The 57,671-nt window shown below is 72.0% G+C and carries 47 protein-coding genes and 3 pseudogenes (1 of these 50 running past the window's edge); 21 read left to right on the top strand and 29 right to left on the bottom strand.

Annotated elements, in window-relative coordinates; genetic code table 11:
• Positions 1–667 carry the 5' portion of a 4'-phosphopantetheinyl transferase gene (locus ACIF80_RS28385; RefSeq protein WP_399809885.1) on the bottom strand. The gene continues 65 nt to the left of window position 1, outside the view, so only the first 667 of its 732 coding nucleotides appear in the window; it begins with the start codon at positions 665–667; its stop codon lies beyond the left edge, outside the window.
• Positions 664–1,572, bottom strand: coding sequence for a metallophosphoesterase family protein (locus ACIF80_RS28380; protein WP_399809884.1), 909 nt, complete (start codon positions 1,570–1,572; stop codon positions 664–666). Before ACIF80_RS28380 ends, ACIF80_RS28385 begins: the two co-directional genes overlap by 4 nt.
• Before the next feature lie 247 nt (positions 1,573–1,819).
• Here ACIF80_RS28380 and ACIF80_RS28375 point away from each other — a divergent pair, with 247 nt between their 5' ends.
• On the top strand, positions 1,820–3,022 hold the full coding sequence (locus ACIF80_RS28375) for an ATP-grasp domain-containing protein (RefSeq protein WP_399809883.1): 1,203 nt from the start codon (positions 1,820–1,822) through the stop codon (positions 3,020–3,022).
• Between the two features lie 369 nt (positions 3,023–3,391).
• Here the strand turns inward: ACIF80_RS28375 and ACIF80_RS28370 are convergent, their stop codons facing one another.
• Complete coding sequence (locus ACIF80_RS28370; protein ID WP_399809881.1) at positions 3,392–4,729, bottom strand: 6-phospho-beta-glucosidase; 1,338 nt, start codon at positions 4,727–4,729, stop codon at positions 3,392–3,394.
• Between the two features lie 527 nt (positions 4,730–5,256).
• Between ACIF80_RS28370 and ACIF80_RS28365 the strand changes: the two genes are divergently transcribed.
• From ACIF80_RS28365 to ACIF80_RS28345, 5 genes are all read left to right on the top strand, one after another.
• Entirely contained in the window at positions 5,257–6,672 is a 1,416-nt protein-coding gene (locus ACIF80_RS28365) for a glycoside hydrolase family 16 protein (protein WP_399809880.1), read from the top strand.
• Between the two features lie 329 nt (positions 6,673–7,001).
• The gene (zwf, locus tag ACIF80_RS28360; RefSeq protein ID WP_399809989.1) at positions 7,002–8,582 is read left to right on the top strand and encodes a glucose-6-phosphate dehydrogenase; all 1,581 of its coding nucleotides are present in this window, start codon (positions 7,002–7,004) and stop codon (positions 8,580–8,582) included.
• Complete coding sequence (gene opcA, locus ACIF80_RS28355; protein ID WP_399809879.1) at positions 8,579–9,514, top strand: glucose-6-phosphate dehydrogenase assembly protein OpcA; 936 nt, start codon at positions 8,579–8,581, stop codon at positions 9,512–9,514. The genes zwf and opcA overlap by 4 nt, the downstream gene beginning before the upstream one ends.
• Positions 9,515–9,666: 152 nt before the next feature.
• Positions 9,667–10,593, top strand: a complete 927-nt coding sequence (gene gnd / locus ACIF80_RS28350) for a phosphogluconate dehydrogenase (NAD(+)-dependent, decarboxylating) (RefSeq protein ID WP_399809878.1) — start codon at positions 9,667–9,669, stop codon at positions 10,591–10,593.
• Between the two features lie 5 nt (positions 10,594–10,598).
• Entirely contained in the window at positions 10,599–11,183 is a 585-nt protein-coding gene (locus ACIF80_RS28345; RefSeq protein WP_399809877.1) for a histidine phosphatase family protein, read from the top strand.
• Between the two features lie 37 nt (positions 11,184–11,220).
• Here ACIF80_RS28345 and ACIF80_RS28340 read toward each other — a convergent pair whose 3' ends face one another.
• Together ACIF80_RS28340 and ACIF80_RS28335 are read right to left on the bottom strand one after the other, a co-directional pair.
• Entirely contained in the window at positions 11,221–13,068 is a 1,848-nt protein-coding gene (locus ACIF80_RS28340) for a bifunctional sugar phosphate isomerase/epimerase/4-hydroxyphenylpyruvate dioxygenase family protein (protein WP_399809876.1), read from the bottom strand.
• Positions 13,069–13,126: 58 nt separating this feature from the next.
• On the bottom strand, positions 13,127–14,011 hold the full coding sequence (locus ACIF80_RS28335; protein WP_399809988.1) for a shikimate dehydrogenase: 885 nt from the start codon (positions 14,009–14,011) through the stop codon (positions 13,127–13,129).
• Between the two features lie 143 nt (positions 14,012–14,154).
• On the opposite strand from ACIF80_RS28335, the gene ACIF80_RS28330 reads away from it, so the two are divergent.
• Positions 14,155–14,826, top strand: coding sequence for a TetR/AcrR family transcriptional regulator (locus ACIF80_RS28330; RefSeq protein ID WP_399809874.1), 672 nt, complete (start codon positions 14,155–14,157; stop codon positions 14,824–14,826).
• A gap of 201 nt (positions 14,827–15,027) precedes the next feature.
• Complete coding sequence (locus ACIF80_RS28325) at positions 15,028–16,386, top strand: MFS transporter (RefSeq protein WP_399809872.1); 1,359 nt, start codon at positions 15,028–15,030, stop codon at positions 16,384–16,386.
• A gap of 237 nt (positions 16,387–16,623) precedes the next feature.
• On the opposite strand, the gene ACIF80_RS28320 is transcribed toward ACIF80_RS28325, so the two are convergent.
• On the bottom strand, positions 16,624–17,067 hold the full coding sequence (locus tag ACIF80_RS28320) for a PPOX class F420-dependent oxidoreductase (protein WP_399809870.1): 444 nt from the start codon (positions 17,065–17,067) through the stop codon (positions 16,624–16,626).
• Between the two features lie 136 nt (positions 17,068–17,203).
• Here ACIF80_RS28320 and ACIF80_RS28315 point away from each other — a divergent pair, with 136 nt between their 5' ends.
• Positions 17,204–18,451 (top strand): serine hydrolase domain-containing protein, encoded by a 1,248-nt coding sequence (locus ACIF80_RS28315; protein ID WP_399809868.1) that lies wholly within the window; start codon positions 17,204–17,206, stop codon positions 18,449–18,451.
• A 31-nt stretch (positions 18,452–18,482) separates the two neighbouring features.
• On the opposite strand, the gene ribA is transcribed toward ACIF80_RS28315, so the two are convergent.
• Positions 18,483–19,142, bottom strand: a complete 660-nt coding sequence (ribA, locus tag ACIF80_RS28310; protein ID WP_399809867.1) for a GTP cyclohydrolase II — start codon at positions 19,140–19,142, stop codon at positions 18,483–18,485.
• A 41-nt stretch (positions 19,143–19,183) separates the two neighbouring features.
• Here ribA and ACIF80_RS28305 point away from each other — a divergent pair.
• Positions 19,184–19,942, top strand: a pseudogene (locus ACIF80_RS28305) (creatininase family protein); the annotation flags it as partial.
• On the opposite strand, the gene ACIF80_RS28300 reads toward ACIF80_RS28305, so the two are convergent.
• The 5 genes from ACIF80_RS28300 to ACIF80_RS28280 all read right to left on the bottom strand — a co-directional run bounded on the left by ACIF80_RS28300 (position 19,828) and on the right by ACIF80_RS28280 (position 25,035).
• The gene (locus ACIF80_RS28300; RefSeq protein ID WP_399809866.1) at positions 19,828–21,123 is read right to left on the bottom strand and encodes a lysylphosphatidylglycerol synthase transmembrane domain-containing protein; all 1,296 of its coding nucleotides are present in this window, start codon (positions 21,121–21,123) and stop codon (positions 19,828–19,830) included. The pseudogene ACIF80_RS28305 and the gene ACIF80_RS28300 sit on opposite strands and share 115 nt — an antisense overlap.
• Positions 21,120–22,136, bottom strand: a complete 1,017-nt coding sequence (locus ACIF80_RS28295; protein ID WP_399809865.1) for a class I SAM-dependent methyltransferase — start codon at positions 22,134–22,136, stop codon at positions 21,120–21,122. The genes ACIF80_RS28300 and ACIF80_RS28295 overlap by 4 nt, the downstream gene beginning before the upstream one ends.
• Positions 22,133–23,401: a glycosyltransferase family 4 protein gene (locus ACIF80_RS28290; RefSeq protein ID WP_399809863.1), complete on the bottom strand. Its 1,269-nt coding sequence runs from the start codon at positions 23,399–23,401 to the stop codon at positions 22,133–22,135. Before ACIF80_RS28290 ends, ACIF80_RS28295 begins: the two co-directional genes overlap by 4 nt.
• Positions 23,398–23,796, bottom strand: a complete 399-nt coding sequence (locus ACIF80_RS28285; protein ID WP_399809862.1) for a 6-pyruvoyl trahydropterin synthase family protein — start codon at positions 23,794–23,796, stop codon at positions 23,398–23,400. Before ACIF80_RS28285 ends, ACIF80_RS28290 begins: the two co-directional genes overlap by 4 nt.
• Positions 23,797–24,048: 252 nt before the next feature.
• The gene (locus tag ACIF80_RS28280; protein WP_399809860.1) at positions 24,049–25,035 is read right to left on the bottom strand and encodes a zinc-binding alcohol dehydrogenase; all 987 of its coding nucleotides are present in this window, start codon (positions 25,033–25,035) and stop codon (positions 24,049–24,051) included.
• A 108-nt stretch (positions 25,036–25,143) separates the two neighbouring features.
• Between ACIF80_RS28280 and ACIF80_RS28275 the strand changes: the two genes are divergently transcribed.
• Positions 25,144–25,908 (top strand): CDP-alcohol phosphatidyltransferase family protein, encoded by a 765-nt coding sequence (locus ACIF80_RS28275; protein ID WP_399809859.1) that lies wholly within the window; start codon positions 25,144–25,146, stop codon positions 25,906–25,908.
• 82 nt (positions 25,909–25,990) lie between these two features.
• Here ACIF80_RS28275 and ACIF80_RS28270 read toward each other — a convergent pair.
• From ACIF80_RS28270 to ACIF80_RS28255, 4 genes and pseudogenes are all read right to left on the bottom strand, one after another.
• Positions 25,991–27,242 (bottom strand): annotated as a pseudogene (locus ACIF80_RS28270) (MDR family MFS transporter).
• Complete coding sequence (locus ACIF80_RS28265) at positions 27,239–28,759, bottom strand: ABC transporter permease subunit (protein WP_399809987.1); 1,521 nt, start codon at positions 28,757–28,759, stop codon at positions 27,239–27,241. Before ACIF80_RS28265 ends, ACIF80_RS28270 begins: the two are co-directional and overlap by 4 nt.
• A gap of 320 nt (positions 28,760–29,079) precedes the next feature.
• Complete coding sequence (locus ACIF80_RS28260) at positions 29,080–30,606, bottom strand: ABC transporter substrate-binding protein (RefSeq protein WP_399809857.1); 1,527 nt, start codon at positions 30,604–30,606, stop codon at positions 29,080–29,082.
• A gap of 3 nt (positions 30,607–30,609) precedes the next feature.
• Positions 30,610–31,170, bottom strand: coding sequence for a GNAT family N-acetyltransferase (locus ACIF80_RS28255; RefSeq protein ID WP_399809855.1), 561 nt, complete (start codon positions 31,168–31,170; stop codon positions 30,610–30,612).
• 154 nt (positions 31,171–31,324) lie between these two features.
• On the opposite strand from ACIF80_RS28255, the gene ACIF80_RS28250 reads away from it, so the two are divergent.
• Entirely contained in the window at positions 31,325–32,326 is a 1,002-nt protein-coding gene (locus tag ACIF80_RS28250; RefSeq protein ID WP_399809854.1) for an ATP-binding protein, read from the top strand.
• Between the two features lie 79 nt (positions 32,327–32,405).
• Here ACIF80_RS28250 and ACIF80_RS28245 read toward each other — a convergent pair whose 3' ends face one another.
• From ACIF80_RS28245 to sigJ, 3 genes are all read right to left on the bottom strand, one after another.
• Entirely contained in the window at positions 32,406–33,269 is an 864-nt protein-coding gene (locus ACIF80_RS28245) for an SMI1/KNR4 family protein (protein ID WP_399809853.1), read from the bottom strand.
• Positions 33,266–33,604 carry a deoxyxylulose-5-phosphate synthase gene (locus tag ACIF80_RS28240; RefSeq protein ID WP_399809852.1) on the bottom strand — a complete coding sequence of 113 codons (339 nt, stop codon included), beginning with the start codon at positions 33,602–33,604 and terminating at the stop codon, positions 33,266–33,268. Before ACIF80_RS28240 ends, ACIF80_RS28245 begins: the two co-directional genes overlap by 4 nt.
• A gap of 276 nt (positions 33,605–33,880) precedes the next feature.
• Positions 33,881–34,780 (bottom strand): RNA polymerase sigma factor SigJ, encoded by a 900-nt coding sequence (gene sigJ, locus ACIF80_RS28235; RefSeq protein ID WP_399809851.1) that lies wholly within the window; start codon positions 34,778–34,780, stop codon positions 33,881–33,883.
• A gap of 102 nt (positions 34,781–34,882) precedes the next feature.
• On the opposite strand from sigJ, the gene ACIF80_RS28230 reads away from it, so the two are divergent.
• Positions 34,883–35,245 carry a hypothetical protein gene (locus ACIF80_RS28230; RefSeq protein ID WP_399809849.1) on the top strand — a complete coding sequence of 121 codons (363 nt, stop codon included), beginning with the start codon at positions 34,883–34,885 and terminating at the stop codon, positions 35,243–35,245.
• 113 nt (positions 35,246–35,358) lie between these two features.
• Here the strand turns inward: ACIF80_RS28230 and ACIF80_RS28225 are convergent, their stop codons facing one another.
• Both ACIF80_RS28225 and ACIF80_RS28220 read right to left on the bottom strand, forming a co-directional pair.
• On the bottom strand, positions 35,359–35,775 hold the full coding sequence (locus ACIF80_RS28225) for a hypothetical protein (protein WP_399809847.1): 417 nt from the start codon (positions 35,773–35,775) through the stop codon (positions 35,359–35,361).
• Between the two features lie 507 nt (positions 35,776–36,282).
• Positions 36,283–36,822 carry a hypothetical protein gene (locus tag ACIF80_RS28220; RefSeq protein WP_399809845.1) on the bottom strand — a complete coding sequence of 180 codons (540 nt, stop codon included), beginning with the start codon at positions 36,820–36,822 and terminating at the stop codon, positions 36,283–36,285.
• Between the two features lie 236 nt (positions 36,823–37,058).
• Here ACIF80_RS28220 and ACIF80_RS28215 point away from each other — a divergent pair, with 236 nt between their 5' ends.
• Both ACIF80_RS28215 and tgmC read left to right on the top strand, forming a co-directional pair.
• Positions 37,059–37,388 carry a hypothetical protein gene (locus tag ACIF80_RS28215; protein WP_399809843.1) on the top strand — a complete coding sequence of 110 codons (330 nt, stop codon included), beginning with the start codon at positions 37,059–37,061 and terminating at the stop codon, positions 37,386–37,388.
• 18 nt (positions 37,389–37,406) lie between these two features.
• The gene (tgmC, locus tag ACIF80_RS28210; protein WP_399809986.1) at positions 37,407–38,492 is read left to right on the top strand and encodes an ATP-grasp peptide maturase system methyltransferase; all 1,086 of its coding nucleotides are present in this window, start codon (positions 37,407–37,409) and stop codon (positions 38,490–38,492) included.
• A gap of 75 nt (positions 38,493–38,567) precedes the next feature.
• On the opposite strand, the gene ACIF80_RS28205 is transcribed toward tgmC, so the two are convergent.
• Positions 38,568–39,677, bottom strand: coding sequence for a tetratricopeptide repeat protein (locus tag ACIF80_RS28205; protein ID WP_399809842.1), 1,110 nt, complete (start codon positions 39,675–39,677; stop codon positions 38,568–38,570).
• Between the two features lie 184 nt (positions 39,678–39,861).
• Complete coding sequence (locus ACIF80_RS28200; protein ID WP_399809840.1) at positions 39,862–43,356, bottom strand: CHAT domain-containing protein; 3,495 nt, start codon at positions 43,354–43,356, stop codon at positions 39,862–39,864.
• A 226-nt stretch (positions 43,357–43,582) separates the two neighbouring features.
• Here ACIF80_RS28200 and ACIF80_RS28195 point away from each other — a divergent pair, with 226 nt between their 5' ends.
• Together ACIF80_RS28195 and ACIF80_RS28190 are read left to right on the top strand one after the other, a co-directional pair.
• Positions 43,583–44,014, top strand: coding sequence for a hypothetical protein (locus ACIF80_RS28195; RefSeq protein WP_399809838.1), 432 nt, complete (start codon positions 43,583–43,585; stop codon positions 44,012–44,014).
• Positions 44,011–44,931 carry a hypothetical protein gene (locus tag ACIF80_RS28190; RefSeq protein ID WP_399809837.1) on the top strand — a complete coding sequence of 307 codons (921 nt, stop codon included), beginning with the start codon at positions 44,011–44,013 and terminating at the stop codon, positions 44,929–44,931. The genes ACIF80_RS28195 and ACIF80_RS28190 overlap by 4 nt, the downstream gene beginning before the upstream one ends.
• Here the strand turns inward: ACIF80_RS28190 and ACIF80_RS28185 are convergent.
• From ACIF80_RS28185 to ACIF80_RS28175, 3 genes and pseudogenes are all read right to left on the bottom strand, one after another.
• Positions 44,929–45,096, bottom strand: a pseudogene (locus ACIF80_RS28185) (transposase); the annotation flags it as partial. The gene ACIF80_RS28190 and the pseudogene ACIF80_RS28185 overlap by 3 nt on opposite strands.
• Before the next feature lie 52 nt (positions 45,097–45,148).
• Entirely contained in the window at positions 45,149–45,574 is a 426-nt protein-coding gene (locus tag ACIF80_RS28180; protein WP_399809835.1) for a hypothetical protein, read from the bottom strand.
• Positions 45,571–46,044: a hypothetical protein gene (locus tag ACIF80_RS28175; protein WP_399809834.1), complete on the bottom strand. Its 474-nt coding sequence runs from the start codon at positions 46,042–46,044 to the stop codon at positions 45,571–45,573. The genes ACIF80_RS28180 and ACIF80_RS28175 overlap by 4 nt, the downstream gene beginning before the upstream one ends.
• Before the next feature lie 1,218 nt (positions 46,045–47,262).
• Here ACIF80_RS28175 and ACIF80_RS28170 point away from each other — a divergent pair.
• Positions 47,263–50,883 (top strand): DNRLRE domain-containing protein, encoded by a 3,621-nt coding sequence (locus ACIF80_RS28170; RefSeq protein ID WP_399809832.1) that lies wholly within the window; start codon positions 47,263–47,265, stop codon positions 50,881–50,883.
• Positions 50,884–50,941: 58 nt separating this feature from the next.
• Here ACIF80_RS28170 and ACIF80_RS28165 read toward each other — a convergent pair whose 3' ends face one another.
• The 3 genes from ACIF80_RS28165 to ACIF80_RS28155 form a co-directional block, all read right to left on the bottom strand.
• Positions 50,942–51,589, bottom strand: coding sequence for a hypothetical protein (locus tag ACIF80_RS28165; protein ID WP_399809830.1), 648 nt, complete (start codon positions 51,587–51,589; stop codon positions 50,942–50,944).
• 139 nt (positions 51,590–51,728) lie between these two features.
• Positions 51,729–52,118, bottom strand: coding sequence for a VOC family protein (locus ACIF80_RS28160; protein ID WP_399809828.1), 390 nt, complete (start codon positions 52,116–52,118; stop codon positions 51,729–51,731).
• Between the two features lie 94 nt (positions 52,119–52,212).
• Complete coding sequence (locus ACIF80_RS28155; RefSeq protein WP_399809826.1) at positions 52,213–54,138, bottom strand: DUF262 domain-containing protein; 1,926 nt, start codon at positions 54,136–54,138, stop codon at positions 52,213–52,215.
• A gap of 699 nt (positions 54,139–54,837) precedes the next feature.
• Between ACIF80_RS28155 and ACIF80_RS28150 the strand changes: the two genes are divergently transcribed.
• The 3 genes from ACIF80_RS28150 to ACIF80_RS28140 all read left to right on the top strand — a co-directional run bounded on the left by ACIF80_RS28150 (position 54,838) and on the right by ACIF80_RS28140 (position 57,530).
• Positions 54,838–56,499, top strand: coding sequence for a TlrC/CarA/OleB/SrmB family ABC-F type ribosomal protection protein (locus tag ACIF80_RS28150; RefSeq protein WP_399809824.1), 1,662 nt, complete (start codon positions 54,838–54,840; stop codon positions 56,497–56,499).
• 427 nt (positions 56,500–56,926) lie between these two features.
• The gene (locus ACIF80_RS28145) at positions 56,927–57,082 is read left to right on the top strand and encodes a hypothetical protein (RefSeq protein ID WP_399809822.1); all 156 of its coding nucleotides are present in this window, start codon (positions 56,927–56,929) and stop codon (positions 57,080–57,082) included.
• Between the two features lies 1 nt (position 57,083).
• Complete coding sequence (locus ACIF80_RS28140) at positions 57,084–57,530, top strand: hypothetical protein (RefSeq protein ID WP_399809820.1); 447 nt, start codon at positions 57,084–57,086, stop codon at positions 57,528–57,530.
• The last annotated feature ends 141 nt before the right edge of the window (positions 57,531–57,671 follow it).

Here is a 57,671-nt window from a genome sequence, read left to right as displayed (position 1 = left end):
AGTGGCCGAGATGGCGGTCGCCCACCCGGGGCCCGGGCACCAGGAGCGCCGCCCGGAACCCGCCGCGCACCGGAGCCCCTGGCCCCTCGGAGGCAGAGCCGCCGGGGCCGGAACCACCGGTGGCGCCGCCGCCGGGTTCGGCGAACAGCTCGATGTCGGCCTCCATGAAGTCCAGCCACTTCCCGGTCAGCGGGAACCACGCCTTGTACACGGCCTCCTTGGCGCTGAACAGCAGCCGGTCCCAGTGCACTCCGGGCCGCTCCAGGGCCAGCCGCCCGATGCGCTCCGCCTCTGCGGGCAGCGCCACGGACGACAGCACCCCCTCGGGCAGCGGCCCCTGGACCTCCGCGTCGATACCGAGGGAGGCCAGATCACCCGTACGGACCAGGGCGGCGGCGCAGTAGCCCGCGCAGTGGGTCATGCTGCCGGTCAGCCCGTCCGGCCAGGTGGGTGCACCGCGCTCGCCGGGCAGGACGGGCCGCGGGGGCACACCGAGCTTCTTCATGGCCCGGCGGGCGCAGGAGCGCACCGCGGTGAACTCCCGGCGGCGCTTGTCGACGGCCCGCGCCACGGCTTCCGCTTCCTCGGGGTACAGCGGGGCGTCGGTGCCCTCGTCGCCGTAGGCCTCCACGACGACGACCGTCCCGGGCAGCAACCCCCCGATCACCGGCCACCGCCCTCTCCCACCACGGCCCCGGTACCGGACTCGGCCCCGGCACCGGACTCCTCCCCCGGCACGATCCGGCGCAGCCGCCCCGGCGGTGCCGGCCGTTTCCGCCATTCACGGGGGTAGCCCACGGACACCTCCTCGAAACGGACGCCGTCCTGCCGGGTGCTCCGCGGGATGTGGAGATGGCCGTAGACCATCGTGTGGACGTTGAACCTGCGGTGCCAGTCGTCGGTGAGTACGGTGCCGCACCACATGGCGAACTCGGGGTACCACAGGACGGCCGTGGGGTGCCGGTGCAGCGGGTAGTGGTTGACGAGCACGACGGGCAGGCCCTCGGGCAGTCCGGCGAGCCGGCGTTCGGTCTCCTCGACCCGGGCCCGGCACCAGGCCTCCCGGCTCGGGTACGGGTCGGGGTGCAGCAGGCGTTCGTCGGCACAGACGACGCCGGTGCCGTGCGCGTACTCCAGCCCTTCGTCCTTGGTGGCGCACCCGGCCGGCAGGAAGGAGTAGTCGTACAGGAGGAAGAGCGGGGCCACGGCCACAGGACCGCCGGGGCCCTCCCAGACGGGGTAGGGGTCCTCGGGGGTGATCACGCCGAGGTCGCGGCACTGGTCGACGAGGTGGTCGTAGCGGGCGACGCCGCGCAGGGTGACGGTGTCCTTCGGGTGGGTCCACAGCTCGTGGTTGCCGGGCACCCAGACGACCTTCCGGAACCGGCCCGCGAGGGTGCCGAGCGCCCAGCGGATGTCGTCCACGGTCTCCGCGACGTCTCCGGCCACGAGGAGCCAGTCGTCGTCCGACTCGGGGCGCATCCGCTCCACCAGGGCACGGTTCTCGTCGTAGCCGATGTGAAGGTCGCTGATGGCCCACAGCTGTCCGCCGCCGGCTGCCGTTGACGTCACCTGTCGCCCCCTGAGCATGAAGGATCAACCCGTACGCACACCATGTACGAAGAGTACGGTCACCGGTGGACGGGACCGTGGAATCCGTAACACGCCCGTGGTCCGGGAGCGCGTGGCGAAGCCGTATGATCGGCCGCAACACCGCCGCAGTGAAGCCCTTCCCCCAGGGCCGTCCGGCGATCCTCCATACCCTCTGCCCGGGCACGGGCCGCCGAAGCCTGCCCGCGAACCGTGAAAGGCGGCCTGCATGGCCTCTTGCGTACGCGTATGGCTCAACCGCACGTACGCGGAGAACGTGTTCTTCATGGATCAGGTGAGAAGGAATCCCAGCGACCGGGCCGTCGAGATCCATGCCACCCACGGCGACCCCGACTCCCCCGTACTGGCCGCCGCCGACACCGCCGAGCTGGAGCCCGAGGGCCTGTCCCCGGCGGCGTACGTCGAGTACGCGCTCGCCCAGTGCGCGCGACGCGGCATCGACGTGTTCGTGCCCCGGCTGCACCAGGGAGCGATCGTCGCGCACCGCGCGGAGTTCGAGGCGGCCGGTACGGCGCTGCTGGCTCCGCCGCCCGAGGCGGTGGCCGTCTTCCACGACAAGGTGATCGCCTACGAGGCCGTCCAGGCGATCGGGGTGCCGGTGCCGCCGTGGTGGCGGGTGCGGTCGGCGGACGAGCTGGTCCGCGCGGTGGACGAGCTGGAGGCGCGGGGCCATCGGGCCTGCTTCAAGCCCGCGTCCGGCGCGGGTGGTGTGGGCTTCCGGGTGATCACCCGTGCCCCCTTCTCGCTCACACAGCTGAACGGCTTCCCCAGCCCGTACGTGCCGCTGGATCTGGTGCTGGAGGCGGTGCGGCAGGCCGAGGAGCCGGTGGACTGGCTGGTGATGCCGGTGCTGGAGCAGCCGGAGGTGTCGGTGGACTGCCTCACCGGGCCGGACAACCGGGTCCGGCTGGCCGTGGGCCGCACCAAGAACGGCCGCCGCAGGGGGTTCACCGTGGACGAGCGCTGGCTGGAGCCGGCCCGGCGGATCGCGGAGGGTTTCGGGCTGCACCATCTGTCCAACATCCAGTTCCGGATGTTCGGCGAGCGGCCCGTGCTGATGGATGTCAACACCCGCCCGGCCGGCGGACTGCACCAGTTGTCGCTGTGCGGGGTGAACGCGCCGTGGGCCGCCGTGCGGCTGGCGCTCGGTGACGATCCGGGGGAGATGTCCCCGCCGTTCCTGGGCCAGGACTACTCGGTGGTGTCGGGGCCGCGTCCGCTGCGCCCGGTGTCGGTGCCGCAGCAGCGCGCGGACGTGCCCGCGGACGTCCCCGCACCCGCGCTGGGCGGTGTGCCGGCCCCGGCCGTGCCCGCCGGGCCGCGGGCCGCGGCCGACTCCGGTCAGGTGCGCGCCACCACCGCGGACGCCGTGGCCGGGAGCCCCGCCGCCTGGGGAACGCACCACCGTTAGAACCCGGATGCCGTCCGCGCTCCTTGCCCACCGGCCGGTCCCGGCGCGCTTCCTGCGCCGGGACCGGATTTTTTTCGGGAAATTTCTCCGGAGGGTGTATCAGACGGCGGGTCCCGCGCTCTTAACGGTGGAGGGCGACGGGGGAACCCCTTCCGGGGGACGGGGAAGCCTTCCGGAGGGGACGGGGGAAGCACGGGGGAACGGGGGGCTCGGGTCGGTCGGCCGCTGTCACGGGGGGCGACCGGCCGACCCGATGCATGCCGTCGGTCCCGCCCCGCCGTCAGCCGCGGGGTCGGCACCACGAAGTGCTCTCCTCCAGAAGTTTCTTTCCTTCTGCGTTCTCTTCTTCCGAAGTACTCGTCCCCAGAGCTACTTGAGGTAGGCGAGGCCGGGGTGGACGGCGGTGTAGCCGTCGACGAGGCGGCGGGCCACGTTCACGGAGTCGACGAGCGGGTGCAGCGCGAACGCCTTGACCGCATGGGCACGGGAGCCGGACTCGGCGGCACGGAGCACCTCGCGCTCGACCGCCTTGACCGCGCAGACCAGGCCGGTGGCGTGGCCCGGCAGCGGATCGACGGAGACGGGGTGCGCTCCCTGGGCGTCGACCAGACAGGGGACCTCGATGACCGCGTCCCCGTCCAGCACCGAAAGGGTGCTGCGGTTGCGGACGTTGAGGATCAGGGTGGTGCGTTCGTCACGGGCGACGGCCCGCATCAGGGCGAGGGCCACTTTCTCGTAGCCGCCGGACAGGTCGTCCTCGTCACGGTCGCCGGCGCCGGCACTCTCGCGGTTCTCGGCCATGTAGGTGGCCTCGCGTTCGGCGCGGGTGCGGTCCCAGGTGGCGAGAGCGGGGATGTCCGGGTCGCCCACCTGCGTGTAGAAGCGGGCCTGTTGGTCGTGGAGGAAGGCGCCGCGGGTCTTCTCGGCCCGCTGGTAGGCGCGTACGGTCTCCCGGTTGAAGTAGTAGTAGTGCAGGTACTCGTTGGGGACGGCACCGAGGGACTGGAGCCAGTCGGCGCCGAAGAGCCTGCCCTCCTCGAAGGAGCCGAGCAGGGGCAGGTCGGCGAGCAGGCGCGGGAGTTCGTCACGGCCCTTGACGTACAGGCCGCGCACCCAGCCGAGGTGGTTGAGGCCGACGTAGTCGATCCACGCCTCCCGCGGGTCCGCGCCGAGGACCCGGGCGATGCGACGGCCGAGACCGACCGGCGAGTCGCAGATGCCGATGACCCGGTCGCCGAGGTGGCGGGACATGGCCTCGGTGACCAGGCCCGCCGGGTTGGTGAAGTTGATGACCCAGGCGTCGGGGGCGAGCCGGGCCACCCGCCGGGCGATGTCCACGGCGACGGGGACGGTACGCAGCCCGTAGGCGATGCCGCCCGCGCCGACCGTCTCCTGTCCGAGGACGCCCTCGGCGAGCGCGACCCGCTCGTCGTTCGCCCGGCCCTCGAGGCCGCCGACGCGGATCGCGGAGAAGACGAAGTCGGCGCCCCGCAACGCTTCGTCCAGGTCGGTGGTGGTGCTCATCTCGGGAGCGTCGGGCACGCCGGCCGCCTGTTCGGCCAGTACACGGGCGACCGCATACAGTCGACGGTCGTCGACATCGTGGAGAACGACCTGGGTCACCCGCCCCTCGGCGTGGTCCCCGAGGAGCGCGCCGTACACCAGCGGGACCCGGAATCCCCCGCCGCCCAGAATCGTCAGTTTCACGTCCGCACCCTTCCCACCACGGCGGCGTCGACGCCTGCCGTTCCGATCGTCCACCACGTCACTGTCCTCGGTCATGATGCCTCCGGCCGGCAGTGGGGATCCGCCCGAGCCCGGGGACGCCCCCTCACCGGTGAGGCTCCGCCCGCGGGCGCCGGTGAAGGTCCGGGGCCAAGCGGAGGGCACGCGCTCGGCATGTGGTCGAACGGAAAACCGCGCGCGGTGCCCGGTCACCGGCGGGCGCCGCTCCGTACGGCCGGGCGTGGCGCTGTTGCACCCATTCACGTCAATTCATGAGATGAACTCTCCTCGCGCGCAAGGACTTTCTCGGTTACACCTCTTGACGGCCACGGGGGCGCGGAGCACATTGGCGACACCGTGAGAGCGCTCTCACAGCCGATGAGCAGGGCTCTCGGGCACTCCCCCGCTCCTGGATCCGCACCTGGAACCGCACGCGGATCCGCGTCTGGATCCGCACCTGACCGACCGACGCACCCGCACCCGCATCCGTCTCCGAGAGGCATCCCCACATGAGTGACACCTCCGGCACCCCCCGCAGACCCCGTGCCCCGCGCAGATCCCGCCCGCTGCGGCGGGCGCTGCTGGCCGCCGTCGGCACGCTCGGGCTCGCGCTCGCGGCCTCCACCATCGCCCTGCCGTCCGCGAGCGCCTCCGCCCCGACACCCCCGTCGGGCTGGAACCAGGTCTTCGTCGACGACTTCAACGGCGCCGCGGGCAGCGGCGTCAACACCTCCGACTGGCAGTACGCGACCGGCAAGGGATACCCGGGCGGCCCCGCCAACTGGGGCACCGGTGAGATCGAGACGATGACGTCGAACCCGCAGAACGTCTCCCTCGACGGCAACGGCAACCTCCGCATCACCCCGCGCCGGGACGCCTCCGGGAACTGGACCTCCGGCCGTGTCGAGACCAACCGTTCCGACTTCGAGCCGCCGGCCGGCGGCACCCTGCGCGTCGAGAGCCGGATCCAGGTGCCGAACGTGACCGGTGCCGCCGCCAAGGGCTACTGGCCGGCGTTCTGGATGCTGGGCGCGCCGTACCGGGGCAACTACTGGAACTGGCCGGCTGTCGGCGAGCTGGACATCATGGAGAACACGCAGGGCAACAACACCGTCTTCGCCACGATGCACTGCGGCACCGCGCCCGGCGGGCCGTGCAACGAGAACAGCGGTATCGGGGGTTCGACCACCTGCCAGGGCACGACCTGTCAGGCCGGCTTCCACACCTACCGGCTGGAGTGGGACCGCTCGAAGAGCGTGGAGGAGATCCGCTTCTCCCTCGACGGCAACACCTTCCACACCGTGCGGGAGAACCAGGTCGACGCGACGACCTGGACGAACGCCACCGACCACGGCTTCTTCATCATTCTCAACGTGGCGATGGGCGGCGGTTTCCCCGACGCCTTCGGCGGCGGCCCGGACGCCGGTACGCAGCCCGGCCACTCGATGCTCGTCGACTACGTGCAGGTGCTGACCTCCGGCGGCGGTGGCACCACGCCCCCGCCGACCGGCAACCGCGACGCGTACGGCACCATCCAGGCCGAGTCGTTCGACGCCCAGTCCGGCACGCTGACGGAGACCACCACCGACTCCGGCGGCGGCCAGAACGTGGGCGCGCTGGCCAACGGCGACTGGATGCAGTTCAAGGGCGTCAACTTCGGCTCGTCCGCGGCCAGGCAGTTCTCGGCCCGGGTGGCGAGCGGTGCGCCCGCCGGGGTCAGCGGTCTGGTCGAGGTGCGTCTGGACAGCCGCGGCAACGCCCCCGTCGGGAGTTTCTCGGTGGGCAACACGGGCGGCTGGCAGTCATGGCGGACCGTCCCGGCGAACACCGCGTCCGTGACGGGCACGCACGACGTGTATCTGACCTTCACGAGCGGCCAGCCGCAGGACTTCGTGAACGTCAACTGGTTCACGTTCGGCCGCTGACCACCGGCAGGTCCACCCGGCCGGCCGCTCCCCCGAACCACCGACTTCCCCGACCGGCCGAGGGGGCCCCACGCACGCGTGGGGCCCCCTCACCCATGCCCGCGACCCGGCGCTCTCCCGGGACGCCCGCGCCGCAGGGCCACCTCCCCACGAATACGTCATACTTTTACTGGTAAACATGTTACGGAGGTGAAGGTTCGGGCGTACCGGGACACCCTGTAGTGGAGAAGAGGGCCGAGGGCGCCACGACGTACGGGCGCGCCGGGCAGAAATCCGCGGGAACGGTGGGGCAGGCCTTCGACCACCTCGACGACAAGGAGCTGACGGGAATGACCGAGGAGACGACCGGGGCTCCGGACGGGAAGACCTCCGGGGATCCGGACGGTACCGAATGGTCCAATCCCCTGCGTGACCCGCGCGACCGCCGCCTCCCTCGCATCGCCGGCCCCTCCGGGCTCGTCATCTTCGGGGTCACGGGCGATCTGTCGCGCAAGAAGCTGATGCCGGCGGTGTACGACCTCGCCAACCGGGGCCTGCTGCCGCCGGGCTTCTCGCTGGTCGGTTTCGCCCGCCGGGACTGGGAGGACCAGGATTTCGCGGAGGTGGTGCACGACGCGGTCGAGGAGTACGCCCGCACCCCGTTCCGCGAGGAGGTCTGGCAGCAGCTCGCCGAGGGCATGCGGTTCGTCCCGGGCGACTTCGACGACGACACGGCGTTCGAGCAACTGCGCTCGGCTGTCGACGAGTTGGACAGCTCCCGGGGCACCGGCGGCAACTACGCGTTCTACCTCTCGGTACCACCGAAGTTCTTCCCGAAGGTGGTCCAGCAGCTGAAGAAGCACGGGCTGGCCGACGCGCCCGCCGGAGCCTGGCGGCGCGCGGTGATCGAGAAGCCGTTCGGCCACGACCTGAGGTCGGCCAAGGAGCTCAACGCGATCGTCCACGAGGTGTTCGCGCCGGACCAGGTCTTCCGCATCGACCACTACCTGGGCAAGGAGACCGTCCAGAACATCCTGGCGCTGCGCTTCGCGAACACGATGTTCGAGCCGATCTGGAACCGGTCCTTCGTCGACCACGTGCAGATCACCATGGCCGAGGACATCGGCATCGGCGGCCGGGCCGGCTACTACGACGGCATCGGCGCCGCCCGTGACGTCATCCAGAACCACCTGCTCCAGCTCATGGCGCTCACCTCCATGGAGGAGCCGGCCTCCTTCGACGCGGCGTCGCTGCTCACCGAGAAGCTGAAGGTGCTCCGGGCCGTGCGGCTGCCCGAGGACCTGGGCCGGCACACCGTGCGCGGGCAGTACACGGCGGGCTGGCAGGGCGGCAGGCGGGTGCGGGGCTACGCGGAGGAGGACGGCATCGACGCGGGCTCCACCACCGACACCTACGCCGCCGTCAAGCTGGGCGTGGAGAACCGCCGCTGGGCGGGCGTCCCCTTCTACCTGCGCACCGGCAAGCGGCTGGGCCGCCGGGTCACCGAGATCGCGGTGGTGTTCCAGCGTGCGCCGCACTCCCCCTTCGACTCCATGGCGACCGAGGAGCTCCGGGAGAACGCCGTCGTGATCCGGGTGCAGCCGGACGAGGGTGTCACGGTGCGGTTCGGCTCGAAGGTGCCGGGCACCTCGATGGAGATCCGGGACGTGTCGATGGACTTCGCCTACGGCGAGTCGTTCACCCAGGCCAGCCCGGAAGCGTACGAACGGCTCATCCTCGACGTCCTCCTCGGGGACGCCAACCTGTTCCCCCGGCATCAGGAAGTGGAAGAGTCCTGGAGGATCCTCGACCCGGTCGAGGAGTACTGGGCATCCCACGGCAGACCGGCCCGGTACTCGGCCGGTACCTGGGGGCCCGTGGAAGCCGACGAGATGCTCGCACGAGACGGACGGAGCTGGCGCAGGCCATGAAGATCGATCTGACCGACACCACGGCAAGTGATGTCAACAAGGCGCTGGTGCGGGGCCGCCGCGCCATCGGCACTCCCGCGGTGGGCATGGTCCTGACGATGGTGCTCGTCACGGACGAGGAGAACGCCTACGACTCGCTCAAGGCCGCCGAGGAGGCCTCGCACGAGCACCCCTCCCGCATGCTGGTCGTCATCAAGCGGCACGCCCGCACCCCGCGCGAGCGCACCCATCCGCGGCTGGACGCCGAGGTGCGGGTCGGTTCGGAGGCCGGTACGGGCGAGACCGTCATCCTGCGCACCTACGGCGAGGTGTCCGACCACGCCGACTCCGTGGTGCTGCCGCTGCTGCTGCCGGACGCGCCGGTGGTCGTGTGGTGGCCGTCGGACGCGCCCGAGCACCCCTCGAAGGACCCGCTGGGCGCGCTGGGCCAGCGCAGGATCACCGACCTGTACGCGGTGGAGAACCCCCTGGAGGTCCTGTCGGCCCGGATGCGTACCTACGCGCCCGGCGACACCGACCTGGCCTGGACCCGGCTGACGCCGTGGCGTTCGATGCTGGCCGCCGCCCTGGACCAGGCCCGGCTGACGGTGACGTCGGCGGCCGTGGAGAGCGAGGCCGAGAACCCCAGCGCGGAGCTGCTGGCGCGCTGGCTCGGGGCCCGGCTGAACGTGCCGGTCGAGCGGGTGGAGACGGCCGGCCCGGTGGTCACGGGGGTGCGGCTGGGCACGGCGGAGGGCGAGATCGTCATCGACCGTCCGGAGGGCCCGATGGCCACGCTGTCGCTGCCGGGGCAGCCGTCGCGGCGGCTCGCGCTGAAGGTCCGCCCCCTGTCCGAGCTGATCGCCGAGGAGCTCCGGCGCCTCGACGCGGACGAGATGTACGCCGTCGCCCTGCGCGGTGAGCCCGCGGAGGAGGCCCCCTCCCCCGCCTGAGGTCCCGGCCCCGGCGAGGGCCCCGCCCGTGTGCGAGGAGCCCGCTCGTACCCCCGAGGGCCCCGGCCGTGCCGGCATCCGTGACACGTCCGCACCGACCCGCCGCCCCGGTGGGCCGCCCCACCCACCACGACATCGGGAAGTGAACTGAGATGCAGATCGGTCTTGTTGGTCTCGGAAAGATGGGCGGCAACATGCGCGAGCGCATTCGCGCCGCCGGACACACCGTCGTCGGCTACGACACCAATCCCGACCTCTCCGACGTCGGCCATCTGTCCGACCTCGTCGACCGGCTCGACGGGCCGCGCGCGGTCTGGGTGATGGTTCCGGCCGGTGCCGTCACCCAGCACGTCATCGACCAGCTGGGGAGCCTGCTCAAACCGGGCGACACCGTCGTCGACGGCGGCAACTCCCGGTGGACGGACGACGAGAAGCACGCCAAGGAGCTGGGCGCCCGTGGCATCGGCTTCGTCGACGCGGGTGTCTCGGGCGGTGTGTGGGGGCTGGAGAACGGCTACGCCCTCATGGTCGGCGGCGACGAGGAGCACGTGCAGCGCCTGAAGCCGATCTTCGACGCGCTCAAGCCGGACGGCCCGTACGGCTACGTCCACGCCGGCAAGGTCGGCGCCGGCCACTTCGCGAAGATGGTCCACAACGGCATCGAGTACGCGATGATGCAGGCCTATGCCGAGGGCTGGGAGCTGCTGGAGAAGATCGACTCGGTGGACAACGTCCGCGAGGTGTTCCGCTCCTGGCAGGACGGCACGGTCATCCGTTCCTGGCTGCTCGACCTCGCGGTCCACGCCCTGGACGAGGACGCCCACCTGGAGAAGCTGCGCGGCTACGCCGACGACTCGGGCGAGGGCCGCTGGACCGTGGAGGCGGCCCTCGACAACGCGGTGCCGCTTCCCGCGATCACCGCCTCCCTGTTCGCCCGGTTCTCCTCCCGGCAGGAGGACTCGCCGCAGATGAAGATGGTCGCGGCGCTGCGCAAGCAGTTCGGCGGGCACGCGGTCACGTCCGCGGACCGGCCCGGTGCGGCGGCCCCGGGAAGTCCGGGAAGCCCGGACGGGGCGTAGCCGCCGTGGGCGATCTGCTGCTCGCCCGGCACGGGGAGACGGAGTGGAGCAGGTCCGGGCGGCACACCGGCCGGACCGACCTGCCCCTGACACAGGACGGCGAGGCGCAGGCCAGGGCGCTGGCCCCGCTCCTCGAAGGCCGCTCCTTCACCCTCGTCCTCACCAGCCCGCTGGCCCGCGCCCGGCGCACCGCCGAACTGGCGGGTCTGGCGGACGCGTTGCCGGAACCGGACCTGCGGGAGTGGGACTACGGCGGCTACGAGGGCGTCACCACCGCCGACATCCACCGCACCCGGCCCGGCTGGGACCTGTGGACCGACGGCGTGCCGCCCGGTCCCGAGTTTCCCGGCGAGTCCCCCGGGCAGGTCGGCGAGCGGGCCGACCGGGTGCTGTCCAGGGTGGCCGGGGCGCTCGACGCGGGCGATGTGATGCTCGTGGCGCACGGCCACCTGCTGCGGGTCCTGACGGCGCGCCGGCTGGGCCTGCCGCCCGCGGGCGGACGGCTGTTCCGGCTGGAGACGGGCACGCTGAGCCGGCTGTCGCTGGAGCACGGCAGTCCGATGGTCGCGGAGTGGAACACCCGGCCTTGAGTGACGGCCCGGGGCGGTGGGGCCGGCTCCCGGCTCCTCAGCCGCCGCTGAGGGCGCTCGCGGCCCGTACGGCGTGCTGGGCGGCGAGCCGCACCGGCGCGTTGCGGGCGCCGTAGCCGCGGTGGCCGCCGTCACGCTGGAGGAGTTCGAAGAACACCCGTCCGACGGTGCGGGTGTAGCAGTGCCGCAGACTGCCCCCGGCCTCGTCACGGTCGTAGAGGATGCCCAGCTCGCGGTACGTCTCCAGCTCGCCGTCGGCGAACTCGTGGCGGGCGGCGAGGTCGTCGTAGTAGTTCGCCGGGATCGGCAGCAGCGGGGCGCCGGCGTCGCGGAATCTGCGGGCGGCGGCGACCACGTCGTCGGTGGCGAACGCGATGTGCTGGGCGTGCACGGTGTCGTCGGTGGGTGCGGCGCCGACGGTGAGGGCGATCCGGACGGTGCCGTCGGGGTTGCTGACCGCGCGGCTGCGCTGCAGGCCGTAGGGGTCGGCGACGTCGACGCTGTCCTCGGCGTCCAGTCCGAGCACACTGCGGTGGAAGAGGGCCGCCTCGTCGAAGTGGTGCCAGGGCTGGGTGAGCGCGAGATGGTCGATGCGGTGGACGCCGGGGGCGGCCGGGGGCTGTCCCACGTCCTCGAAGTCGGCCCGCCAGCCGGTGTGCCGGGCGTCGCGCCCGGCGTCGCAGAAGAACAGTTCGGTGCCGTCGGGGGCGGCGACCGCGTCCAGCGGGGCGTCCTCGGGTGCGCGGCGGCGGGGCAGCACGGGCGCCAGCAGGGCCTCCGCGCGGGCGGCGGCACCGCCGGGGTCGGGTGACTCCAGGCCGACTGCGGCGAGCTGGGCCGCGTCGCGGCGTACGACGGCTCCCGTGTTGACGAGGATCCGGGCCTCGCCCTGCTGCCAGAGGTCGACGGGCTTGCTGCGGTGGCGGGCGGTACGGGCGAAGCCCAGGGCGTCCAGCAGCCCGGTGAGGGGTTCGGAATCGGCGGTGACGAGTTCGGCGAAGGCGAAGCCGGTGGGGACGACGGGGGCGGGGATGGCCGGGGTGGCCGTGAGCGGGGCGGACGGCCGCTCTTCCGCCGCCCCCACCTCCTCCTGCAGCGCGAGCAGGGAACGGCGGGCGTCGACGGCGGTCGGGGCCGCCTCGGCCTGCCGGAACACGTCGTTGAACACCTCGAGGGACAGGGGGCCCGCGTAGCCGGTGCGCAGGACGTGCCGGACGAGACCGGCGACGTCGAAGCCGCCCTGTCCGGGGAAGCAGCGGTGGTGGCGGCTCCACTGGAGCACGTCCATCGCGGGCAGCGGGGCGTCGGCCAGCTGGAGGAAGAAGATCTTCTCGCCGGGGATGTCCTCGATGCCCCGGGGGTCGGACCCCCGGGAGAGGATGTGGAAGCTGTCCAGACAGGTGCCGAGCGCCGGATGCCCGGCCGCCTCGACGATGCGCCAGGCGTGGTCGTACGTACTGACGTGCCGCCCCCAGGCCAGCGCCTCGTAGGCGACGCGGATGCCGAAGTCCTGCGCCAGGTCTGCCAGTTCGCGCAGGTGCGCGGCGGCGAGGGCGTCGTCGTCGACCGCCTCGGGGTCGACGCTGGAGCAGACGAGCACGGTGTCGGCGCCGAGTTCGCGCATCAGGGCGAACTTGTGCCGGGCGCGCCGCAGGTTGCGGGCGAACAGCTCGGCGGGCACCGCCTCGATGTCCCGCATCGGCTGATAGAGGTCGACGGTGAGTCCCAGGTCGGCGCAGCGGGCGCGGATCTCCCGCGGGGCGAGCGGGCTGGCGAGCAGATCGTTCTCGAAGATCTCCACGCCGTCGAAGCCCGCGCGGGCGGCGGCGGTGAGTTTCTCGGTGAGGGTGCCGCTGAGGGAGACGGTGGCGATGGACGTACGCACGTCGGTACCTCTGCTTCCGTGACTTCCGTGGAGCTTGGTGAGCTCCTTGTTCCGAGTGCTACTTGGGGGCGGGCACCGGGCCGGTGAGCTCGGTGAGATGGTCGAGCATGCGGGCCCGGTCGGGTTCCCGGCCGGTGAACAGACGGAACGCGTCGGCGGCCTGGAAGGCGGCCATGCCGCCGCCGTCGAGGGTGGCGCAGCCGGCGGCGCGGGCGGCGCGCAGCAGGTCGGTCTCGAGGGGCCGGTAGACGACCTCGGCGACCCACAGTCCGGGGTGCAGCAGGTCCGCGGGCAGGGGCAGGCCCGGGTGGGCGGCCATGCCGGTGGGGGTCGCGTGCACCAGGCCGCCGTTGCCGTCGGCCAGGGCGAGGAGCTCGGGCAGCAGGGCCGGCGGCGCGGCGGCGGCGCGGTCGGCGCCGAAGGCGCGGTTCAGGGAGCCGGCGAGTTCGTCGGCCCGCTCGGGCAGGGCGTCGACCACGGTGACCCGTCCGGCGCCGAGGGTGAGGACGGCGTGCGCGACGGCGGCGCCGGCGCCGCCCGCGCCGAGCTGCACCACGCGCTCCAGCGGCACGTCGGGCAGGCCGCGGGCGAAGGAGGCGGCGAAGCCGGTGACGTCCGTGTTGTGGCCGACGGCCCGGCCGTCCTCGAAGACGACGGTGTTGACCGCGCCGAGCGCCTCGGCCTGCGGATCGAGCGCGTCCAGGTGCTCGACGACGTGCCGCTTGCACGGGTGGGTGATGTTGAGCCCGTCGAATCCGAGCAGCCGGGCCGCGCTCAGCAGCTCGCCCACTCCCTCGGGCGGTACGCCGATCACGTCCAGGTCGAGGAGCCGGTACAGACAGCGCAGGCCCTGCCGGCCGGCCTCCCGCTCGTGCAGCGCGGGGCTGAGCGACGGGCCGATGCCGGAGCCGATCAGCCCGACGAGAAACGAGTCCTTGAGCACCGACGCCTCCAGAGAGCGGCTCACTAATGTACGAACCAGTACGTTAGCTATATCAGCCGGTCGGGCGGCACGGAAGACCCGACGGGCCGGCGGCGTCCCCCCTTCTACAATCACCGGCACTGCCCTCCCACCCGAAGGAACCCATGACCAGCGTCGAAGAACCGGCACGGCCCGGCGAGCGCGAGCGCGTCCGTGACGCCGCCCGCACCAGGGCCGAGATCCTCGACGTGGCGACCCGGGAGTTCGCGCGGGCCGGCTACGACGGTGCCCGTGTCGACGAGATCGCCGCCCGCACCCGCACCACCAAGCGGATGATCTACTACTACTTCGGCGGCAAGGAGCAGTTGTTCACGGCCGTGCTGGAGCGCGCGTACGGCGTGATCCGGGAGGCCGAGCAGGAACTGGACGTCGATCACCTGGACCCGGTGGCGGCCATCCGGCGCCTGGCCGAGGTGACCTTCGACCACCATGAGCAGCACCCGGACTTCATCCGCCTGGTGAGCATCGAGAACATCCACGGCGCGCAGCACATCGCGGCCTCCGGGAAGCTCGGCAGGATGGGCTCGCCCGCGCTCGACGTGATCCGCCGGATCCTGGCCGCCGGGCAGAGCTCGGGCCTGTTCACGGCCGATGTGGACGCCGTCGACCTGCACGCGATGATCAGCGCGTTCTGCTTCTTCCGGGTGTCCAACCGGCACACCTTCGGCGCGCTGTTCGGCCGCGACCTGGTCGACGCGGACCGGCGCGAGCACTACCGGGCGATGCTGGGCGACATGGTGATCGCGTACCTGACGGCGGAGCGGGCGACGGACTGACCTGCGCACGGCGCGCGCCGGCCCCGCTCCGGCGGACTCCGGAGCAAGTCCGCGCGACGCCACCCCTTGACAGCGTGCACGGTCGGGCGCAGCATCCGTACCCAGCCGCGACTAACTACCCAGTGGGTTAATTAGCACTGCGGCGCCTCCCCTCCGCTCGTCCTCCGCGTACCGTCGTGGAGTCCCCCGAAGGAGCCCGCCGTGTCCGTCCCCAACCCGCCCCGCGACTCCTCTCCGCCCGGACAGCCGAAGAAGGCGGCGACCGCCGCCTGGATCGGCAGCGCCCTGGAGTACTACGACTTCTTCATCTACGGCAGCGCGGCGGCGCTGATCTTCCCGGAGGTCTTCTTCGACGACTCCGACCCCGCCACCGCCACTCTGCTGTCCCTGGCGACGTTCGGTGTCGCGTACGCGGCCCGGCCCGTCGGCGCGCTGTTCCTCGGCCACTACGGGGACCGGGCCGGCCGCAAGAAGATCATGGTCTTCACGCTGATGCTGATGGGCCTGTCGACGTTCCTCATCGGCTGTCTGCCCACCCGCGACCAGATCGGCACCCTCGCGCCGGTCCTGCTGGTGCTGTGCCGCATCCTGCAGGGCATCTCGGCGGCGGGCGAGCAGGCCAGCGCGAACTCGATGACCCTGGAACACGCGCCGCCCCACCGGCGCGGCTTCTTCACCAGTTTCACCCTGAGCGGCACGCAGGGCGGTCAGCTGCTCGCCACCCTGGTCTTCATCCCGGTGGCCGCGATGCCCGAGGAGCAGTTGCTCTCGTGGGGCTGGCGGGTGCCGTTCTGGATGAGCGTCGCGGTCGCCGTCGTCGGGTACGTGATCCGCCGCAAGCTCGACGAGACGCCGGCCTTCGAGCAGCAGACCGCGACCGAGGGTGTCGTGAAGCTGCCGCTGGTGGTGCTGCTGCGCGAGCACTGGGCGGACGTCCTGCGGGTGGTCGCGGGGGCGCTGATCGCCTCGGTCAGCACGATCTTCACGGTGTGGGCGCTGGCCTACGCGACCAGCGATGCGGTCGGCATGTCCCGCACGTCGATGCTGTGGGTGGCCGCGCTGGCGAACGTCGCCGCGCTCGCCGCGATCCCGCTGTGGGCCACGCTCTCCGACCGGATCGGCCGCCGGCCGGTCTACCTGGTCGGCGCCGCCGGCAGCGCGGTGGCGATGTTCGCCTACCTGTGGGCCATCTCCACCGGCAACTTCGCGCTGACCATGCTCCTGGGCATCATCGCCTTCGGTGTCGTCTACAGCGCCGCGAACGGTGTGTGGCCCTCCTTCTACGGCGAGATGTTCCCGACCCGGGTGCGGCTCTCGGGTGTGGCGATCGGCACCCAGATCGGGTTCGCGGTGGCCGGGTTCGCGGTCACCTTCGCCGCGCAGATCGCCGGCCCGGACGGTGACAACTGGATGGCGGTGGCGCTGTTCACGGCCGCCCTGTGCGTGCCGCCGGTGGTCGCGGCGCTCTCCGCCCGCGAGACGCACCGCGTTCCGACCGAACTGCTCGGCGAACGCACGGCCGACGGCGGCGTGGCCCGGCCGGAGAAAGTGACGGCCTGACCCGCCGGGAGCGACGGCCCGACCCCCGGAGCCGGGATTCTGGCCCCCGGAGCCGAATCCCGGCTCCGGGGGTCCCGCGTCGGCGCGGCCCCGCCCCGCCCGCCTCTACCGGTTGGACCACCCGCGCCGGCACAGCACCGGTCGACGGCCATCGGGGTCCTCGATGCCGGTCCGCTCCGCGGCGTAGGGACCCCACGCTCACCGATCCATCGGCCGTCCGGCGGGGGGGCCGGGGTCCTACGACTCGCCGCGCCGCGGAATCCCGTACGCCCGCTCCACCCGCAGCCGCAGCACGAGGCGGCGGTCGCGGACCATGGCGGCGCGGTAGTCGTCCCAGTCGGGGTGCTCACCGTTGACGTCGCGGTAGAGCCGGATGAGTTCCTCCACCGTCCCGTCGTGCGGGTCGGCGGCGACGGGCGACAGTTCGGCGGTGCCCTCGGCGACCGTGTACGCCCACCGGTCGGCGGTCGTCACGTGGTAGGAGGCCCGGGGGTCGCGCCGCAGGTTGCGGGTCTTGGCGCGGTCGTCCGTGATCGAGACGCGGATCAACCGCTCGTCGGGGTAGTAGGCGTGGTTGACGTTCGACAGCTGGGGCCGTCCGTCCTGCTTCAGGGTGACGAGCACCCCGCCGTTCTCGTCGCCGATCAGCCCCAGCAGGGCCCACTGTGTGTCCTGTGTCATACCCGGCTCAACGGGGCACACGGGGTCGGGTGTTCCCGGTGGGATTCGCCGGTGTGTTCCCGTACGCGGGCGAGGTGCGGCACGGCCCGGGCGGGGTATGCCGCAATCGGTTCGTGAGCGTGATCGAAGGAGTGCCATGGGAGTGCTGCGGCAAGAGGCCGAACCGGAGGAGACCGGTCTGGACGCGAAGGCGCTGGGCCGGCTGGACCGGCACTTCGCGCACGAGGTCGACGAGGGGCGGCTGCCCGGATTCCTGGTGTCCGTCGCGCGGGGCGGGCGGATCGCCCACCTCACGGCGTACGGGCGGCGGGACGTCGCGGCCGGGCTGCCGGTGGAGAGCGACACACTGTGGCGGATCTACTCGATGACCAAACCGGTGACGGCCGTGGCCGCGCTGACCCTCGTGGAGGAGGGCCGGCTGTCCCTGGACGACCCGGTCGGCCGCCACCTGCCGGCGTTCGCCGAGCCGCGCGTGTACGAGAGCGGCTCCGGCGACGGGATACGGACGCGTCCTGCCGCGGGCCCCCTGCTCGTACGGCATCTGATGACCCACACGGCCGGGCTGACCTTCGCCTTCTACCACGCCCACCCCGTGGACGGCCTGTACCGCGAGGCCGGGCTGAACTCGTCCGTGGCGCCGGGAACGGACCTCGCCGGGACGGTCGACGCGTACGCGCGGCTGCCGCTGCAGTTCGACCCGGGGACGCAGTGGAACTACTCGGTCGCCTCCAACGTGCTGGGACGGATCATCGAGGTGGTCTCCGGGCAGCCGCTCGACGTCTTCTTCGCGGAGCGGATCCTCGGCCCGCTGGGGATGACGGACGCCGGGTTCCACGTCACCGGCGAACAGGCCGGACGGCTCGCGGAGTTGTACGGGGAGACAGAGCGCTCCGGCGACGGTGACGGCTACGGCCTCGAGCCCGTCGCCGGGCTGCCGCTGCACGGCCGGCCCCGGTTCCTGTCCGGCAGCGGGGGCCTGGTGGCCTCGGCCCGCGACATGCACCGCTTCATGGAACTCCTGCGGCGGCGGGGCGAGCTGGACGGCGTCCGGCTGCTCGCCCCCGGGACCGTGGACCTGATGACCCGCAACCAGCTTCCCGGCGGCGCCGATCTGCGCGCCTTCGGCAGCCGTCCGGCCCACGACGAGCCCGGCAACGAGGGGATCGGCTTCGGCCTCGGCGTCTCCGTCGTCGTCGACCCGTCCCGTACGCAGGCCCCGTCCGGCCTCGGCACGTACGGCTGGACGGGGGTCGCCACCACGGCGTTCTGGGTCGACCCGGGCCGCGACCTGACCGTGCAGTTCTACACGCAGGTGCGGCCCAGGTCCTCCCACACGGCCTTCCGGGACCTCAAACGGCTCGTGCACGAGGCCGTGACCGGCTGAACCCGCCGCCTCCGTCCGGCCGGGGGCGCCGTCAGGACCAGTGCGCCACCGCGTCGAGGTGGGGCAGGTTGTGGTCGAGGCGCTCCCGCTTGGTGCGCAGGTACGTGATGTTGCTCTCGCACGGCGGTATCAACAGCGGTACCTGCTCGGTGACCTGGACACCGTGCCGCTGCAACGCGTCGCGTTTGCGGGGGTTGTTGGACATCAGCCGGACCGACTGCACCCCCAGGTCCCGGAGGATGCCGGCGGCGACGCCGTAGTCACGGGCGTCCACCGGCAGGCCGAGGGCGAGGTTCGCCTCGACCGTGTCCAGGCCCTCCGCCTGCAGGGCCATCGCGCGCAGCTTCGCCAGCAGGCCGATGCCGCGGCCCTCGTGCCCTCTCAAGTAGACGACGACGCCCGCTCCTTCGGCGGCCACGGCGCGCAGCGCGGAGGAGAGCTGGTCACCGCACTCGCAGTGCTGGGAGCCGAACGCGTCCCCGGTCAGGCATTCCGAGTGCAGCCGGGTGAGGACCTGGTCCGTGCCGATGTCTCCGTAGACCAGGGCGACTTGTTCGTCACCGCGGTCGTGGTCCAGGTAGCCGACCGCCTGGAACTTTCCGTACACGGTGGGCAGCGGCGCATTCACGACGCGTTCCACACCGGTCCGCTGCGAGGGCTTCTTGCCGAGTACGCCTATGTTTTCTGTCATGATTCTCGAGTTCCTAAGCAGAGACGAAAGGCCGTGAGGATATGAGTGGTTCACCAAAGCGGTCGGCGGCATACGGCCCGGTCCACGGTCTGTTGCCGGCGGATACTACAGAAGATGTACGGAAGCGGGGCGCCGACGTCTCACGGCAGATCGCGGTACTTCCCGTCGGCAGTTTCGAACAGCACGGCCCGTTCCTGCCGCTGGCGACCGACACCCTGGTGGCGTGTGCCGTCGCGCGGGAGATCGCCGACGCGTACCCGGTGCATCTCCTGCCTCCGGTGACGATCGGCTGCTCGCACGAGCACGCGGCCTGGCCGGGGACCGTCTCCATCTCCTCCGTGACCCTTCACGCGGTGGTACGGGACATCGCCGACTCGCTGCGCCGGTCCGGCGTGGACACCCTGGTGGTGGTCAACGGACACGGCGGCAACTACGTACTCGGCAACGTCGTTCAGGAATCCTCCGCCCGCGGCGAGCGCATGGCGCTGTTCCCCGCCCCGGAGGACTGGGAGAGCGCGCTCCGGCACGCCGGCGTGGCGACCTCACTGCTCACCGACATGCACGCGGGGGAAATCGAGACCTCCATCCTTCTGCACACTCATCCCGAATTGCTCCGACCCGGTTATGAGACCTCCGATCACGTCGCCGACGACCGGCGCCAGTTGCTCACGCTGGGAATGTCCGCCTATACCGATTCCGGTGTCATCGGCCGCCCTTCGCTGGGCTCCGCGGAAAAGGGCAGGGAACTTCTGGCGAGCCTCGTGGATTCCTTCGGCGCGTATTTCTCGATGCTCACCTCCGGTGGCGGCAGCGGCGCGTAGTCCGGGGCGAGCGGCGCGCGGCCGGGTCCGGACGCCGTGCGGCCGGGGGCGTCCTGGGCGCGGGAGGCGGGGGCGGGCGCGGATGCCGGCGGGGCCGCGGTGGTGGCGGCCGTCCGGCGTCCGGCGCGCAGGCCGGCGTACCAGCGGGCGACGAGCACGACCACGCCGGGCAGGCTCGCCGCGAGGCTGAGCACTCCGTAGACCACGGCGACGGTCAGACCCCGGCCCGCGCCCAGTCCCGCGGCGCCGAACGCCCAGGCGGCGACGCCCTCGCGGGGTCCCCAGCCGCCGACGTTCAGCGGCAGTGACATGGCGAGCAGCGCCAGGACGGCCAGCGGCAGCAGTTCGGTCACCTCCGCGCCGACTCCGGCGACGCGGGCGGCGAGGACGAACATCGCCAGGTATCCGGCGAGGACGACGGCGGAGGAGACGAGGACGCCCGGCCCGTTGCGCCGGGACAGCAGCCCTTCGCGTGCCTCGGCGAGCGCCGACCGCAGTGCCCGGCCCCGGCGGGACGGCCTCGGCCGGTTCATGCGCAGGGCGAGGACGACGGCGCAGGCGCCCAGCACGGCGAGGCCCGCCGGCAGTGCCGTCTGCCTCAGGTCGTCCCGGACCGGGGACGGCAGGGTCAGCAGCATCACGGTCCCGGCGGCGAACAGCGCGAACTGTCCGGCCATCCGTTCCAGGACGACGGACCGCACCCCGCGGGCCAGGTCGCCGGTGCTCTGCCCGTGCCGCACCGCCCGGTGGACGTCACCGAGGACGCCACCGGGCAGGGCCGCGTTCAGGAACAGGGCACGGTAGTAGTCGGCGACCGCAGGGAGGAGCGGCAGCCGGATGCGCAGGCCGCGGGCCACCAGCGCCCAGCGCCAGGCACTGAACACCGTGGTCACCAGCCCGATCCCGAGTGCCACCAGCAGGGACGGCCCGTCGATCCGGCGCAGCCCGTCGACGAAGACACCGGTGCCCAGGCGCCACAGCAGCACGGCGAGGATGGCGACGCCGGCGAGGGTGCCGAGCCGGGTGCGTACGGCGGGGGTGTTGAGCCGGGCGAGAAGGGCGCGGGGGCCGGTGCCGTCGCCGGTGCTGCCGGGGTCCGGCGGGGACGTCTCCGGAGCCGGCCTGCCCCGTACCGGTGTCTCCGCCGCCCGGGCGGTCACGCCGCGCCGCCCGCCGGACGGCACAGGGCGAGCAGGTCGCTGTGGTGGACGACGACCCGCAGTTCGCCCGCGGCGCAGGCCTCCAGGCGCTCGGCCAGGTAACGTCCCGCGGGCTCCGCCAGTTCGGGGCGTTCCTCCACCGCCGCGCCGACCCAGCCCCGCAGCCACTGCGCGGTCAGCCCGGCCTGTTCGGGGCCGAGCCGCCAGGGGCTCGGGGCGAGCCGTACGGTCGCCCCGTGTTCGGAGAACGCCTCCGCGGCCGCGGTGGCCGCGTCCGGGCCGAGCAGTCCGCCCCGCTTCTGGTGGGCGTTGAACGCCTCGGTGATCTCCTGGTCCAGCGGGTGCGGGGCGGTCAGTTCGACCCGTCCGGCGACCGACAGTGTCAGCAGCGCCGGGCAGCCGGCTCCGGCACAGGCGGCGGCGAGGGCGTCGACGTCCTCGCGGGTGAGGACGTCGAGGAGCGCGGACGCCGTCACCAGGGAGGCGCCGGACAGGGCGTCCGCGGTGAGCCGGGCGACGTCACCGCGCCGGGTCTCCACGCTGACGCGGCTGCCGTCGGCGGCGGACCGCGGGGAGGCGACGGCGGCGAAGTGCAGGAGGTAGGGGTCCCGGTCGTGCAGGACCCAGTGCTGGGCGCCGTCCAGGCGGGGTGCGAGCCAGCGGCCCATCGAGCCGGTGCCGCAGCCGATGTCGTGGATGATGAAACCGTCGGCCCGCCGGGGCAGGTTGGCGAGCCGGATGCGCAGCGGGTCGAGCAGGTCGTGGGCCCGCGCGAAGGCGTCGGCGGGCTCGCGCAGCTGGAGCCACTCGGGCGCGTACCGGGCGGGTTCGTCCGCCTCGGTATCGGTGTCGGTGCCGGCCTCCCGCAGTCGGAGGGTCGCCCGCTCACCGGGACGCGGTGCGGGACCGGCGCCGGGGATGACGGACCGGTCGTCCTCGTACCGGGGGCCGGGCTGGGCCGGGATCGCGTCGGTGCCGCTGCCGGCCTGCTGTGTCGTCGCCTGGTCGGTCATGCGGCCCTCCGGGGTTCGGCAGGAAGCCGGCGCAGTACCGTCGCCAGGCTCTGTGCGGTGCTCGCCCAGCCACCGAGCGCGGCACGCCGGCCGCGCGCGGCCGCCTTCAGCCGCCGGCGGACGTCCGCCTCACCGAACCAGCCGCGCAGTTCGACGGCGATGGCGGCGGGGTTCTCCGGCGGGACGAGGATGCCGGGCACCCCTCCGTCGGGGGCGCGGCCGACCGCCTCGGGCAGGCCGCCGACATCGGTGGCCAGGACCGGGATGCCGCGCGCCAGTGCCTCGGTGACCGCCATGCCGTACGTCTCGGCGTACGAGGTGAGGACCATCAGATCGGCGGTGGCGTAACTGGCGTCGAGCTCGGCGCCGGCCTTCGGCCCGGTCAGTTCGAGCCGGTCCTGGAGACCGTGCTTGCCGATCAGGTACTGCAGGTGGGTGACGTACTCGGGGTCGTGGGCGAGCCCGCCGACCAGGGCGCAGGTCCACGGCAGGTCGGACACCGCGGCCAGTGCCTCCACCAGCCGGTGCTGTCCCTTGCGCGGGGTGACGGCGGCGACACAGAGCAGGCGGGAGACGCCGTCGGTGCCGGAGGCGAGGGGCGCGATGTCGGCGCCGGGAGCGGCGACGTGGACGCGGTCGGGCGCGAGACCGTGGTGGGAGACCAGGCGGCGTACCGCCCAGTCGCTGGTGCCGATCACGGCGGGCACCGCGCGCAGCACCGCGCGCTCGCGGGCGTTCAGGTCGGCGGCGAGGGCCGGGGCGAGTCCGGTCTCGTCGCCGAGCGGGAGGTGGACGAGGACGGCCATGCGCAGCCGTTCCGCCTCCGGGACGACGATCTCGGGGACTCCGCAGGCGACCAGTCCGTCCAGCAGGACGACGGTGCCGTCCGGCAGTTCGCGCAGGGTGCGGGCGAGTGCGGTGCGGGCGGTGGCGTCCGGGCGGGGCCAGTCGCCGGGCACGGCGTGCCGCTCCACCTGCCAGCCGAAGCCGGGCAGGTCCAGGCACACGCGCCGGTCGTACGCGTTGCCGCCGCTCGGCACCGACGGGTCGTCGACGCCACCCGGCATCAGGAAGTGCACACGGCGCAGGGACATGGGGATGATCCCCCCGTTCCATCGGGCGGAGGCCTGGGCGGCGGCGGCGGACGGGGCGGGCGCCTGGACGGCGGCCTGGGCGGATGCCTGGGCCGGGGACTGCAGCGGGACGTAGTCCAGGCGGGCGCGGTCGACGGCCTTGTGGGGCACGCCGATGGTCGTGTCGGTCACAGCGCACGCTCGTAACTCGCCCAGGCGATGTGCGACTCGTGCAGGGTGATCGTGAGTCCCGCGATGCCCTTGGCGCCCTCGCCCAGGGCGCCCTTGTGGATGCGCTCGGCGAGCCGGTCCGCGATGACCTTGGCCAGGTACTCCGTGGAGGTGTTGATCCCCGCGAAGTCGGGTTCGTTGTCGAGGTTGCGGTAGTTCAGCCCGCCGACCACGGCCCCGAGTTCCTGTGTGGCCAGGCCGATGTCGACGACGATGTTGTCCTCGTCCAACTGTTCGCGCTTGAACGTGGCGTCCACGAGGAACGTGGCCCCGTGCAGGCGCTGGGCCGGTCCGAAGACCTCGCCGTGAAAGCTGTGGGCGATCATGATGTGATCGCGGACGGTGATGCTGAACAACGGACGACCCTCCAGGTGCGGCGCGTCTGTTCCCCGGCCGATCGCCGCCGGGGATGTCGGGTAGTACGGCCGTACGCCTCCCGGCGTTCAGCGTCGGTTACGTCTTTTCTCAGGTCAGGGCCCGGGGGCTATCCTCGGACAGCCCCCGGGCGGCCCCGCGCAGTCCTCGGGTGGTCCCCGCGTAGTCCTCGGGCGGTCCCCACGCGCAGTCCTCGGAGCGGGCCCGAGGCCCTTGCCCGGCCTGACCCGGGGTCAGACAGCGGTGGCCTCGCCGTAACGCACGAGGTGGCACAGTGCCGGGGTCTCGCCGGAGGCGAGGCGGGGCATGAGGGCGGGCAGTTCCATGAACTCCGACTCGCCGGTGATGAGCGCGTCCAGGGCCGGGTCGGCCAGCAGGTCGAGGGCGAGGGCGAGCCGGTCGGCGTAGCTGCGGCCGGGGCGGGCCGGGGAGACCGTGCCGACCTGGCTGCTGCGGATGACGAGCCGCCGCGAGTGGAAGTCCTCGCCCAGCGGAAGGCTCACCTTCCGGTCGCCGTACCAGCTCAGTTCGATCACCGTGCCCTCGGCGGAGAGGAGTTCGAGGGACCGGGCGAGGCCCTGTTCGGTGGCGCTGGCGTGCACGACCAGGTCGCACTCCCCGAGGGCGTCCGCGGGCGATGCGAAGCCGACGCCGAGGGCCTCGGCGGTCCCGGCGCGCGCCGGGTCGGCGTCGACGAGCTGGACCCGTACGCCCGGGAAGCGGGCCAGCAGCGCGGCGACCGAGCTGCCGACCATGCCGCCGCCGACGACGGCGATCCGGTCGCCGATCAACGGCGCCGCGTCCCACAGGGCGTTGACGGCGGTCTCCACGGTGCCGGCGAGCACGGCCCGTCGGGCGGGCACGGTGTCGGGCACGGGTGTCACCGCGCTCGCCGGGACGACGTAGCGGGTCTGGTGCGGGTAGAGGCAGAAGACCGTCCGCCCGACGAGTGCCTCGGGCCCTTCCTCCACCACGCCCACGTTGAGGTAGCCGTACTTCACCGGTCCCGGGAAGTCGCCCTCCTGGAACGGGGCGCGCATCGCGGCGTGCTGGCTCTCCGGCACGTGGCCGCGGAAGACGAGGGTCTCCGTGCCGCGGCTCACACCGGAGTACAGCGAGCGCACCAGGACCTCGTCCTCGCCCGGCCCGGACAGGGGGACTTCGCGGATCTCGCCCCGGCCGGGCGAGGCGAGCCAGAACGCATGAGCGGCGCGGTTCATCGAATTCCTCCTGAACGATCGGCACGTTGCACGCGTACCGAGGGATGCACAGGCCGCGCACAAGGTAGCGGCGTTGATCGACTCTGTCACACGGCCGGAGGGTGTTCGGTGGCCCTGAACAACAGTTACGACGCAAGGCTCGTACAGCAGGAGACCGCCGTGGGGGCGGGCGTACAGGTCCTGCTGCTGGCGCTGCTCGGTACGGCGATCGGCATGGGCCCTGCGGGCTGGCTGACCGGCCTCGCGTTCGCGATCGCCACCTGGGCGGTGCTCTCCCGGGCCCTGCACCGGTCCCGGCTGCGCTCGTTCGGCGCGGCCAACCGGGTCACGCTGGGCCGGGCGATCCTGGTCGGCGGGGTGACCGCGCTGGTGGCCGACTCCTTCCAGGACTCACCGCCCGTCACCCTGTTCGTCGGCCTGACCGCGGTGGCCCTCATACTCGACGGGGTGGACGGCAAGGTGGCCCGCAGGACGGGCACGTCGACACCGCTGGGCGCCCGCTTCGACATGGAGGTGGACGCGTTCCTCATCCTGGTGCTCAGCGTGTACGTGTCGATGGCGATGGGGCCCTGGGTGCTGCTGATCGGCGGTATGCGGTACGTCTTCGTCGCCGCGGCCCGGGTGTGGCCGTGGCTGAACGCCGCGCTGCCGCCGAGCACGGCCCGCAAGACGGTGGCCGCGCTCCAGGGCGTCCTCCTGCTGGTGGCGGGCGCGAACCTGCTGCCGCATCTGGTCAACGTCGGGGTGGCGGCGCTGGCGCTGGGGCTGCTGGTGTGGTCGTTCGGCCGGGACGTGCTGTGGCTGCTGCGGACCTCGCGGAGCCGGCCCGCCGCTACGGAGCAGCGGCCCGTGCGGGAACTCGTCGCGGGATGACGGCCTCCCAGGGGTCTCACAAGTCTTACGGGTCTTACGGGTCTTACGGGTTACGGGTACGGTGCGCCGGGGCCCGCCCCGGTCACGGGCGCCGGGGCAGCAGTCCCACCGCCGCCGCCGTGACGCCGGCCAGGACCAGCCAGGGCACCGCGGGGGGGAAGTCCCGCGTCCAGCAGGATTCCGGTCGCCGAGCTGCCGAGCAGCACGATGAGGCCGGAGACGGAGGACAGCGCCCCGGTGTAGAGACCGAGCCGCCCGTCCTCGGCGAGATCGGGGACCCAGGCCCGGGCCACGGGCGCGACGAGCATCTGGCCGAAGGTGAGCAGGACGACGAACCCGGCCACCGGCGCCAGCGCGACGGCTCCCGGCCACCCGGTGGGCCGTGTCGTCGCGGCCGCCCCCGCCACCACCGCGAACCCGGCCGCGATCAGCAGCAGACCGGCCGCCATGGACCGGCGCATCGCCGGCCGCTCCCCCGCCCAGCGGGTCACGGGCAGCTGGGTGGTCACCACCAGCAGCGAGGACAGGGCGAACAGCCAGGCCAGCGGCGCCTGCGAACCGGTGACGCGCTCCACCTCGGCGGGCAGGGCGAGATACAGCTGGTTGTACGCGAGCAGATAGGCGCCGTACGCGCAGCACAGGGCGAGGAAGGGCCGGTTGCGCAGCAGCAGCCGCGGCCCGCCCCGCATCGGCGTCCGCTTCCGGCCCGGTATGCGCTGGGGCAGCAGCCGGGCGTGTCCGGCGAGTACGAGGACGAAGACCCCGGCGCCCGCGAGGCACGCGGTGCGGAAGTCCACGGCCAGCAGCAGGGCGCCGAGCAGCGGGCCGACGAACGCTCCCGCCTGGCCCGCCACGGTGAACAGTGCCAGGACGTGGGTACGGGCCCGGCCGCTCTCCTCCTCCCACACGACGGCCTGCCGGGCCACCTCGGACTCGACGGCCGGCGAGAACAGGGCGGCGGCGAATCCGATGAGCAGCACCGCGCCGATCACCGCCCAGGTCTCGTCGGCGTACCCGAGCCACGCGAACCCGGCGATCCTGAGGGCGCAGCCCGCGAGGACCACGGGCCGGATGCCGTACCGGTCGGCCAGCGCCCCGCCGACCACGAACAGCCCCTGCTGGCTGAACGTCCTGAGCCCCAGCACCAGCCCGACCAGCCACCCCGCCATGCCCACGGTCCGTCCCAGGTGGGTGGCGAGGAAGGGCAGGACGGCGAAGAAGCCGATGTTGAAGGCGAGTTGGGTGAGGATCAGCAGCCGCAGGAGCGGGGAGAGCCTGGTACGGCGGCCCTCCGCCCCGGCCCTGCGTGAGCCGAGTGACGACAGGGGCGTCATCGGACCTCCGTCAACTGGCTTTTTCCTTCTGCTCTTTCAGCGTTACCGGCTGAAGTGCGTCCCTCGGGCTTGAACGGCGTGCGCGTCCTTCGCCCGCGCCACCGCCCTCCCCGCCGTCGCCCTCCCCGCCGCAGTCCGCCCGCCGCCGTCACCGAGAGGGCGCCGAGCAGGGCGAGGGCGGCGGCCGGGGCGAGGACGGCCCAGGGGGCGCGCTCGGCGTAGGGCTGGTTCTCGGCGAGGAGCAGGCCCCATTCCGGGGACGGCGGCTGCGCGCCGAGCCCGAGGAATCCGAGGGAGGCGAGGGCGAGGGCGATGCCGGGCAGCCGCAGCAGGGCGTGGCGGGTGACGGGCGGCAGTACGGCGGGCAGCAGGGCGCGGCGGAGCAGGTACCAGCGGCCGGCGCCCAGGCTCCTGGTCGCGGCGAGGTGCTGGGTGGCGCGTTCCTGGCGCAGCAGGGCGGAGGTGTGCGCGGCGAGCGCGGTCCAGCCGACGGCGGTCACGGCGAGGGCGGGCGTGGTGGCGCCGCTGCCCACGGCGGCGGTGACGAGCAGGGCGGCGAGCACCGGCGGCACGGCGTTGACCGTGTCGACGAGGGCCCCGGACAGCCGGGGTACGAGCCCGAGCAGGACGCCGAGGAACAGGGTCGCCGCACTGATCCCGAGGGCGAGGAGCAGGGTGTCGAAGGCGCCGTGTCCGACCCTGGCGAGCAGGTCCCGGCCGAGGGCGTCGGTGCCGAACGGGTGGGTGGGGGACGGGGGTTGGAGTCGTGCCCCGGTATCGAGGGCGAGCGGGTCGCGGGGCAGGCCGAGCGCGACGACGGCGGCGAGGACGGCGTAGACGAGGGGCTGGACGCGGCGGGCCGGCGGGGCCGGCCGGTGCAGGGTCGTCAGGGCGCCGTCGCGCAGGGCGGGCCCGGTGAGCAGCCGGGCGGCGAGCCGGCAGCCGGCGGTGACGACGGCCGCGAGCAGGACCAGGGCGAGGGTGCCCGCCTGGAGGACGGGGAGGTCCTGGGCGAGGGCCGCCTGGAGGGTGGTGCGGCCGAGTCCCGGGATGTCGAAGACCTGCTCCACCGCGACGGCCCCGCCGGTCAGTCCGACGGCGAACAGCCCGAGGTTGGGCAGCAGGGCGGGCAGGCAGCGGCGTACCGCCTGACGGGCGACGCGCCGGCCGGGGATGCCCCGGGCGGTGGCGCTCAGGGCCCAGGGCTCGGCGAAGGCGCCGGGCAGCAGGTCGTCGAGGAGCCTGCCGAGGACGGCTCCGGCGGGCAGTCCGAGGGCGAGCGCGGGAAGCACCGTCCACTGGGGCCCGTACCAGCCGAGGGCGGGCAGCCAGCCCCACTGGACGGCGACCACGGTGGCGAGGACGGACGCGAGGAGGAATTCGGGCAGGGCGGCGAGCACCGCGGACCCGGTGCCCGCGGCGCGCCGCCCGCCGAGGCGCCGCCGCGCGCCGAGCCGGAGCGTACGGGCGCACACCAGCGCGGCGGTGAGCGCGGCGACGAGGAGCGCCACCGCCATCAGCAGCAGGGAGGCGCCCAGTGCGCGGAGCACATCGGGCAGGACGTCGCTGCCGGAGATCCACGACCGTCCCGCGTCCCCGCGCGCCAGGCCGCTCAGCCACTGCCCGAGCAGATGGGCGGGCCCGGCGTCGAGTCCGAGCTGCGCACGGATGTCGGCCAGGACCTCGGGGGTGGGGTCGCGGTCGGCGGACCTCGCCTTGAGGACGGTGCGTGCCGGATCGGTGCCCGAGAACCAGGGCAGCAGGCCGATGCCGCACACCAGGGCGGCCGCGAGTACGGCCCGCCACAGGAGTGCGGCCACCTGCTGCCGTCGCACGGTCAGCGCCGCGTTCCCGTACCGACGAGGGTGCGCTCGTACGGGTCGAACAGCACGCCGCGCACCGAGGTGCCGACGCCGGTGATGATGCGCTGGTGGACCAGCGGCAGCACCGCGTCGCTGCCGAGGACGGCGGCCTCGGCCTTCATGGCGGCGTCCTGCCGCTTGTCGGGGTCGGCGGTGCGCTCGGCCGCGGCGACGGCCCGGTCGACGTCCTCGTCGCAGAGCTGGGCGATGTTGTTCGCGCCGTCGCAGGAGTAGTCGGCGGCGAGCACGGCGACGGGGTCACCGGTGTCGAGCATCGTGTTGCGGGCCAGGACGAACGCGTCGAACTTTCCGTCCAGCGCGTCGGCCTCGAGCCGCGAGTACTCCCGCACCTCCAGCCCGACCTCGAACCCGGCCTTCTCCAGCTGCTGCTTCAGCACCTGGGCGGCTTCGGGGAGTTCGGGCCGGTTGTCGTAGGTGGCGAGGGTGACCGGGGCGGCGCCCTTGCCGCCGCCGGCCGCCGCGGCCCGTCCGGTGGGCTCGATCCGCTTGCCGTCGGCCCAGGTCACGGCGGGACCGTAAAGACCGGCGCCGGGGTCGGCGTATCCCTCGTACACGTCTTCGGCGAGCGTGGCGGTGTCGAGTGCCTCGCGGGCGGCGGCGCGCAGCTTCGGGTCCTTGAAGGGGCCGGAGGCGGCGTTGAGCAGCAGGCTGGTGGTGCGGGTGGTGGCGGTGTCCTGGCGCATGGGCCGGTTCAGGGTGGCCGCCTGGGCGACGGGTACCGCTTCGGCGATGTCGAGTTCGCCGGTGCGCAGGGCGTTGGCGCGGGCGGTGCCGTCGGCGATGAACCGGGCGTCGATGCCGGAGGCCTGGGCACGCCCGCCCCAGTAGTCGTCGAAGCGGTCGAGGGAGGCGGACGTGGCACCGTTGACCTCGGTCAGCTCGAAGGGCCCGGCGGCGGTGCCGACGGGGTCGACGCGGTGGGCGCCCTTCCCCTCTCCCTTCTTCGTCTTGTAGGCCTTCTCGGCGAACACGGCGAGGCTGGGGCTGGAGAGCCGCAGCGGCAGGATGGGGTCGGACTCGGCGGTGCCGACGCGGACGTCCCGGTCGCCGTCGGGCTCGGCGGTCAGGGTGACGCCGGTGAGGGCGCCGGGTGAGGGCCTGGCCTCGGTGGCGTGGGTGAGGGCGGCGGCGACGGCGGCCGGGGTGACGTCCGTACCGTCCTGGAACCGGGCCTCGCGCAGCGTGAACACCCAGTTCTTGTCGCCGTCCCGACGCCAGGACTGGGCGAGCGCGGGCGCGGCGGAGCCGTTGGCGTCCATCGCGGTCAGCCCCTCGGACACGCCGAGCCGGCTGAGGAGGGTGGCGTCGGCACCGTACGGGGAGAGCTGCTCGGCGGGCGGGAAGGCGAGCGCGACGCGCAGCCGGGAGCCGTTCGCGGCGTCGTCGCCGTCGGTGGAGTCACCGCCTCCGGAGGCGAAGCAGCCGGCCAGGAACGGGGTGACGGCGAGGGCGGCGAGCAGCCGCGAAGGAAGCCGGCGCACCGGTCACCGTCCCATCGGGATCTCGAAGTGGACGACGCCGTTGCCGCCGTCCTTGTCCTCGCGCTCATCGTGCACGACCTTGGCGAGGGACCGCCAGAAGGGCTCGGCGCCGGGGACGGCCGGATCGGTGTGCAGATACACGGACCGGTAACCGCCGTCGGCCGCGGCGAAGTCGAGCAGCTCGTCGACCAGGCGCCGGGCGAGCCCGCGCCTGCGGTGGTCCGGCCGGACGTACACGCGCCGCACCTGCGCGGTCTCGCCGGAGGGGTACCGCTCCGCGAGCTCCCGCGGATTCGGCGGGTGGGCGGGCCCCCGCGAGTCGAGCGCCGCGGTGGCGACGACGTCACCGGCACCGCTGCCGTCGCCGCTGTCGCCCTCGGGGTCGATCGCGACGAGGAGGGTGTGACGGGGCGGAACGAGGTAGGCGGCGGCCGGGTCGATGATGTCGCCGTGCCAGCGGGGCACGTACCCGGTTTTGAAGTCGCGGTAGACGGTGTCGAGCATCACGGCTCGCGCACGGTCGAGGTCTGCCGGGCCCGCGGTCCTGATGATGTAGTCACGCACTTGCACAGCTTACGCAGTAAGCCCTCACGATCGATCATTCGGGTGAACCTCGCGGCAGGACGGCCAGGACACGCGCCGGAGGATTTGACACCGCCACGACCGCACCCCTAGAACCTAGCGACATGACATTCGTTTTCAAAAAGGCGGGGTGCCGATGAGGATCGCGTTCGTCGGCAAGGGCGGCAGCGGCAAGACGACGATGTCGGCCCTCTTCTCCCGTCACCTGGCCGCCGCCGGAGCCCCGGTGCTCGCCATCGACGGCGACATCAACCAGCACCTGGCCGAAGCACTCGCCCCCGCCGGACAGACCCCGGTGACGCCCCCTCCCCTGGGCCCGCGCCTGCACGACATCAAGGCGTACCTGCGCGGCACCAATCCCCGCATCACCTCCACCGAGTCGATGATCAAGACGACCCCGCCCGGCCGCGGCTCACGTCTCCTGAGCCTGCTCGGCGACGACGCACTGCACGCGCGGCACGTCTCCCGGGCCGGCGGCGTCCCGCTGATGGCCACGGGCGAGTTCGACGACAGCGACCTGGGCGTGGCCTGCTACCACTCCAAGCTGGGCGCGGTGGAGCTGTACCTGGGCCACCTGATCGACGGCCCCGGCGAATACGTGGTGGTCGACATGACCGCGGGCGCCGACGCCTTCGCCTCCGGCCTCTTCACCCGCTTCGACCTCACCTTCCTGGTCGCCGAACCCACCCGCAAGGGCGTCTCCGTCTACCGCCAGTACCGCGACCACGCCCGCGAGTTCGGCATCCGCGTCGCGGTCGTCGGCAACAAGGTCACCTGCGAGGAGGACCTCCTCTTCCTCAAGGAACAGGTGGGCGACGACCTCCTGACCCACCTCGTGCACTCGGACTGGGTCCGGGCGGCGGAACAGGGCAGGACCCCGCCGGCACACCCCGCTGCCCCTGGGTCCCCGAACGCCTCGGACCCCCTGGGCGCGTTGGAGCCGCACAACCGCCACGCCCTGACCGTCATGCGCGAGGCCGTCGACTCCCACCCCCGCGACTGGGACCGCCTCCACCGCCACGCCGTGGAGTTCCACCTCCGCAACGCCCGCTCCTGGGCCGACGCCCGCACCGGCGAGGACCTGGCCGCCCAGGTGGACCCGGAGTACGTCCCGGGCCCGGCGACCCTGTCCCTCTGACACACTGCCGCCCCTCGGTACCGCTCATCCTCCTGCCGCACAGCAGCAGCCCCGCTGTGCGGCACGGCGCCGTCGACGCCTACGCGTCCTCGCCGGCGCCTGCGTCCCAGGCCGGCAGCGGCACCCCGTCGGACGCACTGATGTGGACCACCTCGCACCGCATCCGCCGTACGGCGGCGAAGAGGTGGTCCCGGGCCACCGCTCCGTCTCCCGGCGGGAAAGAGATCCGGATCTGGTGCGGACGTGACATGTCGTAGGTGAGCAGCCAGTCCGTGTCGACGGTGGCGAAGTGGTCCTGTCCCGAGTCGCCCTTCTCCGAGCGCCAGCTGCCCCGGTCCACGGTCGGGGCCAGGGCCTGCCGGAGGATCGCCAGGCGCCGGTCGTGGGCGAGCGTGCCCTCGGTGAGACGAAGGCAGCGGTGGACCCGGGGCCGGAACGCGTTGAACCAGGGGGCCGGCCCCGGCTCCATGTCCGCGAGCAACCGGGAGCCGACACGTCCTCCGCTCCACGCCTCGACGAAAGCGGCCGCTCCCATGGGATGGGTCTCGTACCGGCCCTCGCTGCTCCACACCACGACGGGCCAGGCCCCGGGCGCTCCCGCGGTGAGCCAGCAGAGCCGGTCGGCGTCCATGGTGGTGCCCCAGATCAGCAGCCCGCCCGACACCGGATGCAGAGGGTACGGGTAGTACTCCCGGTCCCTCTCGGGCACGCCCGACAGCCTGCCGTTCTGCCATGCCACCCCGTGGTGCTCACTCGTGCCGAACGGCGTCCGCAGGTAGAGGTAGTCGCAGAACTCGCCCCACCCGTACGTCCCCACCAGCCACTTGTAGTCGTCGGGCAGCCGCACGCCGAGCCCGGCCTCCACGACGGCCCAGCTGCCGCGGGCGTCGACGGGAGCAGCAGGCGGCGGCACGAGCCGCATCAGGTCCGGATCCCCCGTCACGGCACCTCGTAGCGCACGAGCGCCTTCGCGAAAGGCTCGCCGCTGCGGCGGGCGTACGCCATCCGCTCGCGCACCTCCCTCGGCGTGCGCGGACGGTACCCGGGCCCGCCGCAACAGCTCTTGTGGAAGCGGACACCCGCGTGCAGCAGGACGGACAGCACCCTCCAGGCCTCGGTGTCCCGGCGCGGCGGCGCGGCGAAGGCCGACCCCACGTGGATCAGCGGCTCCGCGCAGCGCGGACAGACCCGCCGCCGGTCCCTGTCGTGCGGCTCGTACGGCTGCTTGTACGAAGCCCGGCAGGGCAGGCAGACGTAGGAGGTCTTCGCGTGTCCCATGCCGTCAGGGTAGGCAGCACCCGGGCGGAACTCGACAGGATTTCGCCGCCGAGCCGCGCTCGGAGATCCGGCCGTCCACAGCGTCGGGGGGAGGCCCGGCGTCGTGTCATTCAAGGAGCGGTGCGGGGAGGGGCGTGCCGCACACTTCCCGGATGATCGTATGGCAGCCCGTCCTTGAGGTCTGCTTCCCCATCCGCTTCACCCTCTGGCCGATCACGGCGGATGCGGGTGACCGGCTTGCGCCCCGGCGAGCACACGACCCTCATCGGACAGTACCTAGTCGGCCCGCACCCACGGCCGCAGCTTCTCCGGATTGCGGACCGCCCAGATCCGGGTGACGCGACCGTCGGCGACATCGAACGAGGCCACGGTCATGACGACGCCGGCACGCCGGGCCACCAGGCCCGGCACACCGTTGACCGACCGCTCCAGGAGTTCGAGTCCCGGGGCCTTGTCGGCGATGGCGACCATGTACTGGGCGATGCGCGCACCGCCTTCGACCGGGCGCAGGACGGTACCGACCATGCCGCCGCCGTCGGCGGTCATCACGGCAGCCGGGTCGAGGAGGTCGACGAGGGCCGCGATGTCCTTGGTCTCCCATGCCTCTTTGACATGCCGCACCACGTCGGCCTGCCCGGCCGCCGTCACCGGAGCCCGCGCGACGCGCACCCGCCGCCGGGCGGAGGCCGCGAGCTGCTTGCAGGCCGCAGGAGTCCGGTCGAGGATGTCGGCGATCTCGGCGAAGGAGTACCGGAAGACGTCGTGCAGGACGAACGCCACCCGCTCGGCGGGTGTCATCGACTCCAGGACGACGAGGAAGGCCATGGTCACCGATTCGTCCAGAACCATCTGGTCGGCGAGGTCGGTGTCATGACCGTGCTCCCACTCGGCGTGGTCGGGCAGCGGATCGGGCAGCCACGCGCCGACATAGCGTTCACGCCGGGCCCGCGCCGAGCCGAGCACGTCCAGGCAGATGCGGCCGGTCACCGTCGTCAGCCAGGCGCCGGGGGACACGATCTCGTCCTGCCGACTTCGTGGCAGCGCGTACCAGCGCGCGTAGGCCTCCTGCACGGCGTCCTCGGACTCGGCCAGTGAACCGAGCAACCGGTAGGCGACATTGATCAGTTGGCGCCGCTCACCGGCTGTCCCATCGGTGCTCGTCCCAGCCGTCCCCATGCTTCCGGCCGCCCCCTCGCCTTACCTTTCACAGCCCTGCGTCGTCGGATTGGTAAGACCTTATCGATCTACTGCCCCCCGGGCGGAAAAGGGGACCGTGGCATGGCGACCCAGTCGACGGCACAGCACCGCTTCTCGTTTCTGCGGATCGCGATCGCCCTGCAGACCCTGACCATCTTCCTTCAAGCCGTTTCCGCCGGACTGCTGCTGACCTCGGCCTACGGAGAGACACTGCACAGTGTCGGAGCCCGCGTGATGTACGGGGCATCGATGCTGTATGTGCTCGCGGCGGTACTGGCATGGAAGCCGGGCGGCGGCTCGCCCCGGCCCGTCTGGCAGGCGTCCGGCTTCCTTGTCCTCGCCTCGGTCCAGGTCGTGCTCGGTATCGCGCACGTACCTTCGCTCCATCTCCCCCTGGGCGTCCTGATGTTCGGACTGAGCGTGCTGGCGCTGGCGCGGCGCTGAAGTCCGATACAGGGGTATACCGTAATCAACTGGGGCCTGTCCGGCGGATCAGGCCGCGCCTGGGAGCCCGCTCGCCTTTTGTGCTGGTGAGCGGGGCAGCCGGCGCCCCGTCCTCACGCACCGCGCATGAGTTCCGCGTTGACGGCGTCGACCCGTGCGTACAGGGGACCTTCGGTGACGATGTCCTCGCCCCTCCCCCGGCGCCGCGGGTCCACGTCGATCACGGTGACGAGCGAGTTGCCCAGTCCGATCACCACCCACCAGTCCTGCCCGTCCGCCCGCACCCGCCAGGTCGACTTCACCCACTTTCCGGTGTCCGTACGCACCTCGGCCGAGACCAGCTCCCAGCCTTCCGGGTCGAAGCGGGTCAACGTCTCGAGAGGCGCGCCTCGTTGCCGCAGGCGTTCGGTGACATGAGCGCCATGGGCCTTCAGCCGTACCGGTTCGCCCAGGATGTGGCGCACCCGTGTGAAGAGGCTTCCGGGGCCCGTCTCGACGTGGAAGCGGGCGGTCTCGAATCGAGGTGGCACGGTGAACTCCTTGGAGAAGGGCGGAGGATGTCGGCGGGTTCGTGGTCAGCGGTGGCGCCAGAGCTGGTGCGGGCGGAGTACGTCCATGCGGCAGGGCATCTCGATGGACGGGTCCGGCACTCGCTTCCGGCCGAGACTATGGCGGATGTGCGGGTACAGACCGTCCGGTGGCAGATCGGCACCGGAAACCGATCCGAGAACATTGGTCGGGAACGTTGATCGATGCCTGACCCCGCGAGGAGTTGCTGTGAGGGTTCGCATCAAACGCGGCGCCCCTGGAGAAGCGGAGCTTTGTGCTGCCGACAAAGCCTTCGAAGGAACAGGCGCTCCGCACGGAACCACCTTCCGTGCCCTCAGGACTTCGAGAGACTTCTCAGCAGGATGGACAGCCTCGCCTCGACAAAGGATGTCCGGCACCATGGGTGACCGGATCGCAGCGGGCGGGCCGGCTTCTTGATCGCAGCCGACCCTTTGCGAGGCAGCCCCGTCCTCGTCGACGAGACCCCGCTACTCGATGCCGGTCGCGTCGAGCAGCCGGACCAGGTCCTTGCGCCCGTACCCGAGCAGGCGGGCACGGTACACACCCGTGAGCAACAGGTGTGCGGCGATGTGCGCCGCGTATCCGTCCCTGTCGTCACCGAACCACTCCTGGGGCTTCTCGACCCCCAGGCTGTTCATCACCAGCCCATGCTCGCGCCGGACTTGGGCGACGGTGCCGGCGACCGCGTCCAGCAGCGTCCTCCCCTGCCGTTCGCAGTCCAGGGCAAGGCACCCCCGGTCGACCGGCAGGCATCCGTCCGGCGGCCGCTCCCGCAGTCCTGCGTACCGCTCGTCCCCGAACCCGGTCGCGTCGAACTCCTCGTGCACGAGGGAGAACCGATGAAACCCGGCCGGGGCCGGAGGCGGTGGCGGCGTGTACTCCCAGCCCGCGTCCTCGTACACCTGCCGCTTGACCTCCTCCTCGTCGGCGTGCGTCACGGTGAACCCGTTGGCGTCGTTGCGCCCGGTGGTCGTGCCGTCGGGGTTGCGATGAAAGGAGAGACTCATGGGTACTCCCGTAGTCTGTGATGTGGATGAATGATGACGAACAGGGATGAAGAGAACCCCTCGTCGCTGGATCAAACGGTCCAAGCCCCCGCGGCGTGCCCACCCCGCCCGGCCCTCACCCCATCGTGTGACCACAGGACACAGGCTGACGCCGACCGGCGAAGCGCGCATCCCCCACCTGCGGGAATCACCGCAATCCCCATGGCTCGTCACGCTCCCTGAACTACCGTGGCGCCATGACCACGAAGCCCGGGAAGACGTTGCCCCACCTCACCCCGACCGGCACCTGCTGGTGCGGCTGCGCCAGGAAGGTCGGTACGGGATCCTTCTTCGCCCCGGGCCACGACAAGGTGGCCGAGGCGGCCCTGCTGGCAGCCGAATACGGTTCCTCCGTCGCCCAGTTGCTGCACGCGCACGGATACGGCCCCGGCCACTCGGTGAGCGCCCGTGCCGTGTCCGAGGGCGTATGGCGGAAGTGCCCGTCGTGCGCCTACGTCGGCGCCCCGGCGAGCATCACCAACCACACGAAGCGCGAGCACGCACCCGCCACGACCGAACAGGCGTGAGGAGCAGCACGACAGCGGCTGACCGACAACGGGCATCTGCGCACCGAGCCCTGGCGGGAGGCCGTGTCCGCGGTTCCGCGCCACGAGTTCCTGCGCGGCGGCTTCTTCCGCGAGGTCGACGGCTCCACGCCCACCGCCTGGGCCCCGGTCATGCAGGACGATCCACGGTGGCTGGAGAGCTGCTACGAGGACGCGTCCCTGGTGACGCAGATCGCCGGCACGGTCGTGCCCGGGGACGTCCGCGGGGAGATCCTGCGCGCTCCCACCTCGTCCAGCACCATGCCCGGCCTGGTCGTGCGCATGCTCGAGGACCTCCAGGTCGACGCCGGCCACCGTGTCCTCGAGATCGGCACGGGCACCGGCTACTCGACAGCCCTGATGTGTCACCGGCTCGGCGACGACGCGGTGACCTCCGTCGAGGTCGACGAGGGCGTGTCCACCCGCGCCCGCGCCGCGCTGGGGCACTGCGGGTTCGCACCGGACCTGATCGTCGGCGACGGCCTTGCCGGGGACAAGGACGGCGCCCCCTACGACCGGGTGATCGCCGCCTGCGGGTTCCTCACCGTCCCCCGCGAGCTGATCGAGCAGACCCGTCCCGGCGGGATCATGCTCCTCACCCTCTGCGGGTGGCTGTACTCCTCCGAACTGGCCCGGCTCACGGTCCACGAGGACGGCACGGCATCCGGCCGCTTCCTCGGCGGGCAGATCTCCTTCATGCTCGCCAGGCCGCACCTGCCGCCGCCGCTGGGGCTGCTCCCCGACCTCGACGAGGGCGACGAGCGGCATGCGGTCTTCGGCGCCGACGTGATCGACGGCTGGAACACCCGGTTCGTCGCCCAACTCGCCGCGCCACGCGCCCAGTACGTCACCCTCGCCCGCGAAGGCCGCACGGAGCACCTGTTCCTCGACGCCGACACCGGCGCCTGGGCGGTGCTCCGGGAGCACGACGGCCGGTGGACGGTCCGGCAGAACGGGCCGGCCCGCCTCTGGGACGCCGTCGAGGCGCACATCGCCCGGTGGCGCGGCGCCGGGGCCCCGCCGCTGGAGGAGTTCGAGATCACCCTCACCTCCGACCAGCCGACGATCACCTGGCCGGGCCACTGACCTGTGTCTCACCTGCGTGCACTTCCGTATGCCGTGGCCGGCCCGGTCATGAGGCGATCGTCCTCCGCCGGGTGATCAGTGAGGGGCCGGCCCTTCGCGCAGCCAGGCCAGCTTCTCTTCGGCGGCCCGCAGACGGGGGTGTCCGGGGCCGTGAATACGGTGGTAGTCGCGTACGCAGCGGTCGAGCAGCTCGGTGGCCTCGGCGGGCCGGCCCACGTCGATCAGCACGTTGGCGAGGTTGTCCCGGGTGGCGACCGTGATCGGGTGATCGTCGCCGTGGAGTGCGACGCGCCCGCTCAGGATCGCGCGCAGGATGGGCACGGCGTCCTCGTAGCGCTGCATGGCGTGCAGGACGGCGGCGAGGTTGTTGCGCGCGGTGAAGGTGGACTCGTGGTGCTCCCCCACCGTCGCCTCCAGCGACCGCACGACGGCGCGGATGTGCTGTTCCGCCTCGGCGTGGCGGTCCAGTCGGACCAGGACGGCGCCGTGGTTGCTCCGGGCCGCGATCGTGGCCTCGTGGTCGCGCCCGTACCGGTCCTCCAGCCGGGGCACGAGGACGCGTAAGGCGTGCTCGGCCTCGTGGTGGCGGCCACACTTGATCAGCGAGGCGGCGTGGGCGTTGGTGGAGGACAGGACATCAGGGTGGTCAGGGCCGAGCAGCCGGACACGGCGTTCCAGGACGTCCCGCATGAGCGGCTCGGCTTCGGGGGCGCGGCCGAGGTCCTCCAGGACCGCGGCGAGCCCGGTGGCGCTGCGCAGTGCGTCGGGGTGGTCGCGGCCGAGCGTCTCCGCCTGGGCGCGGAAGGTGTCGCGCCACGCTGCCTCGGAGAGGCTCAGTTGACCGGTGGCACGAAGGACGCCGGCCAGTTCGGCGGAGGTGCGCAGGGTTTCCTCGTGGCGGTCGCCGAGCACGGTCCACTGGGTGCGCGCCACCTGCTGGTAGAGCTCGACGGCTTCCTCGCCCCGTCCCGGGATCGCTCCCAGGACCTGGGCGAGTTCGCGCAGGGCGGTGAGGGCGTCCGGGTGCTCGGGGCCCAGCCTGTCGATGGCGGACCGGGCCCGCATGGCGTGGACTTGTTCGGAGGAGAGCTCGATGCTGGCGATCTCCTGCTCCGGCCGGCCCTGCGTCACCTCCGTGATGGTGAGGTGTCCCCCGACCAGCCGCCGCGTGTTCCCGGATCCCACAGCGGGCTCCGGCGCGTGCGGGCCCGGCCGGGATTGCCCGTCCGTGTGTTCCCGGTGTTCCTGCCGGCCTTCCTGTTCCTGTCGGGGCTGCGGCGGCTGCGCGCCGGCGCCCTGGCCGTCTCCCGCGGCTCGTCGCCGCCACCATCGGGTCATCGTGACCGCCTCCTCGTTGCTGCCGGTGTGGTCAGGCGCCCGCGTGCACGTGTGCCGCCCACAGGCTGGGACTGGCCGCGAAGGCGGCGCGGCACCGCAGGACCGCCTGGTGCAGGGCGTGGGCCGTCCTCGTGTCGTCCAGCTCCGGCCCGCCGTCGGCTCCTTCGGTGCACAGCTCCCGGTAGAGGAGGCGCGTGACGCGAACGGCCACGGCGTCGTGCACCGGCCAGAGCGTTCCGACGGCGTTGGGGTATCCCGCGAGCTGGAAGGCGGAGGTGATGTGGATCGCCTCGTCGGCCAGTTCCCCGCCGCCTCGCGCCGTCTCGCACGCGGACATCACCGCGAGCCGCGCCGCCGGCAGTTCCAGGCGGGAGATCTCGCGGACCGTCAGCGGACGGGTCTCGTGGTCGTGCACCAGGAGCCGGCCGTTCGAGGGGTCGGCGGGCTCGCTGACCCCGTGGCAGGCGAAGTGCACACAGGAGTGACGAGGCAGGGCGTCCATCACCTGTTCGAAGGTGGCCCGCTCCTCGTACAGCACCTCGGTCGGCAGGAGGCCGCGCAGTACCTCCACCTCGCGCCGCGCGCCGCCGAGCGGCCGGGCACCGGGGGTGTCGGGGAGCGCCACGGCGAGCAGCGGGCCGTGCGGGCGGGGGGCGGCGGCCCGGGCCCGGGCGTACCGGAGAGCTCCGACTGTCGGCGTGTAGGAGGAGACCACCCGGTCCAGTACCGTCCGTGGTCCCGGCACGGCCGTCGCCGGGGCGGGTACGGCCGCGTCGTCGGGTACCGCGTCCGGGGCCTCGTCGTGGTGACCGGCCGCGTGCAGCGGCAGAGAGGCCAGCGCACCCCCCGGTGACCACCACACCCGGTGCCACCCGCCATCGGGCGTGGGCCCGCGCAACCCGAGCCGGTCGAGCACCGGGCCGGTGACGTGGTCCCAGGCCCAGGCCAGTACCTCGCCGACAGTCTGCTGGGCTGCCCGGTCGCGGGCGGGGTCGGCCGCGTCGGCGAGCGCCCGCTCGAGGCGGTCCGCCTGTTCACCGACGGCCCGCGGGGTGGCATGCGGCAGTGGGACGAGGAGGACTTCGCCGTCCCGCAGCACCAGGGCGTCACTGCGGTACGCGCTGCAGTAGGCGAGCACCACCGGGCCCCTGTCGGCGCAGGCCAGCAGCGCCTCGATGGCCGGCGCGCCGAGGAAGTCGAAGAAGCCGGGCCGCGTTCGGATCTCGGCGACCAGGTGCTCCAGCTCGGCCGCGAGGGTGTGCCGCAGGTCGGTGGTGCCGGCCGGCAGCCGGTCCTGGGCGATGTCCGCGGCGTCGGCGGCGTCGGCGGCCTCGAGCGCGTCGAGCCGTTCCCGCAGACGGGCGAAGCGCTCGGCGAGAGCGGGGTGGGCGCCGCGCAGCCGTCCGAGTCCGTCGCGGGTGGCCATGGTCCGGCCCAGCAGGACGCCTCGGCCCTGTTCCAGCAGCAGCACCGCGCGCTCCGGCTGCCCGGCGTTGACCGCGCACGCGGCGGCTTCGGCGGCCAGGCCCCGCACCCGGGACAGACCGCGTTCCTGGTCACTGCGGACCAGTCGGCCGGACGCGGCGAACGGCAGGAGCCGCAGGGCCAGTTCGTAACCCGGCAGGGCCTCGTCCCATCGGTTGCCGTCCGCGGCGGCGGCTCCCCATTCCCAGGCCGCGAGTACCCGCTCGTAGGCGGGCAGGGACCTGGTTCCGGCGGCCTGCCGGTAGGCATCCGCGGCGGCACCGAGCACACCCGGGTCGCCGTCCCGGTGGTGCACGGCGCGCAGCGCGTCGCCGTACGCCTTCAGATGGTTGCCGTGGGCCGAGGTGTGCTCGGTGACGGCCCATACGGCGCGGCCCAGTTCGCTGACGGCCTGCTCCAACCCGCCGGGTTCGCCGGTGGCGTGGTGCTTGGTGAGCCGGGCGGAGCCGAGGTTGGAGAGGACCACCGCGAGCGCCGGATCGCCGTAGGGGACCTGCCGGACGGCTTCCTCCAGCAGTTCGACGGCCTCGTCGAGGTCTGCCACATCGGCGGTGGACGTGAACCGGGCCCGCAGAGCATTGGCCAGGTGGTTCAGCCGGTCGGCGCGCGACTGGCCGGCCGGGGGCGCCAGGGCGAGCGCCTGGCGGGCCACGTCGATCGCCTCGTCGACGGCCGCGGTTTCTCCGGTCGCGCCGTGCCAACTCTGCATGACCACCCCCAGGTTGCCGAGCTGGCCGATCTGGAGGGCGGGGGGCGCCTGTGACGCGTGGAGGGCTTCCCTCGCCAGTCGGGAGGCTTCCCGCAGGGAGGTCAGGTCGTCGGTCTGGAGGGCGCGCTCGCGCAGGGTGACGGCGAGGTTGGCCAGGGTCTCGGCGTACTCGTCCGTGCCCGGTTGCTGCTCGGCGAGAGCGGCTCGCAGGGTGGCGACGGCCTCGTCCAGCAGCGCCGCGTCACCGGTCCACTGCGCCAGCCTGTGCAAGGTGTTGCCGAGACTGTTCAGCCTCATGGCGCGTAGCGGCGTGCCGGGGCGGAACAGTGTCAGGGCCTCGCGCAGCGAGGCCGCGGACTCCTCGAGCAACGCCGGCTCGCCGGTGGTCTCGGCGGCCAGGCGCAGGGCGATGCCGAACCCGGCGAGCAGTTCGGCACGGTCCGGATGGCCGTGCGGGCATTCGGCCAGGGCCGTGCGGTGGATCCGCAGCATCTCGGACCGGTTGGTCTCCTCGGGATGGTGCTCGAACCACTGGCGCAGGGCCTGGGTGAGGTTGCGCAGGACGATCACGCGGGCGGGGCCGCCCGGCGGGGCGGCCTCCAGCGCGGTGCGCCACATGTCGAGGGCCTCGCGCAGGGCGCCCAAGTCCCCGTCGAACAGGTACGCGCTGTACCGGAGCCCGGCCAGGTTGCTCAGGTGGCCGAGACGGTCGTCCGATCCGTCCGGCAGCACGCGGAGCGCGCGCCGTTGCGCGTCCGTCGCGCGGAGGAGATCCGTCGCGGCGGAGGCGGCGGTGTCCCCGCCCCGAGGTCCCGCGGCCCGGCCCCCGTCGCGGGCCGCTTCGCGGCCGACGGCGATCCTGTGTCGCAGGTGCAGCACCTCACCGAGCGCGCCCAGCGACTGCGCCGCGGTCCCGGCCTCCTGGGGGAGGCGGGCCGCCCGGTCGAACGTCTCCACCGCCCGGTCGAGGTCGTCAGGCCGCCCGTGAATCGCGAATCTCTGCTGGTACGCGAGGCCCAGGAGCCGTACGTCCTGCTGGTGGACCGGTTCGCACGCCGCCCGTTCACGGCCCAGGCCGACCAGGGCCTCCACGTCGTCCGGGCGCCGCAGCAGTCGGTAACGGGTCTGGAGGGCGACCATCAGGTTGGCGGCCCAGTGGGCAGTCCGTACGGTGTCCGGCGCCGCCGCTGAGGCGAGTAACTGCCAGTAGAGCGCGATCGCCTGATCGAGGGCCTGCCGGTCGCCCGTCCGGAGGTGGTGGAACAGCAGCCGATCGGCGCGCGATTCCGCGTCCGGTCCGTCCGCCGCTCGCCCGAGACTCGCGTTGAACACGCCCACCCCCGTGTCGCACCGCCGTACCGCGGCCCCTCGGCGCTGCGCGGCCCATGCTCACGATAGCGAACGAGTCGTCGGACCGACGTACAGCGGACCGACGTCGTACAGCGGACCGGCCGAGGAAGGCCTGCGTTCAACCGAAGGCCGGCATACGGCCGGCGGAAGCCGGCGAAGGCCGACGTACAATCGCGGCCGACCGGCATCCGGCGTCCGAGGGGGAACGGTGGAGATCGAGAACGGCGGACGAAGCGGGCCGCGAGGCGGACACGCCCGGTTGGGCGAGTTTTGCCGACGGCTGACGGACGCGTCCGGACCGCTGGGTCTCGGTGAGCGGGGGCTGCGACTCGTCGAGTCCATCACCTCCGAACTGCGTACCGGCCGGGCCCCCGAGGAACTCGACGACGCCTTCGACGAGTTGGAGGAGGAGTTGCTCGCAGCCGGGCACAGCGCCGGCCTGGGCTCCTATCGCACCACACCGCCGCCGCTCACCCCCGGCTACCAGCGACTCCCGGTCGCCGGGCCGGTCCGCCCGCCGCTGCACGTGCTGGCTTGCCCGCGGGGCCACTGCGGGCGTGTGGAGGCGCCCGGCGACGATGCCCCGCACCCCGGCTGCCGGATCTTCGAGCAGCCGCTGCGCACGGTCCCCCTCCGGTGACCAGCGCCTTTCTCAGCGCGCTGGGCGGCCGGATCGCCGAACGATGGCTGGCCGCGCTGGCCCTGCCGGGGCTGCTCTTCCTCGCCGCCCTCACCACGGCCATGGTCCTCGGCCACGAACACTGGTCCGACCTCGAGCGGCTGCGGGCCTGGCTCGACACGCTTGCCGCCTCCCCCGCGTCCCGCAGCGCCGGCACCGTCGCCCTCGTGGCGCTGGGCGTGCTGGCCGGTGCCGCCGTGACCGGCGCGGCCGCCCAGTCCCTGGGCACGGGCGTGGAACTGCTCTGGTGCGCGGAGCCGCACGGGCCACTGCTGCGGTACCTCGCCGATCGCCGGTTGCGCCGCTGGCGCGCGGCCGACGCGGCCTTCCGCACCGCGCTGGTGGCAGCGGGCCGAGCCCGTATCGAGGGAGCGGAGGACGCCGACCGGCTCGCCGGCATTGCCGAGCGCCGTTACGCCGACCGCGGCCGCATCGCCTCAGCGCCGCCCCGCCACCCCTTCGGGACGGGCGACCACCTCGCCGCGCCCGGGCAACGGCTCTGGCGCGCCCACCGGTTGGAGCTGGCGGCCGCCTGGCCGCATCTGTGGCTCCTGGCCGCCGACGGCACGCGTGCCGAACTGCAGGACGCCCGCCTCAGGTTGACCGCGTCGGCGCGCCTGTACGCCTGGGGCGTGGGGTATCTGGTGCTGGCGCTCTGGTGGTGGCCTGCGGCACTGGTCGGAGGTGTCGCCGTCGCCTCGGGCGTGCGGCGCGGGCGCGCGGCCGCGGAGGCCTTCGCCGAACTCACCGAGGCCCTGGCCGACCTCCATATGCGCGACTTGGCGGCCGCGCTGGGCGTCGAGTGCGAGGGGGTCGTCGACCGGGAGCTCGGCGAACGCCTCACACGGGCTCTGCGGAAGGAGACGGAAGCCGCGTAGAGCGTGTCTCTTTGACTGGAACGCACCGAGTTCGTGGGGCAGGTCCCGCCAGGGCGAGCACGTGCGGCGCTTCCAAGCGATGGCCTCCAGGGTTCGGCGGTGGTCGGCCCACCGTCGTCCACGGGCCGGATCGGCCGGCATCAGCGGCTCTGTCCGGTCCCGCATCGCATCGGTGATCACTGACCGGACAGACGCATCCGATCAGCCGACCAGCTCATCAAAGAGGCACGCTCCAGCGCAGGAACGACTTCGGATCCCGCAGGGCGTGCCGCAGTCCCGCCGCGAGCGGTACGACCGTCATGGCGAAGAAGACCCAGAACACGAACTCGGCCCCGGGCGCGAGGTTGTAGACGGTGCCGTCCTCCCACTGGCAGTAGGCCCGCGGCGGAAACGGGGTGGAGATTCCCGAGACCTCCCCGCTCCCGAGGATGCCCTGCTGCATCGGCTCCCTGGGGCAGGGGGCGGTCTCCGGGAACAGGAAGGGGTCGTCCGCCACCATGATCACGACCCAGGTGAGGGCACCGAGCGGCACCGACCAGAACACCGAGGTCCGCACCCACAGCGGCAGCAGCGGATGCGCCAGCAGCCCGCGCAGCGCGACCCAGCCGACCACGAGCCCGACGAAGACCGGGAGCAGCGTCATGACACCACCGCGGTCTTCCGGGCGCGGAACTCGGTGGCGTAGCCCGCGCCGATGACGAGCAGGACGGCGGCCGGGGCGAGGAACGCGGTCGCCCGGTTCATCCACACGTAGCTGGGATCACTGGAGTAGACGGTGCCGTCGTCGCGGACGCAGTCGAAGCGGAGCGGCAGGTACGAGGACCGGTGGTGGGAGAGGCCCTGCCTCGTCTCCGCGTCGAAGCCCTCGCGGCAGGCCGGAGCCGGAATCGAGTCCGCGCCGTTGCCGAACGCGTGCTCCGACAGCAGAACGCCGGAGAGCCCCAGGGAGTAGACGGCCACGGCCGCCCACCCGGCCGCTCCCGCCGCGCGGCGCAGCAGATGCACCGCCCAGGGCTCGGGCCGACCGGGGAACGCCATCGCGACGACCCCCACCGCGGCGATGAGCGCCCCGAGGGCACAGACCGCGGAGAGACCTAAACCCACCAGCAGCACGCCCGTCACCCCCGTCCGAGCGGGGGCGGGGCTTGAGGGATGAGGGGGGCGGCACGCATGCGGCCACCTCATCAGCACCGCACCGGACCGTCTGTGGCGGAAGCCACTCCACCCGTCACAGTCGTGTCACAGCGGGCAGAGGCCCTCCTGGGGTCCGCGGGGCAAGTCGCCCATGCGTCACTGGCTTCCGTCCCCGGTCGAGGGTGGAAGCCCTCCCACCACAGCGGAATCCGTCAAGCTGCGCTTTCATGGAGTCTTCGCCCTTGTGGCAGGCAGCACATGACGGCGTCAGACTCGGCGGCAGCGGTCTCGAAGCTCGGAGATGACGGCCTTCTCGCGTGCGTTGACGGCACCGTCCACGGTCGGACGGGTTCAAGACCATCCGCCGAACACAGTGGCTCGAGCAGCCGAAGCAGGTCATGCCGGGACAAGACCACCGTGCACCCCTTGGGTCGAACTGCCCGTTCACCAAGCGCGGGCCAGGGCGCGCCGGTGGCGGGCCGAGTCGCTCGGGGCCGTCGTCCACGAGGCCCCGGACGGCTGCACCCACGCCCAGTAGCGCGATCGGCTCCACCCCATTGTCTTCAGCACACCCGAGCACCTCATCAACCGCGTCCCGTGAGGCCTACGGCACCTCCGGTTCCGCAGTCACCTCGCCGACAGCTGCCTCGGCGACACCAGCCTGACCAGCAGACCCATCTGAGCCACACCACGACGCCACGGGTTCAAAATCAGGAGGAGACAGAGCCGTTCGATGTGTTGACAGGCCCTGTCCCGCCTGCCCACGACGGACGATTCCTCGACCGGCGAGCCCGCTGATCACGACCGAGCGCACGCAGGCGACGTGATCCACCTTACGTTTCGACCGGTGGAGCCCAGCGGTCTCCACTGTTCCCGGCGAGAAGCCGGTTGACGTGATCATGCCTGGCCAGAAGGCGCCTTCTGCAGGGCCGATCTTCCTCCCTAGAGTCCTCCCTCGGCACGCTTTCGTACAGGAGTTCCAAAGGAAGGACACAGCACGTCGTGCACCCACGTAAACCCCGCTTATCCCCAAGACGCATACGTCTCCAGCACATCGCCGTGGTCGCTGCCCTGCTGCTGACCGCAGAAGCAGGTACCGCTTTGACCGGGCAGGCCGCGGCGGCGCCCGCCCCTCAGGACGGACCCTCTCCGGCCAGAAACGCAGAACCGTCGAAGGCCGAGATCCTCCGATCCGACATGCGGTGGGCCGCCGCGCACGCCGAGGGCTCGAAGGCCTGGGCGATCCTCGAAGCGAAGAGAACCGGGAAGAAGACCCTCGCGCACGACGAGACGACTCCGGATTCCCTCACGATCGCCGCCCCCGACGGAACGCTGACCACGGAAATGACTCCCGGACCGGAGCGGGTCTGGCAGGGAGGCACGTGGCATACGGTCGACGCGACCCTGACGAAGACCGCCGACGGGGCCGTTGAGACGAAGGCGCACCCGGTCGGCCTGCGGCTGGCGGGCAAGGACGGGACCCCTTCCGCCTCTCTCGCCGCCGCTCAAAGGGCCTCCGCACGCGACCTCGTCACCCTCGGCGCCGGTGAGGACAAGGTCACCCTGCAGTGGAAGGGCGGCCTGCCGGAACCCGAACTGGACGGCACCCGCGCCCGCTACGAGAACGCGGTGCCCGGAGCGGACGTCATCGTCGAGGCCACCCGCACCGGCTTCGAGCAGTTCGTCGAGATCGGCGAGCGGCCCACCGGCGCCTACTCCTACACCCTCCCGGTGAAGGCCAAGGGCCTGAAGGCGAAGGCGAACAAGGACGGCTCGGTCACCTTCTCCGACGCCGGGACCGGCGTCGAGCGTGCTGTCATGCCCGCCCCGGTCATGTGGGACGCGACCGTCGACAAGGCCTCCGGCGAACACACGAACCGGGTGCGCGTCGACATGGAGGTCGTCGGCAAGGGCACCGGCGAGTGGGATCTGGTCGTCACGCCCGATGCGGACTTCCTGACCGACCCCAAGACGCGGTACCCGGTCACCGTCGACCCGTCCACCTCCGCACTGTCGAACACCTTCGACACCTACGTGCAGCAGGGCGAGACCGTCGACTGGTCCACCGACACCGAACTCGACCTCGGCAACCCCGGCACCAAGAACGCCGACGGAACGGCGCGCACCGCGAGGTCCTTCATCACGTGGAACACCACACCGATCCAGGACGCGCTGATCGTCGACACCAACCTGGCGCTGTGGAACTTCCACTCCGGCAACACCGACTGCAGCGCACAGTCCTGGACCGTCTGGGACACCGGCGCCCCCTCGACGTCCTCGCGCTGGACGTCCCAGCCCGCGTGGAACCAGCAGTACCACTCCTCCACCCAGACCAAGGGCAACCCGGACTGCGCCGCCACCCAGCCGGACGGCTGGATCAACGCCGACGTCGACGAACTCGTCCAGACCTGGGCCTCCGCCAAGGCCACTCGGGGCCACATGGGCCTGCGCGCCGCCACCGACGACACCAAGGCGTGGAAGCGGGTCAACTCCGCCAACAACACGGCCAACCAGCCCAAGCTGTCCGTCACCTACAACTACCGCCCCTCCGACGGCACGGACCGGCAGGCCGGTGGGCCGTTCAGGTCGTACGCGGGCGTGTGGGCCGTGAACACCACCACCCCGACCCTGCGGGACACCTTCACCGACCCTGACGGCGACGCGGTCAGCGGCACCTTCCAGGTCTACGACGCCGCCACCGACACCCCCATCACCACCCCGTCCGGTGAAGGCCTGCTCGTCTCCGGATCCGTCGCCTCCGGCAAACCGGCCTCCGTCACCGTCCCGGCCGGACAGCTCCAGGACGGCAGGACCTACAAGTTCCGCACCAACGCCTACGACGGCACCCACTACAACCTCAGCTGGTCCCCCTGGACCCAGTTCGTCGTCGACACCACCGCACCGGGCGAGCCGCAGAGCGTCACCTCGGCCACCTATCCCGAGAACTGGGGCGGTGGCGGCGCCGGCGTCCCGGGTGACTTCGACGTCACTACGGGCGCTTCGGACGCCTACGAGGTGCGCTACCGCCTCGACCCGTACTCCGATGATGCGGACGGTGACGGCTGGACCTCGGTGCGCACCACCACCCCGGCGATGTCGGGCAGGGCCGTGGCTCCGGACGCCTCCTACGCGATCACCCCCGCAGCGGACGGCAACCACGTGGCACAGACCCGCACCGTGGACCGGGCGGGCAACGTCGGCCCGATCAAGGACTACGGGTTCACCGCCGGGAACCGGGACTACAACCGCAAGCAGAAGATCGACATCACGCTCCCGGCCAACGACGCCGGCGCGCAGCAGCCGGCGCCGTCCGATCCTCCGCAGCCTGCGTGGGCAGGCTGGAAGCAGGGCGGTCAGGCCGGCACCTTCAAGACCAGCGACGACACCCAGGTCATCGTCACCCCGAAGGACCAGGCCTCCGAGGAGTTCACCCGGAAGGCCGCGAAACAGCTTGGTGCCCGCGCCCCTTCGTACCCGGACCCGATCGTCAAGGATGCCTGGTGCCAGCCCAGCCTGTCCGGCGAGGCGCAGAAATCGCTGATGACCCGCACCGAAGCCTGCGTGTTCTTCGATATCCAGTTCATCGCGGAGAGCAAGCTGGAAGACGGCGTCGTGCCGGTGAAGTACCAGGCGGACTTCGAGGTCCACTTCCAGGTCAAGACCGACGTCCACGGCGACGCCATCAAGACGTGGGTGCAGATCAACCCGGTCTACAACAACTTCCCGGGCGATGAGGGCGCGGTCGTGATGGGCGACGGCAACCCGGACGCCTGGTTCGACTCGATGTGCGAGAGCAACGGCTGCAACACGGGCGGCGACAGCACACGGCAGAACTTCGACTTCTTCGGCGACCTCACCTGGAAGGGAGGCATGAACGGCAACGACCCGGTCGACACCCACATGGCCACTGGTACAGCCGACCACAAGTGGAACGGCACCGTGGACAACGCCTCCGGCACCACTGACGACAACCTGTCGAAGAGCATGCCGGTGTTCTTCTCCGGCCGGCCCATCACCGAGGTGGAACCCCCGCCCGGCCTGAACGGCAAGAAGGGCGAATGGAAGAACGACTACGGGCACTGGGAGTCCCCGCATCTGATCGTGACCTGCGACAAGGTCGCCTCCTACGGCGCCCCGGGCTGTGTACTCCCGCAGTACGCCCCGACGTACAGGTTCAACACGGCCGCCTATCCCGAGGCAGCCGCGCACGCCTGGCTGATCCAGAACAAGTCGAAGGTCAAGGGCCTCGGGCAGAGTTGGGCCGCCCCGCTTCAGTACCTGCCACCGGCGGCCAGGAACAAGAAGAGCTACGACTCGGACAAGAGCCGCGACGCGATGTGCACCCGCTACCGGGGACCCAAGTCGGGAAGTACCGGATGGGTTCCGCGCAAGACGTTCCTGCCTCACCCGAAGACAGCCCTGCACCACGTCGGGCCGCATCTGGACGAAGTCAACTGCGACGAGTTCCCGTTCGCCTCGACGTACCAGTCCGCCGGTATGAAGAAGACCGACGGAGGTAAGAACGAGGCCCCGAACGGCGGCGCGGACTGCATGCAGACCGTATCCGCCACCGCAGATGACGGAAACGTCCACTTCCTCGACGACACCCGCTACGACGCGCCGTCGTTCACCGAGAACTGCGGCCGGTCCTCGATGTCCGGTGACGTCAACCAGGGCTCGATGCGGCCGTTCGGTGATTTCGCGCAGCAGATGCGGCTCCTGGACGAACAGGCCTATTTCCTGGATCCGGGCAACGCCTGGTTCAAGGGATGTGACACCTCGAAGGCCGAGCTGGTCTGTGTCATGACAAAGCCGTAAAACCGGCTGCGGCGAAGCTGGTGGGGCCCCTCCCCGGCCGGGGAGGGGCCCTGCACTTCTAGTGGACGGGCCGCCAGTCGGCGAACGTCTCGTCCAGCCCCGGAGGACCCTGCGGGTCCTGCCAGATGAGGCAGCCGTACACGACACCGGGCACCTTGTAACCCATCAGATCGGCCGGACCTTCGCCGAGCGTTCGGTTGACGGCTTCCAGGTAGGCGGCGATCGACGGATACAGCGGCTTTTCCATGAGCAAGCCCTCATAGCTGCTCCACTTGCCGAGGCCGGAAGCCGACAGGTACAGGCCGGTGTCGGTCGCTTCGGGGTAGTTGCCGATGGGGGCAGCCCACTGCTCGCCTTTCCAGAAGTCCTCGCCCTGGCGGTCGAGGCCGGCCAACCGTGGCCGGATCGACTGGGAAGGGGTGAGCAGAAGCCCATGAGGCAGGAACCGCCCGGTGCCCACCTCACCCTCTTCGTCGTACTCGCTGATGTCGAGCTGCCGCACCCCGCCGGCCAACGCCCAGAGAGCGACCAGCTCGGGTGGGAAGCCGTACCCGCAGGAACGCATGAGGTGATCTTCTGCTTCCTCGACCTCGACCACGGTGGCCGGGGGCAGGATCGACGCGTGCGAGGTGGGGGCGTGTACGCGCAGCCACTCGGTCAACTGCTGCCAGGCAGTGGCCATCCGCTCCATATGTTCGGTGTCCATACTCCGGACCCTATGAGCTCGTGACACGATCTTGCTGAAGTGTGCTGCGGTCGGAACCTGGTCATGCGTGCACGGCCACCACCGCAATCACCTGCGGCATTCGCCCCGCTAGCCCCTTTTTCACGCTCACGGTCCGGTTCTACGGTGCCAGGGTGCGCAGGACGCAGAACTCGTTGCCTTCGGGATCCGCCATGACCACCCAGTTGCGGTCCGGGCCTTGGCCCATGTCCGTCCTGGTGGCGCCGAGGCCGAGCAGTCGGGTCACCTCGTCCTCGGTGCTGCCGTCGACCGGGCTGACGTCGAGGTGAAGCCGGTTCTTCACGGCCTTGCCCTCGGGCACCCGGATGAACAGCAGGGTGGGCGGCATCTGGCGGGCCCGGACCTCCTCAACGGTCGGCACCCAGGAGCCGATCTCGACCTTGCCCTCGCTCCGGTCGATCACCTCGAAGTCCAGGACCTCGCACCAGAAGGCCGCGAGTCCCTCCGGATCACGGCAGTCAACGGCCAACTCGGTGAACCTGCTTGTCACGACTCCCCCAGACAGTGCAACCACCGGGACACCCTCACGCCTCCCCGGCGAACCCCGCGAAACACGACCGCCCCCGGCTCGCCCCCTCCCCTCCCTATCGGATGCTCCGCAGTTCCTCCCCGGTGGCCGTGACGGTCCAGAAGGACCAGCCCTTGTGGTACGGGACGACCTGCGGATCGAGCGCCCGGACCACGGCGACGGCCGCTCCGTCGGGGCTGTCGTACGTGCCCTGGCCGGGCCCGGACGGAATCGTCACCGCGCGGGACGAGGGGTCGTAGAAGCCGTCGACGTGCCGACCGTCGTAGACGGCATGGATCGTCACCCCTTGTTCCCCGGTGCGTGCCGGCGCGTCCGCGGGGGCCAGGACCGGTGCGGTGGATTCCTCCGCGATCAGCTCGTCGTCGGCCGGAGGCTCGTCGGCGTCCCGGCGCGGAGCCTGCTCGTCGGGGACCGGCAGGCCGAGGAGTTCGTTGAGGACGTGGGTCAGCAACCGCCGTCGCGCGGCCAGGAATTCGGGGAACCGGTCGAGGGAGCGCAGCTCGGGATCGCTGGGAATCCACTGTTCGGCGAGGCGGTCGGGGGCGATCCCTCCCATGTATTCGAAGGGCAGCTTCGAACCGATCATCTTGTTGGTCTGCCCTGTCACGAACGCCAGATTGGCCAGGCTGTTCCACTCCTCCTTCGCGTAGGCCGACTGGACCTGGGCGCGCGGGAACACATGATGGAACTCGATCCTGGCTCCGCTGCTCATCGGCTGGTCGCTGATGGCGATGTTGGTGGCCCAGTCCCGGGCCTTGTCGCGCAGCGCGGCGATGTAGAGCAGCCGGAAGAAGGCGTGCGTGGAGTACTTCTGCTCCAGGTCCCTCGGATGCAGGGGGGTGTCCGCCGAACGGCTGCCCGAGGCGCGACGGATCAGCTCGGTGAACAGTTCCTCGCCCTGCCTCGTCCTCAACAAGCGTGCCTCCGCGTCGAGTTTCGTCTCGACCTGCAGGGAGTAGTGGCTGAAGGCCATCGCCGTGTACACCCAGCGGCGCAGCAGGGCCTGCTCGTTGTCCTGGAGTTTCCCGTCGCGCTGGTGCAGGAGCAGAGCGGGCACGACGATGACGTTGGGCGACGTCAGGATCCCGGAGCGGGGGATCCCGCATTCCTCCCGCAGGAAGTCGATGGCGAGCCGGAGGGCTTTCTCGGTGGCCTGCCAGGCCTCCTTCAGCGCGACTTCGTCGACTGCCGCCCCGATCAGCTTGATGTGCCGGGCGCTGGTGCCCGCGAGCAGGCTCATCAGGCGGAGGACGGCTTCCCGGTCGAGGGAGAAGTCGCTGTCGCGCAGGTACTGGTGGAAGGCGTCCATGGTGGCCAGACCGTCCGCCCAGCGGGCGGCGATGGCGCTGTAGACGAGGTCGCCCTTGGAGAGCCGGCGGCCGCCCTTGTTGAGCCGGGCGAAGAGTTCGGCGACCTCCTCGTAGTCGTCCGACTCGTAGGTGATCACGGCGATCTGCTGCCTGCGGATGTCGTGCACCTTCTGCAGCCGCTGCATCCACTCGCCGAAGTCCGGGTCGGAGTACTCGACCCCGGCTTCCTTGAGGACCTCGTGGTACTGCACGTTCTCCTGCAGCAGGGTGGAGACGCGGAACAGCATGGGGTCCCTGCCCTGGACGGCGCTCGGGTTGACGAACTCCTCGGTGCGCACGTCGAAGCGCAGGTCGATGAGGCGCCCGTCCGCCTTCGACTCCGGCCGGTACACCCAGGCGAGGGACGTCAACCGCTGCTGGCCGTCGAGGAGGTAGAGGGGCTGGTGCGTCGACTTCTCGGCCTGGACCACGGCAGCGGTCTTGAAGGGCACCGTCAGATTGGTCTTCCACAGGAGCAGGGCGCCGACCGGATAGCCCCGGTAGAGGGAGTCGAAGAGGTCACGCACGTCGGGTCTCATCCACACGAAGTCGCGCTGGATGGACGGAATGACGACCCTGCCGTGCAGCAGGTCCTCCACCTGCGAAACGATCTTTTCGTTGGCCAGCCCCATGCCGAGTCCCCCACACCACGAGTGATCTACTGCCCGCCCAGTATCCATTACGCGCCCCCCTTCGTGACAAAGGGATCACGAGGGGTAGTGACTGGCGACCTCGCCCGGTGACGCTCCGGCCCGTGATCCGGACCCATGCCGTCGGTCGTCCCCGAATGGCCGGGAGCCGGGCAAAGGCCTCACCAACCGCGGAACCGTGCCGACGGCCTGCCGACGGAGATCTGCCCGGCCTGACCGGGCATCCGTCGCGGCGTGCGGCCCCGATGCGCCGGCCGGCGGCTCACCGGCGCGTGCGAGGCGTACGCGCTCCCGGCGCCGGAGGGCAGGCATGCCCTCTCACGGCTCGCTCCGCGCGCTGTCGGCCCTCGGGCCGGGCACACGTGCCGTGGTGCGGAGGGCGCCGCATCACAACGGGCGCCCGACGGGCGAGAACGAGGGGCAGGGCGGGGCGGGGGCCATACCCCCTTGCCGGTCTCCGGTCGCCCCCCTATGGTTTCTCGCATGGGATCTCTGTGAGGGATGAGGATGCGCGGCGTTGAGCCGGTCTCCGTCGCCGCATCCGGCAGCGTGCTCGTGACACGCCACTGACCGACCGGTTCCGTCCGCTGTGGTGGGTGGCGTCCGTGTCGTCTTTCCACGGCCGTTTCGCCGAGCGCGCTCACGCATTCCCTCATCCTCACGGTGCATCAGGAGACACGCGTGCCGACTGCGCAATTCGCACTGCATGACATCACCAAGCGCTACGACGACCGCATCGTGTTCGACCGGGTCGGCTTCAGCATCAGGCCGGGCGAGAAGGTCGGCGTGATCGGCGACAACGGATCCGGCAAGTCCACGCTGCTCAAGGTGCTCGCCGGCCGCGAGCGGCCCGACAACGGCATCCTCACCGTGGTCGCCCCCGGCGGCATCGGCTACCTGGCGCAGACACTGGAACTACCGCTCGACGCCACCGTCCAGGACGCCGTCGACCTGGCCCTGTCCGACCTGCGCGAACTCGAAGCGGCGATGCGCCGGGCCGAGGCGGAACTGGCCGAGCACGACACGGACGGCCCCGGAACCGAGCTGCCCGCCGTCCTCCAGCACTACGCCGGCCTCGTCGAGCGGTACCAGGCCCGCGGCGGCTACGAGGCCGACGTGCGGGTGGAGGTCGCGCTGCACGGCCTCGGGCTGCCGGGTCTGGACCGCGACCGGAAGCTCGGGACCCTCTCCGGCGGCGAGCGCTCCCGCCTCGCCCTCGCGGCGACCCTGGCCTCGGCGCCGGAACTGCTGCTGCTCGACGAGCCGACCAACGACCTCGACGACCGGGCGACGGAATGGCTGGAGGAGCACCTGCGGAGCCATCGCGGCACCGTGATCGCGGTCACCCACGACCGGGTGTTCCTCGACCGGCTCACCACCACGATCCTGGAGGTCGACTCCGGCCGCGTCACCCGCTACGGCAACGGCTACGAGGGCTACTTGACGGCCAAGGCCGTGGAACGCGAGCGGCGGCTGCGGGAGTACGAGGAGTGGCGCACCGAACTCGACCGCAACCGCGGGCTGATCGCCTCCAATGTGGCGCGGATGGACGGCATCCCGCGCAAGACGCCCCTCTCCGTGTTCGGTCACGGCGCGTACCGCAGGCGCGGACGCGACCACGGCGCGATGGTGCGGATCCGCAACGCCAAGCAACGCGTGGCGCAGCTGACCGAGAACCCGGCCCCGGCCCCCGCGGACCCGCTGACCTTCACCGCCCGTATCGACACCGCGGGCCCAAAGGCGGAGGAGACGCAGGAGGCGTTGGCCGAGCTCACCGACGTGCGTGTCGCGGACCGGCTCGTCGTCGACTCCCTGAGCATCCGGCCGAGCGACCGACTACTGATCACCGGCCCCAACGGTGCGGGCAAGACGACCTTGTTGCGGGTGCTCTCCGGAGAACTGGAGCCGGACAGCGGCTCGGTGAGGGTCGGCTGCCGGGTCGGGCACCTGCGGCAGGACGAGATGCCCTGGCCGCCCGGGCTGACCGTGCTACGGGCCTTCGCCCATGGCCGGGACGGCTATCTGGAGGACCATGCCGGGAAACTGCTCTCCCTGGGCCTGTTCAGCCCGTCCGACCTACGGCGGCAGGTGAAGGACCTGTCGTACGGACAGCGGCGCCGGATCGAGATCGCCCGGCTGGTGAGCGACCCGATGGACCTGCTGTTGCTGGACGAGCCCACCAACCACCTCACCCCGGTGCTGGTGGAGGAACTGGAGCAGGCGCTGGTGGACTACCGGGGTGCCGTGGTCGTCGTCACCCACGACCGCCGGATGCGGTCCCGGTTCACCGGTGCCCGGCTCACCATGGACCACGGGCGCATCGCCGGGTTCAGGACGGCCTGAGCCACCTCCATCCGGGGTTCAGGCCTCGGGACTGTGCCAGTTCGCGTTTGCCGGGCCTGGATGTAGAGCCGCAGGGCCCGGATGGCGAGCCGAGCCGGTCGGGGACACCACCACCGTCCTCGGCCGGCTCACTCAACCACCTGATCCCGGCCGACCGGCAGTTTCATCCGCTGCGCCGGCCCACGGACATCCCGGAGGGGGTACTCGAGCCCGTCGAGCCCGTCGTCCTGGCAGCTGCCTTCCTCCCAAGTGCCAACCGGAGCAGCAGCCGGACGAACCCGGAGGGCTGCCCACGGACCTCCCGATCTCCGCCTGAGAGAGCGGACCAGCTCGCCGGAGAGACGAGTCGGCACATCAAGAGGGAAGATCCAATCCCCACTGGGTCCATGCCATAAGGACCCACCAGCCGGGCAACTCGGGAGGGCCGATGTACACCGTCGACAGCGGACGAGTCATTGCCAAGGAGAGCATCCCCGGTGGCGGAGATGACAACAGCGGTGGTTTCTTCGACCCCTGCCACCTCGTCCTCACCGACATCGGACTGGCCAACAGCGCCTTCCCCGGCACCATGACAAGGTCCTGACATGCGACGCATCCTGCTCGCCCTCGCCACGGCGGCGACCCTGACCGGTTGCTCGGTCTTCGGCCAGGAAACCTTGTGCACCAAGGCGGACATGGACTCGGAGGTCGCCGTGGTGTGGCGGCCCGCCGACTTCGGCGGCACGGACGCGGCGGTGATCCGCGTGTGCGTGGAGGACAAGTGCAAGGAGCAGAAGTCCGGCGACGCGGACAACCCGATCGCAAGGGTGTCGGTCCGGCTTCCGGACGACATCGGCGCCGTCACCGTCCCGGTGCGGCTGAAGGTGACAGCGGCGCGGGACGACCGGGTCGTCGTGGCCGACAGCCGCCGCGCACGGTTGACGGAGCAACACCCCAACGGCACTTCGTGTTCGCCCGAGGCATGGACGGCGACCTTCCGCGCCGACCCCGACAAGGGGCTCACCTCACCCGAGGGGCTGTCCCTGAGATGAGGTGGCCTGGGGCCCGGGTGAACCGATGCCCGGAGCCGTCACACCACTGACGGGTCCGGCCGGACGCGTCAGTGGTGTGACGGGCCCGGGCGGGCCCGGCTGACCCGCCCAGCCCGGCCCCACGGCAGAGGTGGCCGTGTG

It is taken from the genome of Streptomyces sp. NPDC085927 (genome assembly GCF_044540975.1).
In the GTDB taxonomy this organism is placed as follows: domain Bacteria; phylum Actinomycetota; class Actinomycetes; order Streptomycetales; family Streptomycetaceae; genus Streptomyces; species Streptomyces hirsutus.
Note: the sequence above shows the minus strand (reverse complement) of the source record. Positions and strands in the feature narration are given on the sequence as shown.

What these genes read in the sequence shown, in the direction of transcription:
- ACIF80_RS28375 (WP_399809883.1), top strand. Translation starts at nt 1,820, where the DNA reads ATGGCCTCTTGCGTACGCGTATGGCTCAACCGCACGTACGCGGAGAAC.
- ACIF80_RS28365 (WP_399809880.1), top strand. Translation starts at nt 5,257, where the DNA reads ATGAGTGACACCTCCGGCACCCCCCGCAGACCCCGTGCCCCGCGCAGA.
- zwf (WP_399809989.1), top strand. Translation starts at nt 7,002, where the DNA reads ATGACCGAGGAGACGACCGGGGCTCCGGACGGGAAGACCTCCGGGGAT.
- opcA (WP_399809879.1), top strand. Translation starts at nt 8,579, where the DNA reads ATGAAGATCGATCTGACCGACACCACGGCAAGTGATGTCAACAAGGCG.
- gnd (WP_399809878.1), top strand. Translation starts at nt 9,667, where the DNA reads ATGCAGATCGGTCTTGTTGGTCTCGGAAAGATGGGCGGCAACATGCGC.
- ACIF80_RS28330 (WP_399809874.1), top strand. Translation starts at nt 14,155, where the DNA reads ATGACCAGCGTCGAAGAACCGGCACGGCCCGGCGAGCGCGAGCGCGTC.
- ACIF80_RS28320 (WP_399809870.1), bottom strand. Translation starts at nt 17,067, where the DNA reads ATGACACAGGACACACAGTGGGCCCTGCTGGGGCTGATCGGCGACGAG.
- ACIF80_RS28315 (WP_399809868.1), top strand. Translation starts at nt 17,204, where the DNA reads ATGGGAGTGCTGCGGCAAGAGGCCGAACCGGAGGAGACCGGTCTGGAC.
- ribA (WP_399809867.1), bottom strand. Translation starts at nt 19,142, where the DNA reads ATGACAGAAAACATAGGCGTACTCGGCAAGAAGCCCTCGCAGCGGACC.
- ACIF80_RS28295 (WP_399809865.1), bottom strand. Translation starts at nt 22,136, where the DNA reads ATGACCGACCAGGCGACGACACAGCAGGCCGGCAGCGGCACCGACGCG.
- ACIF80_RS28280 (WP_399809860.1), bottom strand. Translation starts at nt 25,035, where the DNA reads ATGAACCGCGCCGCTCATGCGTTCTGGCTCGCCTCGCCCGGCCGGGGC.
- ACIF80_RS28265 (WP_399809987.1), bottom strand. Translation starts at nt 28,759, where the DNA reads ATGGCGGTGGCGCTCCTCGTCGCCGCGCTCACCGCCGCGCTGGTGTGC.
- ACIF80_RS28250 (WP_399809854.1), top strand. Translation starts at nt 31,325, where the DNA reads ATGAGGATCGCGTTCGTCGGCAAGGGCGGCAGCGGCAAGACGACGATG.
- ACIF80_RS28240 (WP_399809852.1), bottom strand. Translation starts at nt 33,604, where the DNA reads ATGGGACACGCGAAGACCTCCTACGTCTGCCTGCCCTGCCGGGCTTCG.
- sigJ (WP_399809851.1), bottom strand. Translation starts at nt 34,780, where the DNA reads ATGGGGACGGCTGGGACGAGCACCGATGGGACAGCCGGTGAGCGGCGC.
- ACIF80_RS28230 (WP_399809849.1), top strand. Translation starts at nt 34,883, where the DNA reads ATGGCGACCCAGTCGACGGCACAGCACCGCTTCTCGTTTCTGCGGATC.
- ACIF80_RS28220 (WP_399809845.1), bottom strand. Translation starts at nt 36,822, where the DNA reads ATGAGTCTCTCCTTTCATCGCAACCCCGACGGCACGACCACCGGGCGC.
- ACIF80_RS28215 (WP_399809843.1), top strand. Translation starts at nt 37,059, where the DNA reads ATGACCACGAAGCCCGGGAAGACGTTGCCCCACCTCACCCCGACCGGC.
- ACIF80_RS28180 (WP_399809835.1), bottom strand. Translation starts at nt 45,574, where the DNA reads ATGACGCTGCTCCCGGTCTTCGTCGGGCTCGTGGTCGGCTGGGTCGCG.
- ACIF80_RS28170 (WP_399809832.1), top strand. Translation starts at nt 47,263, where the DNA reads ATGCGGTGGGCCGCCGCGCACGCCGAGGGCTCGAAGGCCTGGGCGATC.
- ACIF80_RS28165 (WP_399809830.1), bottom strand. Translation starts at nt 51,589, where the DNA reads ATGGACACCGAACATATGGAGCGGATGGCCACTGCCTGGCAGCAGTTG.
- ACIF80_RS28155 (WP_399809826.1), bottom strand. Translation starts at nt 54,138, where the DNA reads ATGGGGCTGGCCAACGAAAAGATCGTTTCGCAGGTGGAGGACCTGCTG.
- ACIF80_RS28145 (WP_399809822.1), top strand. Translation starts at nt 56,927, where the DNA reads ATGTACACCGTCGACAGCGGACGAGTCATTGCCAAGGAGAGCATCCCC.
- ACIF80_RS28140 (WP_399809820.1), top strand. Translation starts at nt 57,084, where the DNA reads ATGCGACGCATCCTGCTCGCCCTCGCCACGGCGGCGACCCTGACCGGT.